Consider the following 55,512-nt stretch of genomic DNA (forward strand, 5'->3'; position numbering starts at 1 on the left):
TGCTCTACCATTGAGCTACACCCGCGTCGGTTTTCAGACTTCTAACAGACGGCCCCGCGTGTCAAGCCGGAGGTGGCCTCAGGCGCGAAAATGCTTGGAGAGCTTCAAGCCCTGCGCCTGGTAGTTCGAGCCGAGGCCGGTGCCGTACATGCCTTCGGGTCTTTCCAGCATATGCTCGTAAACCAGCCGGCCGACGATCTGGCCGTCCTCGAGGATGAAGGGCACCTCATGGCTGCGCACTTCGAGCACCGCGCGGCTGCCACGCCCGCCCGCCGCCTCGTGGCCAAAACCCGGATCGAAGAAACCGGCATAGTGGACACGGAATTCGCCGACCAGCGGATCGAAGGGCGTCATCTCGGCCGCATAGAGCGGCGGCACGTGCACCGCCTCGCGCGAGACGAGGATGTAGAACTCGTCGGGATCGAGGATCAGTTCGTTGCGGCCGCGGCTGTAAAGCGGCTCCCAGAAATCGAAGATGTCGTGCTGGGCCTTCTTGTCGACATCGACGACGGCCGTGTGATGCTTGCCGCGGTAACCGATCAGGCCGGCGCTGTCGCCGGACAAGTCGATCGACAGCGCGATACCGCCGCCCGAGACATTCGGCTTGGCGGATGCCACCAGGGTTTCGTCATTGTGGAGCTGCAGGAGGTCCGGCTCGCCGAGCAGCGCATTGCCGACCCGGAAGCGGATCTGCGACAGGCGCGAACCGCGGCGCACGACGATCGGGAAAGTGCGCGGCGAGATTTCGAGATAGAGCGGACCGGAATAGCCCGCGGGGATCTTGTCGAATTCCTGGGCGTAGTCGGTGATCACACGCGTGAAGATGTCGAGGCGGCCGGTGGAGCTTTTCGGGTTGGCCGAGGCCGACATATTGGCCGGCAGATCGAGCCGCTCCATCAGTGGCACGATGTAGACGCAGCCGGTTTCCAGCACCGCGCCTTCGGAAAGGTCGATGACATGAAGCTTGAGGCGATCGAGCTTGTCGGAGACCAGGCTCGCCGGACCCGGCATGAAGCTGGCCCGGACCCGGAAGGCCTTGGCGCCCAGACGCAGGTCCAGGCTCGCCGGCTGGATCTGGTCCCGATCGAGCTCGCGCTCGGAGATCAGCCGTCCACTGTCGAAAAGCGCCGCGATTGCGCGGTCCGCCAGAATTCCTGTTTCGCGAGCCATCATGTCTCTCTTAAAGTTTTCGGGGCGACAAAACCAAATGCCGGCCATTGACGCAAGCGGGACGCGGCGCTATGCCAGTCTTATCCCGTGGTGATTTGGCCGGTCGGCTTGCAGCCACGTTAAATAAGTGGCTAAAAAGACCGGGTGCGAAACCGGTCTGCTTATGCGACCGGTTTTTTTGTTCTGAAAGAGGACACGCATGACCAAGAAATGGCGCCCGGCAACTCAGCTCGTACACGGCGGCACGCTGCGCTCGCAATATGGCGAAACATCGGAAGCGATCTTCCTGACGCAAGGGTTCGTCTATGACACGTCGGAAGCGGCCGAAGCCCGCTTCAAGGGCGAGACCGACGGCTTCATCTACGCCCGTTACGGCAGCCCCACCAACGACATGTTCGAAAAGCGCATGTGTGCCCTCGAAGGCGCCGAAGATGCGCGCGCCACCGCCTCGGGCATGGCCGCCGTCACCGCCGCGATCCTCTGCCAGCTGAAGGCCGGCGACCATATCGTCGCGGCCCGCGCCCTGTTCGGCTCCTGCCGCTGGGTGGTCGAGACGCTCGCCCCGAAATACGGCATCGAATGCACGCTGGTCGACGGGCGTTTCCTGGAAAACTGGGAAAAGGCGATCACGCCGAAGACCAAGGTGTTCTTCCTGGAAAGCCCGACCAACCCGACGCTCGAAGTGGTCGATATTGCCGGAGTCGCCAGGCTCGCCAACCAGATCGGCGCCAAGGTCGTGGTCGACAACGTGTTTGCGACCCCTCTCTTCCAGAAGCCGCTCGAACTCGGCGCTCATATCGTCGTCTATTCGGCCACCAAGCATATCGACGGCCAGGGTCGCTGCCTGGGCGGCGTCGTGCTGTCCGACAAGGCCTGGATCGACGAGAACCTGCATGACTATTTCCGCCATACCGGCCCGGCCATGTCGCCGTTCAACGCCTGGACGCTGCTGAAGGGCATCGAGACGCTGCCGCTGCGCGTCAAACAGCAGACGGAGAGCGCTTCAAGGATCGCCGATTTCCTCGCCGATCAGAAGCAGGTGGCGCGTGTCATCTATCCGGGCCGCAAGGATCATCCGCAGGCCGATATCATCGCCAGACAGATGACGGGCGGCTCGACGCTGGTGTGCTTCGAGCTGAAGGGCGGCAAGGAAGCGGCCTTCAAGCTGCAGAACGCGCTGGAGATCGTGCGGATCTCCAACAATCTCGGCGATTCCAAGAGCCTGATCACCCATCCGGCAACCACGACGCACAAGAACCTGACGGACGAGGCCCGCGCGGAACTCGGCATCTCGCCGGGCACGGTACGCCTGTCGGCCGGCATCGAGGATACCGACGACCTGATCGAGGATTTCGCCCGCGCGCTTGCCCAGGCGGGCGCGTAAATCCCGGCTTTTCCGGGATGGTGGATCGATCAGAAGATTCACCATCCCGATTATCCTTAACTTCAACAAATGCCGCCACCTGGCCGTCCAAAACGCGAGAATTCTTGACCTCGCCGTCCCCCTGTACAATATCGAAGCAGTGAGAATTGTTGAGGTGTCGCATGTATCGCGCCCGGACAAGAGATATCGACGTCGCCGTCGAACCCTACTACCTGGAGGAGCAATCCAATCCGGAAGAGAGCCGGTATGTCTGGGGTTATCGCATCGTCATCGAAAACCATTCGGCGCTCACCGTGCAGCTCGTCCATCGCTACTGGCACATCACCGATCAGAACGGCATTGTCGATGAAGTCGACGGGCCGGGGGTCGTTGGCGAACAGCCTCGGCTGAAGCCGGGCGACAGTTACGAATATTCCTCGGGCTGCCCTCTCGACACCCCATCCGGGCTGATGTTCGGCCATTACGACATGCAGACCGACGAAGGCGAGACCTTCGAGGTGACGATCCCGGCTTTCTCGCTGGATTCACCGGGCCTGATGCGCGTCCTCAACTAGACCGGGCGCCACCGACGACAACCTGAAGGTTATGGGTGACGGTGGTTTATCTATTTGTTCCCCCCTCCCTCCTGCGGCATCCTGGTTGCGTCAAACGGTCTTTGGGAGGAGAACTTGATGACGAAACCCGATCAATTGGGCCTTCTGCTGGCATCCTGCGCCTTGGTGACGCTTGCGGCCTTCACTCCGGCGCTCGCGCAGAACAAAAGCAGTTTCATCGACCAGAAGGACAGGCCGGATTTCGTATCCGCCACCGTCTCGCCGCAGATCGCCTGCGGCATGCTGAACAGCCAATCCTTCGCCGACGTCACGACCCTGAAAGCCACGCATGTGGCGGGTGTCGGAAACGTGCCCGGCCATTGCCAGGTGACCGGCTATATCCGGCCGCAGGTGCGTTTCGAGATCACCCTGCCCGACAATTGGAACCGGCGGCTCTACATGTTCGGCAATGGCGGTTATGCGGGCGAGGATCTTGCCGCAGCTTCGCGGGTGGCCACCCGCAATGCCGCGCTTTCGAGGGGCTTCCTCACCGTCCAGCAGAATACCGGCCATGACGCGGTTACCTACAAGCTCGGGGATTTCGCGCAGGATCTCGACCTCCTGATCGATTATGGCTCGCGAGCCGTGCATGTCACCGTCGATACCGCCAAGGCGATCGCGGCACGCTATTACGACCGGCATCCGTCCTTCTCCTATTGGGACGGCTGCTCGACGGGCGGGCGTCAGGGGCTGATGGCGGCGCAGCGTTATCCGGGCGATTTCGACGGCATTCTTGCCGGAGCGCCGGTCCTCGACCTCACCAATACGCAGATCTGGGGCGTGTGGAATGCGCGAGCACTGCTCAAGGCACCGATCAGCCGGGCGCAGCTTCCCGTGCTTGCCAAGGCGGTGATGGACAAGTGCGATGCGATCGACGGCGCCAGGGATGGGCTGATTGCCGATCCGCGGCAATGCAATTTCGATCCGGCCAAGGACCTCAAGATCTGCGAGGCTGGTGGCTCCGACTGCTTCACGCCGGCGCAGGCCGAAACGCTGAAGACGCTGGCAGGCGGCGTGAAGATCAAGGGCGAGACGATTTTTCCCGGCGTGCAGTTCGGCACCGAGGGCGTCGATCCGACCGGGGTGAGCGGCTGGGACATGTGGATGGTATCCGAGCCGGGGCCGAGCCGGCAGCTCGCCTATGGCGAGACCTTCGTCAAGAACATGGCAATGCTGCCCGCTTCCGGAAAAGCGATCGACTGGAAGACATTCGACTTCGACGCCGAATATCCGAAGATCGGCGCGATCCGCGAGATCGTCGACGCGACCAATCCGGACCTCAGCGAGTTCCGGAAGCGCGGCGGGCGGATGATCACCTATTTCGGCTGGTCTGACCCGGCGCTCAACCCGATGATGGGCGTGAACTACTATGAAGCTGTCCGCAAGCAGATGGGCGCCGAGCGGACGGCGGAATTCTACCGCCTGTTCATGGTGCCCGGCATGTTCCATTGCACCGCGGGTTATGGCACGGATGTCTTCGACGCCTTCACGCCGCTGATGGACTGGGTGGAGAACGGCAAGGCGCCGGAAGTGATCCGGGCGAGCCAGATGAAGGACGGCAAGCCGGCGATGACACGGCCACTTTGCCCCTATCCGCAATCGGCCAGGTATTCAGGCAACGGCGATCTGAAAGACGGCGCGAACTTCGAGTGCAAGATGCCTTGAAACGAATACGGCGGGAGTTTTCTCCCGCCGTTTAACCGTCAAGCAACGGCGAATTCGTCCGTCTTGTAACGATACGTGGTCGAGCAGAACTCGCAGGTGACGGCGATTTCGCCATCCTCCTCGCTTGCCTCGATCTCCTCGGCGCTGAAGCCCGACAGGACGCCCTTGATCTTGTCGCGCGAGCAGCTGCAGCGGTCGAATACCGTCTGGGGCGTGTAGACCCGGACGCCGCGCTCGTGGAAAAGGCGAAACAACAGCCGCTCTATCGCGACCTGCGGGTCGGTCAGCTCGTCGGTGTCGATCGTTTCCACCAGCGTGCGGGCTTCCGCCCAGGCATCGTCGTCGGCGAAATCGATATCGCGCTCATCGCCATCGCCGCCATGCAGGTCCGGCTGCCGCATGCGCTCGGGCGCCTGCGGTAGGAACTGCGCGACGAGCCCGCCTGCCCGCCAGTTGTGGCGCGGCTTGCCCTCGGCATCGCGATCGAACAATTCGGCGACACCCAGGCGCACCTTGGTCGGGATCTGCTCCGACTGGCGGAAATAGACGCCGGCGATCTCCTCCAGCGACGAGCCGTCGAGCGGCACGATGCCCTGATAGGGCTGCATGCCGCGGCCCTGGTCGATGGTGAAGGCGAGCACTCCCTGGCCGAGAAGTTCCGGCGGCGAGGTCCTGCCTTCCCTGACTGCCGCGGCCAGGGCTTCCTCGTCGTAACGGGCATAGGCGCGAAGGCTGTCGGGCGTCGAGAAGTCCGCGACCAGCAGGTCGACGGGCCCGTCGCCCTTGGTCTGCACTGTGAACTTGCCGTCGAATTTCAGCGAGGTGCCGAGCAGGGCCGTCAGCACGATCGCTTCGGCAAGCAGCCGCGCGACCGGCCCCGGATAATCGTGACGTCCGAGGATGGAGTTCAGCAGCGGCCCGAGCTGGACCGCACGGCCGCGCACGTCGAGCCCCTCCACCTGGAAGGGAACGACCCGGTCGTCTCCGGCAAAGTCGAGTTCGTTGAGTTCCACAGTCGCTTCCGCCATGACTTCACTCCTTCGCGCCGACCCAAAAACCTTTACACAAGCGCCAGCCCGAGCGGAACCGCTGGCCGGAGGAAAAGACGTCGACGATGTGTGTTGAAACGCCAGTCCAGAAGACGGCGTATTGTTGAAAGCCGACAGATGGGGGATCGCGGAGCGGAAATCAAGGTTCGATTACCGCCGCCAGCTCTCCGCGCCCGTGCAGGGAGTTTGCGCTCAGACGGCGCCGAAGCACCATGCGAGAATGGATTTCTGCGCATGCAGGCGGTTCTCAGCCTCGTCGAAAACGACCGACTGCGGACCGTCGATCACCTCGTCGGTCACCTCCTCGCCGCGATGGGCCGGCAGGCAGTGCATGAACACCGCTTCCTTGTCGGCCCGCTGCATCAGGTCCGCATTGACCTGGAAGGGCTGGAAGACGTTGTGGCCGCGGGCCTTGTGCTCCTGGTTCATCGAGACCCAGGTGTCGGTGACGACGCAGTCGGCGCCAGCCACGGCCCGCTCCGCATCATGGCAGAGCATGATGCTGCCACCATTGTTGCGGGCCCAGTTGAGGAACTTGTCGTGCGGCTCCGAGCCCATCGGTACCGCCATGTTCATGCGGTAACCGAAACGGGCGGCGCCTTCGACGAAGGAATGCAGCACGTTGTTGCCATCGCCCGTCCAGGCGATCGTCTTGCCGGCGATCGGGCCGCGATGTTCTTCGAAGGTCATGATGTCGGCCATGATCTGGCAGGGATGCGTATCGTCGGTCAGCGCGTTGATGACCGGCACGGTCGCGTGTTCGGCGAGTTCCAGCATGCGGGCATGATCGGTGGTGCGGATCATGATCGCATCGACATAACGCGACAGAACCTTGGCGGTGTCGCCGATCGTCTCGGCGCGACCGAGCTGCATTTCGGTGCCCGACAGAAACAGCGTCTCACCGCCGAGCTGGCGCATGCCGACATCGAAGGAGACACGGGTGCGGGTGGAGGGTTTTTCGAAGATCATCGCCAGCATCTTGCCGGCGAGAGGTTTTTCCGCCGTGCCGGCCTTGGTCGCCTGCTTGCGGATCTTCGCGTCGTCGAGAATTGCCCTGAGATCCGCCGAGGACACGGCGGAAAGATCGAGAAAATGCTTGGGAGATGCCATGTGATGTTCCCTGTGAAGAGGGAAACCTTCAACGGCGTCCCCTTTTTGCCCGCTCAGGCCGATTTCTTCATCTCGGAGGCGGAAAGCGTTTCCGCCGCCTTCTCGATGCGGGAAAGCCCCTCGCGGGCCTCCTCCGCGGTGACTGTGAGCGGTGGCAGGAGACGCACCACGTTGTCGCCGGCGGGAACCGCCAGCATGTGTTCGCCCCGCAGGGCGGCAACCAGATCGCCAGCCGGCACCTTCGCCTTCACGCCGAGTAGCAGGCCCTCGCCACGGATGTCTTCGATGACGTTGGGGAAACGATCCTTGAGGCTCGCGAGACCCTGGCGGAGAACCAGGGCTACGTCGCGGACGTTTTCCAGGAAGCCGTCGCCCAGGATCACGTCGAGCACTGCGTTGCCGACCGCCATGGCAAGCGGATTGCCGCCATAGGTCGTGCCATGCGTGCCGGCCGTCATGCCGGAAGCCGCTTCCGCCGTCGCAAGGCATGCGCCGAGCGGGAAACCGCCGCCGATGCCCTTGGCAAGAGCCATGATGTCCGGTGCCACGCCCGTCCATTCATAGGCGAACAGCTTGCCCGTGCGGCCGACGCCGGTCTGGACCTCGTCGAAGATCAGCAGCAGGCCGTTGTCGTCGCAGATCCGGCGCAGCGCAGCCAGGAATTCCTTCGGGACCGGCCGGATGCCGCCCTCGCCCTGGATGGGCTCGATGAGGATCGCCGCCGTCTTTTCGGTGATCGCAGCCTTCAGGGCGTCCATGTCGCCGAACGGCACCTGGTCGAAGCCTTCGACCTTGGGACCGAACCCCTCGAGATATTTCGCCTGGCCGCCGGCGGCGATGGTCGCCAGCGTGCGGCCATGGAAGGCGCCTTCGAAGGTGACGATGTGGAAGCGCTCCGGATGGCCCTTCACGAACTGGTAGCGGCGCGCCGTCTTGATGGCGCATTCCAGCGCCTCGGCACCGGAATTGGTGAAGAACACCTTATCCGCGAAAGAGTTGTCGGCGAGACGACGCGACAGCGTCTCCTGGCCCGGCTGCTCGAAGAGATTGGACGTGTGCCAGACCTTGTCGGCCTGCGCCTTCAGCGCGCCGACGAGATGCGGGTGGGCGTAGCCAAGCGAGTTGACGGCGATGCCCGCACCGAAGTCGAGATATCGCTCGCCACTCTCCGTCACAAGCCATACGCCCTCGCCGCGTTCGAAACGCAGCGGAGCCCGGGCAAACGTGTCGAAAAGCGCGGCTTCAGCCATGGCGACATCACTCCTCTAGGCAGTCTCGAAAAAGCCCGCAGAACGGGCCGAAAAATCAAAAATGCCGCCCACTGGGCGGCGGTGGCACTATCGTGGTTTAGGCCGTCAATGTCAACAAAGCTCGGCATTTTAGGCAGGTTTCGGCCGGAAAGCGCAAGCCCGGGCTTATGTGACAAAAATGACTCTCCAGGACAGCAAGTTGGGGAAAACCACGAAATCGAATCCCGCAGATTCGCCCGACTCTTGCCACGGAGTCAGCCTCACACTAGGTTAAAGATCAATTACTAGACTGCATGCGGCGGAACTAGTCACCTCAAGCATAGATATAGTGGGTGCTGCGAAATGATTTTCGCAGCAAAGGTGGAAGGATTCTGCATGCCAGCAACGTTCAAAGGCGGAGAACGGGCATGAACTGGACAGACGAGCGTGTCGAGAAGCTCAAAAGATTATGGTCGGAGGGCCTGAGTGCCAGCCAGATCGCAGCACAACTCGGAGGCGTAAGCCGGAATGCGGTGATCGGCAAGGTGCATCGCCTCAGCCTTCCCGGCCGGGCGAAAGCCGGCGGTACGGTCGCGACCGGTCGCACATCGGCGGCCAAGCGCACGACATCGGCGCCGCGGGCTCCGAACTATGCATCGCGCGTTACCACCACCACCCGGACTGTAGCCCGCGCCGTGGGCGCGACGATGGTGAAGGAAGAGATCGAGGTCGAACCTTACGAGGAGATGGAATATCGTCCCGCCTCGAACGTGGTGGTGCCGATCTCCCGTCGCCTGGCACTGACCGAACTGACCGAGCGCACCTGCAAGTGGCCTGTCGGCGATCCGCTCAAGGAAGATTTCCACTTCTGCGGCTGTGAATCCCCGGACGCCTCGCCCTATTGCAGCTATCACGCAAAGCTCGCCTACCAGCCGGTGAACGAGCGCCGCAAGGTTGCCGTTCGCGTCTGAGCGGCGGCGCGACACGAGGACAAGATCGAAAGCGGGCTTCGGCCCGCTTTTTTTGTTGCAGATGGCGGATCTGCCGGTCAGGCCTTGCTCCGGATCGGCATTGCGCCTATCTGAAGGATGGCGAGGACGACCTCCCCCATCCGGGCAAGAACTCCGGGACGACCCGGAACAGCACCCAGGAGGTCATCATGCGCTCCACACGCGACCGTATCCGCCATGCCATCAGTTTCGAGTTGATCGGGCTCGCCATCATCACACCACTCGGCGCCATCGCCTTCGGCATGCCGGCCACCGATATCGGCGTGGTCGGCATCGGCAGTGCGACGATCGCCACCGGCTGGAACTATCTTTACAATCTCGGCTTCGACCATCTGATGCAGCGTTTCACCGGCAGCACGCAGAAAAACACCGCAATACGCGTGGCGCATGCGGTGCTGTTCGAACTTGGCCTGCTCATCGCGCTTCTGCCGCTGATCGCCTGGTATCTCGGCGTCAGCATTCTCCATGCGCTGATGATGGATGTGTCTTTTGCGGTCTTCTACGTGGTCTATGCCTTCATCTTCAACTGGGCCTATGACCGGATCTTCCCGCTGCCGGAATGGCAGCGGAAGACCGAGGCGGCGTGAACCGCCTCAGGATTCCATCGAATAACCCGCGCCGCGGACGGTGCGGATGACATCCTGCATGTTGGAGAAGTTGAGCGCCTTCCTGAGGCGCCCGACATGCACATCGACAGTACGTTCGTCGACATAAATGTCGTGCCCCCAGACGCCATCCAGAAGCTGCGAACGCGAGAAGACGCGGCCGGGCGAGGCCATCAGGAACTCCAGAAGACGGAATTCGGTCGGGCCCAGGCGCACCTCACGGCTCTTTCGGTGAACGCGGTGGGTTTCCCGATCGAGTTCGATATCGCCGCAGCGGAGCACGCTGGAGAGCACTTCGGGACGGGCGCGGCGGAGCATGGCCTTGACGCGGGCCATAAGTTCCGGCGTCGAGAAGGGCTTCACCACATAATCGTCGGCGCCGGTGGCGAGGCCGCGAACACGTTCGCTTTCCTCGCCTCGGGCCGTCAGCATGATGATCGGCAAGCGCTCCGTTTCCGGACGCATGCGCAGCCGGCGGCAGAGTTCGATGCCGGAAACGCCGGGCAGCATCCAGTCGAGTATCAGAAGATCCGGCGTACGCTCCTGAAGCCGGATCTCGGCTTCGTCCCCCCGCAAGATCGTCTCGACCTCATAACCTTCCGCTTCGAGATTGTAGCGAAGAAGCACGCTGAGCGCTTCTTCATCCTCGACCACCGCGATTTTAGGCAGCATTTCAGCTCTGCTCCGTCAGCATTCCATCATTATTCGGTGATCGCACCGAGCGTGTTCGACGAGTCGTCCTTCGGGCGATCGCCTTCAGGCTGCGCGCCCGTCGTCATGTAGTAGATGGTCTCGGCGATGTTGGTGGCGTGGTCGCCGATACGCTCGATGTTCTTGGCGCAGAACAGCAGATGCGTGCAGGTGGTGATGTTGCGCGGATCTTCCATCATGTAGGTGAGGAGTTCGCGGAACAGCGAGGTGTACATCGCGTCGATCTCCTCGTCGCGGATGCGGATCGCCTCGGCCTTTTCCGCCGAACGCGTCGCGTAGACGTCGAGGACGTCCTTGAGCTGCACGAGGGCGAGATCGGAGAGATGTTCGAGACCACGGGCGAGCTTGCGCGGAACGCCGGTGCCCTGAACCGCGATGACGCGCTTGGCGGTGTTCTTGCCGAGGTCGCCGACGCGCTCCAGATCGGACGCGATGCGCAGCGAACCGACGATCTCGCGAAGGTCGGCGGCAACAGGCTGGCGGCGGGCGATCGTGACGATCGCCTTGTCGCCGATCTCGCGCTCGGCGTGATCGAGGATCACGTCGTCGGAGATGACCTTCTGGGCGAGTGCGGCGTCGGAATTGACCAGCGCGCGCACGGCGTCCGAGCACATCTGCTCGGCAAGACCGCCCATCTCGGAGATGCGGCGGCTCAGATATTTCAGTTCGTCGTCATAGGCCGACAGGATATGGGTCGATGCCATCTTCTAGTCCTCAAAATTGATTTTCAGGCGGCACGGTCGGCTGGATCAGCCGAAACGACCCATGATGTAGTCCTGGGTGCGCTGGTCGTCGGGGTTGGTGAACATCTTGTCCGTATCGTTCTCCTCGACGAGCTGGCCGAGATGGAACATGGCGGTGCGCTGCGACACGCGGGCGGCCTGCTGCATCGAGTGCGTCACGATGACGATCGTGTAGTTGGCGCGCAGCTCGTGGATGAGTTCCTCGACCTTGGCGGTCGCGATCGGGTCGAGAGCCGAGCAGGGTTCGTCCATCAGGATGACTTCCGGCGATACGGCGATCGCACGGGCAATGCACAGGCGCTGCTGCTGACCGCCAGAAAGGCCGGTGCCGGATTCATGCAGACGATCCTTGACCTCGGTCCAGAGGCCGGCGCGCTGCAGGCTCGCTTCGACGATCTGGTCCATGTCGGCCTTGCTCTTGGAAAGGCCGTGGATGCGCGGACCATAGGAAATGTTCTCGTAGATGGTCTTCGGGAACGGGTTCGGCTTCTGGAAGACCATGCCGACGCGGGCGCGAAGTTCCACGACGTCGATGTTCTGGTCGTAGATATCGTCCGTGTCGAGGGTGATCTTGCCGGTGACGCGGCAGTTCTCGATCGTGTCGTTCATGCGGTTGAGGCAACGCAGGAAGGTGGACTTGCCGCAACCGGAAGGACCGATGAGAGCCGTCACAGTGTTTTCGCGGACGTTGAGGTTCACGTCGAAAAGCGCGCGCTTCTCGCCGTAATACACAGAAACGTCCTTGCCGATCATCTTGTGGGATGCATCACTCATCTTTTGGTCCAGCGCCTTTTCAACTGCTGATTCTGACATCATATTCATTGTCATACTCCTTCTACCAACGCCGCTCGAAGCGACGCCGCAAGAGAATTGCGCCAACATTCATTAGGATGAGGAACAGGAGCAGGATGATGATCGCTCCCGAGGTACGCTCGACAAACGCGCGCTCCGCTTCGTTCGCCCACATGTAGATCTGCACCGGCAGCGCCGTCGACGGGTCGAGAGGCGTGGTCGGATAGTTGGCGACGAAGGCCACCATGCCGATCAGAAGCAGCGGTGCGGTTTCGCCGAGTGCGTGGGCAAGGCCGATGATGGTGCCGGTCAGAATGCCCGGCATCGCGAGCGGCAGGACATGGTGGAAGATGGTCTGCATCTTGGATGCGCCGAGGCCGAGGGCCGCTGCACGGATCGAAGGCGGCACGGCTTTCAATGCCGCGCGGGTCGCGATGATGATCGTCGGCAGCGTCATGAGGGTGAGCACCAGGCCGCCGACGAAGGAGGCGGAACGCGGCAGGCCCATGAAGTTGACGAAGACAGCCAGGCCGAGCAGACCGTAGACGATCGAGGGAACGGCCGCGAGGTTGTTGATGTTCACCTCGATCAGGTCGGTGAACTTGTTCTTCGGCGCGAACTCCTCGAGATAGATCGAGGCCGCGACGCCGATCGGCAGAGACAGCGCCAGTACGATCAGCATCATGTAGAACGAGCCGATCAGAGCGACGCCGACGCCGGCTGCTTCCGGACGGCTCGATGCGCCATTGACGAAAATGCCGCCGTTGAAGTGCTTGGCAAGCGCGCCGCTGTCGGAGAGCTGCTTCATCCAGCCGAGCTGCTGGTCGTTGATCTTGCGGTTCTCCTGGCTGACCGTGAGGTCGACCTGCCCCTTGAAGGCCGAGTCGATATCGCCGGAAGCGAGCAGGGTTACCGTCTGCGTCGTGCCGATGATCGCCGGATTGGCGACGACCAGGTCACGCAGCTGAACACGGACGCCATCCGACAGCATCTGGCCGATCGCACGGGCAGCGACGCGGTCGTCCACACTGACATTGAGCAGCTTGGCGAGAGCGTTGCGGGCGACGACCGGATAGTTCGCCGTCATCAGCTTCTGCGGATTGGTGGCACGTTCGTTCTGCGGGTCGATGATCTGCTGCGAGAACTCGACCGGCATGGTGATCATGGTCTGCTGGAAGGCGGTATAGCCCTTGGAGACCACCGACCACAGGAGAAGCATCAGGAAGATGATGCCGAAGGAAAGCGCGGCGATGCCATAGGCACGGAAGCGGCGTTCGGCGGCGTAGCGGCGCTTGATGCCGATATCGCGACGGACGGACTTGGCCTTGGGGATGCCGGCGGCGGGAGAAACCACATCGGTCATTCGTACTGCTCCCGGTATTTGCGCACGATATAAAGCGCGTAGATGTTGAGGCAAAGCGTGATGGCGAAAAGCGTGATGCCCAGCGCGAAGGCAACCAGCGTCTGCGGCGAGGTGAACTCAAGGTCACCCGTCAGCTGGTTGACGATCTTGACGGTCACGGTCGTCATCGGCTCGAAGGGGTTGATCTGCAGGCGGGCGGCGACACCGGCCGCAAGCACGACGATCATGGTTTCGCCGACGGCGCGCGATGCAGTCATCAGAAGCGCGCCGACGATGCCCGGCAGAGCCGCCGGCAGGACAACCTTCTTGATGGTTTCCGAGCGGGTGGCGCCGAGGCCGAGCGAGCCGTCACGCAGGGCACGCGGCACTGCGGTGATGATATCGTCCGACAGCGAGGAAACGTAAGGGATCAGCATGATGCCCATGACGAAACCGGCGGTCAGAACGCTCTGCGCCTGGATGAAGTTGGAATAATCACCGGTGACGAGGCCGTTCAGCTGCGAGGAGAGATCGCGCAGGAACGGGCCGACGGTCGTCAGTGCGAAGAAGCCGTAGACGATGGTCGGAATGCCGGCGAGCACTTCGAGCAAGGGCTTGGCGACCGAGCGGACCTTCGGCGATGCATATTCCGACATGTAGATTGCCGAAAAAAGGCCGATCGGAACCGCGAAAAGCATCGCGACGAAGCCGATATAAAGCGTGCCGAGCAGCAGCGGAATGAGGCCGAACTGGCCTTCCGAGCCGCCGGAACCGGCAGCGGCGAAACGCGGATCCCAGACCGTGCCGAAGAAGAATTCCCAGGCCGGAATAGCCGCGAAGAAGTGGGCCGCTTCGGTGAGCATCGAGGCGACGATGCCGACCGTGGTCAGAATGGCGATCGAAGACGCGACGACGAGGCTGCCCAGGATGACCTTTTCCACCCGGTTGCGGGCGCGGAAGCGCGGCGCAATCTGGCGATAGGCGGAGAATGCACCGCCGACGGAAGCCGCCAGCACGACGATCGTCATGAGCATGCGGCTGACGAAGGTCATCGTGTTCAGGTCGGCAGCGGCCTTGACCATATAAGCCTTCGGGTCGCCGGCAAGCGGTACGCCCTTGGCGCCCAGGGCGGTGCGCAGCTCGATCGGATTGTTCTCGACGCGAGCAATCTCGTCCCGGGTCAGCGCGTTCATGCCCCGGGCGATCGAGGTGATCATGCCGTAGCTCAGGCCTTGCTCGGCCTGAGACTGCGCCTTCACGTCTTCGGGAAACGCGCCGCGCACGGACGAGCTGATGTAGATCGGGCTGGCGACCAGCCAGACAAAAAGAATGACAACGGCCGGCACAATCGCCCAAACGGCGACAAAAGAACCATAATAGCCAGGCCGCGAATGAAGTTTGGAGGAAACCCCTCCGACCAGTGCCATCGCGTGGCGGGCACCGGCGACGTAACCGGCTATGCCGATTATCGCCAAAATCAACAATATGAGTGATGTGTTCATCATAATCCCCCGGCGTACCGCCTTCGGCGGCAACCCATCACCGCCCAGTTCCGTTCATCGGAACCGATCGCATTCGCCGTCGCGCCTTGCGCAACACCATCGCCGTAAACCGACGATCCCCACCGAGACGAAAAGCCTCGGCCAGAAGAGAAACGGCGCCGCCTCATCAGCGGCGCCGGGCTTTCAATTACATGGTCTTGCCGGCGGCGAAGTCCTTGCGGACCTGGACGCGCTGGGCTTCCGGAGCAGCAACGAGGCCGTACTCGACGAGCGGCGACTCGGGGCCGACCATGTCGTCAGAGGTGAAGAACTCGACGTATTCCTTGAGGCCCGGAACAACGCCCAGGTGAGCCTTCTTGACGTAGAAGAACAGCGGGCGGGAAACCGGGTAGGTGCCGTCAGCAATGGTGGCCGAGGTCGGCTTGATGCCGCGCATGGTGGCGACCTTCAGCTTGTCAGCGTTGTTTTCGTAGAAAGCGAGGCCGAATACGCCGACGCCGGTCTTGTTGGCGGCGATGCGAGCGAGCGTCTCGGTGTAGTCGCCGTCGATGTCGACAGCAACGCCGTCCTTGCGAACAGCAACGCAAGCCTTGGCCTGGGCAGCCTTGTCAGCGATTTCCTTGGCGATGACGTCGGTTGCGCCGGCGTCCTTGCAGCCTGCTGCGAGAACGTTAAGTTCGAACACTTCGCGGGTGCCGTGCTTTTCGCCCGGGATGTAGGCAGCGATCGGGCCCTTCGGAAGCGTCGGGTTGATGTCCGACCAGTTCTTGTAAGGGTTGGCGACGAGCTTGCCGTCAACAACGACCTGAGCGGCGAGAGCCTTGTAGATGTCCTTCGGCTCGAGCTTCATGTCGCCATTGCTGCTGGCGGTCGCGAAAACGATGCCGTCGTAACCGATGCGGATTTCCTGGATGTCGGTGACGCCGGCTGCCTTGCAGGCATCGGCTTCAGACTTGTTGATCGGGCGGGAAGCGTTTGCAATGTCGATCGTGGCTTCGCCGACGCCCTTGCAGAATTCCTTGAGGCCAGCGCCGGTGCCGCCGGACTCAACGACCGGGGTCTTGAACTTCGGGAAGGCTTCACCGAAAGATTCGGCAACGATCTTCGCGTAGGGAAGAACGGTGGACGAACCAGCAACCTGAACCTGGTCGCGTGCGGCGGCAGCGCCGGCAAACGCAACGGAGGCCACCAGGGCAGCTGCGGAAAGTTTAAGGATGGTCATGAGGAATCTCCCGTCATGGGCTTGTGTGAATGCGGACGGCGCTGGCTCTCGCTCTCGCCAACGCTCGGCCCGCTTGTCTTAGCCGCTGTAGCCCCTCTCTTTTATGTCAATTCAATGAAACATTTGTGACATATCAAGCCATTGATATGTCATCACAAAATGATTGCACAGGATTGCAATGCGAGGGTTTTATGTCAGAACCTGACGGTAAACTCGCTTCCCTTCCCCACTTCCGACTTCACGATCAGACGCGCCCTGTGGCGGGTGAGGATGTGCTTGACGATTGCAAGGCCAAGGCCCGTCCCTTTCTTGGAACGACTGTCGGCCACGCTGACGCGGTAGAAGCGCTCGGTCAGCCGCGGAACGTGCTCGGCCGGGATGCCCGGCCCCTGGTCGACGACGGTGACTTCCACCGGATCCGAGGCACCGTTCCTGAGATAGACGTCCACGAACTTGCCTTCCTGGCCGTATTTGCAGGCGTTCTCGATCAGGTTTTCGAAAACCTGGACAAGCTCGTCGCGATCACCCAGCACCTCCACCTTGCCTTCGGGCAGATGCGTGCGGATCTCCACGCCAAGATCGTCGGCGAGCGGCACCAATGCATCGCGCACATGGCCGATCAGCGGCTTCAGGTCGATCGTCTGGTCGGGAGCGATATGGGATTTGAGCTCCAGCCGCGACAGCGACATGAGGTCATCGACAAGACGGCTCATGCGCGTCGCCTGGTCGAACATGATGGCCAGGAACCGTTCATGCGCGGCGGGATCGGAGCGGGCCGGCCCCTGCAGGGTCTCGATGAAGCCTCGCAGGGACGCAAGCGGCGTGCGCAGCTCATGGCTGGCATTGGCCACGAAATCCGAGCGCATGCGGTCGATCCGGCGCAGTTCGGAAATATCCCGGAATGACAGGAGATAGAGTTTTTGCGCCACCCCGTCCAAGCGATGCGGCACCGTCTCGCCGAGATCGATCGGGGCGATGCGCAGGGTATAGACACGCTCGGAGGGCAGGCGCTCGGAATGCTCGATCTGGTTCGGCTCGTCGGTGGCAATGGTTTCCCGCACCATGTCGAGAATGCCCGGCGAACGCAGCCGTGCCGAAAGATGTGATCCAGGCGGCAGGATTCCGAAGGCCTTTTCGGCCGCCTTGTTCTGGTAGAGGACCGTGACATCCTCGCCCAGCACGAAAGCCGGAATATCGAGCGCACCGAGTGTCGCCGCCACCTGCGGCAGCGGCTGAAAGTCCGGCTCCTCTTCCCGGACAGGCTCGGGCACCGGTGGCGGAGGGGCGGCGGGCTTGCGCCCGACGACGACCAGGACGAGGAGGAGCCAGCCCACCAGCACGCCCACCCAATCCATCCCGATCACAAACGCGATCATCCCCAGAAGGGTTAGAAGCAGCAACAGAGGCCGTTCCTGGCGGGCCCTCGCAGCGAGCGTGCCCAGACCCCGACGCCATTTCTCCAGTACCGACTCCACAGATCCCACTCGCAGCTTTCACAGGTTGAACACGCGCTCATATATCCCTTGCATGACAGATATACATCGCTTCCGATGGGCTATCGCGAAAATAGGCGCTATCCACATGGTAGCGGAATTTCGAACTTGCTTTACATATCGGATACCGTCCCGCATGGCGGATCGATCGGAGGAAACAGTATCATGGCGGATGAAACCGAAAGCCGGGCAGTCACCATCGACATCAACGGCAAGCTCAGGCGGTTCGATATCGACGACCCGGAACTGCCGGGCTGGATCGAGGAACATGCTCTCGGCTCAGGCGGATATCCCCATGACGACAAGCTGAACAAGGACAAATACGCGAAACATCTGGAGAAGCTGCAGGTCGAACTCGTCAAGGTGCAGTTCTGGCTGAAGGCCACCGGCAAGCGGATGATGGCCCTGTTCGAGGGTCGCGACGCCGCCGGCAAGGGCGGGACGATCTTTTCGATCAATGCCTACCTCAATCCGCGTTCGGCCCGCGTGGTGGCCCTCAACAAGCCGACCGAGACCGAGGCCGGCCAATGGTATTTCCAGCGCTACATCTCGCATTTCCCGACAGCCGGGGAGATCGTGCTCTTCGACCGCTCCTGGTACAACCGGGCCGGGGTGGAACCGGTCATGGGTTTCTGCACGCCGGAGCAATACAAGGCGTTCATGAAGGCGGTGCCGCGCTTCGAGGATACGATTTCCGACGAGGGCATCATCTTCTTCAAGTTCTGGCTGGATATCGGCCGCGAAATGCAGCTCAAGCGGTTCCACGACCGGCGGCATGATCCGCTCAAGATCTGGAAACTGTCGCCGATGGACATCGCCGCACTCCACAAGTGGGACGACTACACGGAGAAGCGCGACGCGATGCTCGAAAAGACCCACAACAAGGAGACGCCCTGGGCCGTCGTTCGTGCCAACGACAAGCGCCGCGCCCGCCTCAACGTCATCCGCCATATCCTGCTGTCGCTGGACTACGAGGGCAAGGACAAGGACGCAATCGGCGAAGTCGACGACAAGATCTTCGGTTTCGGCCCGAAATTCCTGAAATAGAGCTTATTGACCGGGCAGGATACGCACCGAATAAAGCAGCACCGCCCGGTCGGCGCCGTCGATCCCGCTGTTGAAGACCAGGCGGCCGGGCCGGTTGGGGGCGAGCGACCGTTCGAAGGTCACCCGGAAAAGCGCCTCCAGCTTTTCCTGCGTTGCCGTGAAGCGATGACGGCTGCAGCTGCCGAGACTTCCGAAATCGCAGCGCACCGAGAGCTGGACGGAACTGTTCTGCCCCGACTGCAGGGTCAGCGCCACCGTCGAGCTCTTGCCAGCCATTTCGCGCAGGACTTCCGGCGGCACATCGACCGAAACGTCGCCGCCTTCACTTGGCGTAGCGGACACGATGCGGACGGCCTGTCCTTCCGAAGCGGCGACCGCCTCGACCTTTGCCTGGCCGCCGGCTTTCATCTCCGCCGCCTTGGAAGGCACGAAAATCTCCACCCATTCATCCGAGAAACCGCGGCGCGGATCGAAGGCGGTCGGCCCCTGCCCCGCCCCCTGGCCGGCGACCGAGCGGTCCGCGGACTTCATCGCCTCCTCGATGATCGACTGCACGAGACCGGATTGATAGAACCACCAGCAGGCCCCGCCGACCACGCCAAGGGTGATGATCCAGGTCAGGAGATGTGACAGGAAACCGCGACGCTTCCGGGGTTTGGCGGCCCGTTCCGGCGGGACGTCCAGTCCGCCGTCGGATGACGAACGGGCGGCCTTGTTTGCTTTGTTCGCCTTGCCCGGCTTCGCCGCTTTTGCCTGGGGTGCCGTCTGGGATTGCTCGGCCTCGATCCGCTCGCCGCGCGCGGGGCTGACGCCGCCGAGATCGCCGGAGGACATAGCCGCAGCCGCGGAAGCGGTAGAACGCATCTCGCCGGAAAGGGTATCGATGGCTGGCGCTACGGATGGCGGGGCTGCGGACCGTTGGGGTGCGTCCGGCCGCGAGCGAGCCTCCATGACCGGAGACTCCACCGCCATGGATTCCGTGGCATATGGCAGTTCCGCATCGAGCTCGACGACAGGTTCGACTGCCGGTTCGGCCAGACGCTGGACCTCCGCCATCTCGATCTCGTGGATCTTCCGTTCCAGGAGCTCATGCTGCTGCATGATGATCAGCCGGTCGCTGACGCCCTGCTTGCGAAGGCCGGCATCCAGCGCCTGGCGCGCCGACTGATAAATACGCGCCCTGATCTCCCGGTCCGCCCGGTTCGAGCGATCCAGTGCGTTCCTGATGGCCGTTTCCAAACCGCTCACTGCCGGTCCTTCTTCATACTCTTTCCCCTGTGCGGGAGTTTACGTTTCGGTAACCTCTCCGCCGCGGAACTGCAAGCACCGCCTTCGACTGCACCATGGCCAAAAATAAGGACAGGATATGTCGGCCGCCTTCGCCGGGCGTCGCGAAGTTCCGCTGCGAAAATCTTTCCACCGGCTTTTCGCGCCGCGGATGATCTGATAGACCGACTTACGTTTGCGTAAAGGTCAATCGGGAGGTTTTTGATCCATGCTTCCAGCAGTCCTCAAGGACAGGCTCCGCCTGCCCGTGGTCGCGTCGCCGCTGTTCATCATTTCCCATCCGGAACTGACGCTGGCGCAATGCAAGGCCGGCGTCATCGGCGCCTTCCCTGCCCTCAATGCGCGGCCTGAAAGCCAGCTCGACGAATGGCTGGCCATGATCACCGAGGATCTCGCCGCCCATGACGCTGCCAATCCGGACCGTCCCGCCGCGCCCTTTGCCGTCAACCAGATCGTCCACACCTCCAACAAGCGGCTGGAGCACGACCTGATGATGTGCGTGAAATACAAGGTGCCTATCGTCATCTCCTCGCTGGGGGCTGTGCCGGAGGTGAATGCTGCGGTGCATTCCTATGGCGGCATCGTGCTGCATGACATCATCAACAATCGCCACGCCAATTCGGCGATCCGCAAGGGCGCCGACGGTCTGATCGCCGTCGCCGCCGGCGCCGGCGGGCATGCCGGCACGCTGTCACCTTTCGCGCTGGTGCAGGAGATCCGGGAATGGTTCGACGGGCCGCTGCTGCTCGCCGGCGCGATCGCCACCGGCGGCGGCATCCTCGCGGCCCAGGCCATGGGCGCCGACATGGCCTATATCGGCTCGCCCTTCATCGCCACGAGAGAGGCGCGCGCCGTCGAGGGCTACAAGCAGATGATCGTCGATTCGAATGCCGCCGACGTCGTCTACTCCAATTATTTCACCGGCATTCACGGTAACTATCTCAAGGGTTCGATCACCGCCACCGGCATGGACCCGGATGCGCTTCCGGTCGCCGATCCGTCCAAGATGGACTTCGACCAGGCCGTCAGCGGGCCGAAGGCCTGGAAGGAGATCTGGGGCGCAGGCCAGGGTGTCGGGGCGGTCAAGGCGGTGGTTCCGGTCGCAGAACTCGTCGACCGGCTGGAAAGCGAATACCGGGCGGCCCGTCAGCGCCTCGTACTTTGAACTAAAGGCCGGATAATAACCGTCTTTTCAGGAAAATTGTCGAGAAGCCAAAAAGCCGGCTTGAAATCGCAGGTCATTGCCTGTATCAGCCGCATCACTCGCAGCCCGGCCAAACCGGTCGCTGCACGTGCCGCTTTAGCTCAGGTGGTAGAGCACATCATTCGTAATGATGGGGTCGCAGGTTCGAGTCCTGCAAGCGGCACCAGTTACTTTCAACATTTAAACAGCTGGTGCTCTGCAGATATCGCTCTGTGATCGGCAGAAGCAGATCAGCCGGCCACGGCGCTCGTTCCGTCATCGATGCAGCTGTTCTGCAGCTCCATCTGGACCGCGTGCATGAACAGGCCGGCCTGCCGGGAGATTTCCGCATCCGCGACGCCCTGGGATCTCAGGGCTGCCGCAAACCCTGCCATTTCCGACCGCCAGAAGCGGTTGGCCTGTTCACCGTGAAGCCGCAGAAGAGCCTCGGCGCAACGTTTCACATCAGCGGTGCGCCGGTCGGCCGGGAATTGCAGCAGTGTCATGTACTCTCCGTACTGTCAGGCGAATCGCCCAGGAATTGCAACACATTGGCTGCCAGTCCTTCACAAAGACTGAACGGCTGCGACGATCTTCCCGATGAAGCGAGCCGAACAGCAAAAGGCGACGCCATCCTGGGATGGATGGCGTCGCCTTTTCTGATGCTGGTCCCCGAAAGGCGGGGTGTTAGCTATTCTTTCGCGGGGTCATCGGGTCGCTGATGCGGGCTGCCTGGAATGCGTCCGGCAGCCGGGTCAGTTCGATCGACGCGACGATCCCGGCGCGATTGAAGGGATCGCCTTCGGCAAAGGCGCGCGCTTCCTCAAGGCTCGCAGCTTCGAGAATACCAAAATTGCCGATCGAGGAACCGCCGTCGTCGACGAGGGCGGAGCCGATCAGAACCGCGGCAAGTCCATCTCCACCCGACTGGACCCAAGCGCGGTGCGACGGGCGATGGGTACCGCGGGCGACGTCCTGGCCTTTGTGGTGCAGGCAGCGCATCAGGAAGAACATCGGGTCAGGCCGCATTTTCCAGCACGACCATGCCGGCGCCCGTCATCGAGGCCGGCGCGTGGTAGTGCTTGTGGACGAGGTTGACGTCGCTGTTCATCGCGGCGCGCATGACGAGCCACATGATCAGCTCGGCGCCTTCGGAACCGAACTGTTCGACATAATCCTCGCGGCTCATGGCGCGGTAGGGTTCCGGATTGTTGGCGATGCCGTCGAGCCAGGCGCGGTCGGCCGCCTGATTGATGAAACCGGCGCGGGCGCCCTGGAGCTGGTGCGACAGGCCGCCGGTGCCGAGAATGACGACGCGCTCGTCGCCGGGCCAGCTTTCGATCGCTTCACGCAGAACCTTGCCCATGTCCCAGCAGCGCTGCGGGGTCGGGATCGGATACTGGATGGTGTTGACCCAGATCGGCAGGACCTTCACCGGCCATGCATCCGGACGGCCGAAGAACAGTTCCATCGGTACCTGCAGGCCGTGATCCACCTCGATCTCGCGGCAGACCATCGGGTCGAAATGGCGCTCGACCAGCTTGTCGACGAAATGCCAGGAAAAATCCACCGCACCTTCGAATGCCGGGATGGCTCGCGGACCCCAGCCTTCGTCGACCGGATTGTAGGTTTCGGCGACGCCGACGGCGAAGGTCGGCACGCGGTCGAGGAAGAAGGTATTGCCGTGATCGTTGAAGACGACGACCGCGATATCGGGCTTGGCGTCCCGCATCCACTGCTTGCCGGCCTCATAACCGTCGAAGAACGGCTTCCAGTCCGGCGTGTCGCGCAGTCCCTTGTCGAGCGCAGCACCAATCGAAGGAACGTGGCTCGTTCCGAGCCCACCGATGATCTTAGCCATTGCGCTTTTTTCCCAATCTCAGATGCAGGAAGTCTTCGTGTTCCATGCTGGCCTGCGCCGCGCCGATGCGGGTGATCGGGGTGGGGTCGACCGCGGAAATCTTCAGGATGAAGAAGAGATTGCCGCCGAGGCGGACCATCTCGTGCCAGTCGCGGCCCATCACCGCGGATTTTTCCTCGGCGCTCAGCCCGAAACTGTCGAGATAGGCTTCCTCGTCGGCCTTGAAGGCGGCTCGGTTGGCGGGCTGGCCAAGCGCCATCGCCATCTTGTTGATCCGGTAGCCGCGGATCGAACCCGCCCGGTCGAAAAGCGGGGTATCCGGTATCGTAGCTGCTGCACTCATTGCGTTTCTCCAAATCTGCGCGCCAGCCATTCGGTGATGGCGGCGGTCGTTTCCGCAGGCCTTTCGACGGGAGCGAAATGCCCTGCATTTTCAATAATAACGAGTTCGGCATCAGGTGCCGCGTCGGCGATTTCCTGATGTTGCCCGATTGGGCTCCAGCCATCCTGGCGGGCCGCGACAAGCAGGATCGGGCAGGTAATATCGGCGACGTAGGCGCTGGCATCCGGCCGGCCGATCAGCGCGCGGATATGGCGCTCATGCACCTCGGAGCCTGCGCGCAGCACCATGGCCCGCAGGCTGTCGATCAAGTCTCGGTCACCGACTCGGGCCGGGTCGAGCATCGGCGGCAGCCATTGACGCGCCAGTTCCTCGATGCTGCGGTTGCCGAGATCGATCATCTGCTGACGCTTGACCTCCTCGCCTTCACGCTTCGGATGATGGCCGGTATTCGCCAGCACCAGGCCGCGGATCCGATCCGGCGCAATGTGCGCCATTTCCATGGCAACGCGCCCGCCCATGGAGTGCCCGACGGCAATGATGTCCCCTGGCGTCTCGTCGAGAAGCTTCCGGGCCATTCCGGTAATCGACCTGCCGTCGGAGAGATCGGCGTGCCGAACGGAGGTGAAGCCGAAAGCCGCTTCGGCCAGGGGTGCCCAGACGATCGAGTCCGATACAAGCCCGGGTATGAGAACAAGTGTCGCCGCCATGATCTTCCTATCGAGCCGGCCAGGCGTGCGGGGCAGACGCCCCAACCACAAACCGACGCCGTCACTGAATTGAGGAGGAGATCATCGGCCCATCCCGCCGGAAATATCCTCCCACATAAATGTATACATGAGATTTCATTGGGATACAATATCGAGAATTATAGGATGCAAACGCCCCAATACCGACAATTTAGGATACTAAATTACAATTCTCGTGCACATTATGCCGGTGGCGGGAGACGCAAAAGCCAAAATAAAAGGGCGATTGCCGGCAGCAATCGCCCTTTTATCAGACATCTGATGGAAATCAGGCGGCTTCGCCGAATTCGCGGCGCATGATCTTGGCGCCCTCGACCATCGCCCTCATCTTGCCGAACGCAACCTCGCGCGGCAGATATTTCATGCCGCAATCCGGCGCCACAATGATGTTTTTGGCTTCGACATAAGGCAGTGCGCGGCGGATCCGGTTTGCCACGGTTTCCGGCGTCTCGACATTCATGTCCGACAGGTCGATGACGCCGAGCATCAGCGTCTTGCCGGAAAGGCCGGTCAGCGTCGAGCAATCAAGGTTCGACTGCGCGGTTTCGAGCGACACCTGATGGCAGGAGCAGCCGGAGAGCTGATTGAGGAACGAGTAGCCGGTCGGGCGCTCGTGGATGATCGCCGCATAACCGAAGCAGATATGCACCGCGGTGGTGCCCGTGATGCCGTCCAGCGCCCGGTTGAGCGCGGCAAGGCCGTACTGCTCGGCCTTTTGCGGTCGGGCCTGCATGTAGGGCTCGTCGATCTGCACCACGTCGGCGCCCGCGGAGAAGAGATCGCGGATTTCGGCGTTCACCGCATCGGCGTAATCGTATGCCGCCTCTTCCTCCGACTTGTAGAAGTCGTTCTGGGCCTGTTGCGACATGGTGAAGGGGCCGGGAACCGTGATCTTGATCTTACGGTCCGTGTGGCTGCGCAGGAATTTAACGTCCTCGGCTTCGACGGCGTGCATGCGGCGGATCTTGCCGGTGATGCGCGGCACGGGGTTCGGATGGCCGGAGCGGTCGAGCGCCGAGCCCGGATTGTCGAGATCGACCCCTTCGAGCGCGGTCGCAAAGCGGTTGGAATAGCTCTCACGGCGGATTTCGCCATCGGTGATGATATCGAGGCCGGCCTCCTCCTGGGCCTTGATCGCCATGATCGTCGCATCGTTCTGCGCTTCGGCGAGATATTCCTGAGGAATGCGCCAGAGCTCCCTGGCGCGGACGCGTGGCGGGAAACGGCCCGCGAGCTTGGCGCGGTCGATCAGCCATTCAGGCTGCGGATAACTGCCGACAAGTGTCGTTGGAAAAAGCAATGTCTCATCCTCCCATGTGCCATTGTTGAAATCCATTATACCTTGGCAGATCGCCGTCATGTCAACAACGACGGCTACGTTGTTTCCTTGACGAACGGAAAGCCGCGAACGAATATCGCCCGCCGCCCGCCAGGACGGCACCTAATATTCGCGAGGAGAATTCATGCCGCTGGACCCCAAGATCATCGAGACGCTGAAAGGCGTCTCCACCGCCACGCTGACCACGGTGCTTTTGAAAAAGGGCCTGCGCAATGTCTGGATGCGCGGAACGAAGCCGCTGAAGCCCGGCCAGGGCCGCGTCGTCGGCCCGGCCTTTACCCTGCGTTTCGTCGCTGCGCGCGAGGACCTCGCGACGCCGGAAAGCTGGGCCTCGCCGATCTCCACGCGCGCGGCGATCGAGGCGATGCCGGAAGGCTGCATCGCGGTCGCGGATGCGCTCGGCGTCACCGATGCCGGCATTTTCGGAGACATTCTCTGCGCACGGATGGCGAAGCGCGGCGTTGCCGGGCTTGTGACCGATGGCGTGATGCGCGACGCCGAAGGCGTGCTTGGTAGCGGCATGAAGGTCTGGTGTGCCGGGATTGCCGCGCCGCCTTCCGTCGCGGGCCTCACCTTCGTCGGCTGGCAGGAGCCGATTACCTGCGGCGGCGTTGCCGTTTTTCCCGATGATATCGTCGTCGTCGACGAGGACGGCGCGGTGCTGATCCCGGCCAAGCTGCTCGATGCGGTCGTCGCCGAAGCGCCGGAACAGGAGCGCATGGAAGGCTGGATCATGACCGAGGTGGACCGGGGCGTGCCCCTGCCCGGCCTCTACCCGATGAACGCAGAAACCAAGGCCCGCTACCAAGCCTGGAAGGATGCCCAGTAATGACATTCGGAATTCAGTCCAAGGGCGTCTACGCCATCGCCACGACGCCGTTCTTCGAAGACGGATCGATCGATTTCGCCTCGATCGACCGGCTGACGGATTTCTACGAGGAGAGCGGCTGCACCGGCATCACAATTCTGGGCATCATGGGGGAAGCACCGAAGATGGAGCCGGACGAAAGCCGGGCCATCATCAAGCGCGTGGTGTCGCGGGCGAAAGTGCCGATCATCGTTGGCGTCTCGGCGCCCGGCTTTGCCGGCATGCGCTCGCTCGCCCGCGATGCGATGAACATGGGGGCAGCCGGCGTGATGATTGCGCCGACCCCGGCGCTGCGCACCGACGACCAGATCGTCAATTATTTCGCCGGCGCCGTGGAAGCGGTCGGGGAGGATGTGCCTTGGGTTCTCCAGGACTATCCGCTGACGCTGACGGTCGTGATGTCGCCGGGGGTGATCGCCAGGATCATCACCAACCACCCGTCCTGCCTGATGCTGAAGCACGAGGATTGGCCTGGGCTTGAGAAGGTCTCGAGGCTGCGCGCCCTGCAGAAGGCGGGCGAACTGCGCCCCTTCTCGATCCTCTGCGGCAATGGCGGCCTGTTCCTCGATTTCGAACCGGAACGCGGTGCCGACGGCGCGATGACCGGTTACGGTTTTCCGGACATGCTGACGGAACTGGTCAATCTCTTCGCGGCAGGCAAGCGCGACGAGGCGCATGATCTGTTCGACGCGCATCTGCCGCTGATGCGCTACGAACAGCAGGCCGGCATCGGCCTTGCGATCCGCAAGCACGTGCTGAAACGGCGCGGCGTCATCACCTCGGATGCGCAGCGCAAGCCGGCGCAGATGCTTTCGGCGACCGCCAAGGCCGAGGTGGACTACTTGCTCGGCCGGCTCGCAAGGCACGACAAGCGCGCGGCATTCTGAGATCGGCGCGCCTCAGAGCGTGAGGCGCGCCACCCTTTCGGCGATCGCCATGGAGGCGGTCAGGCCGGGAGATTCGATGCCATAAAGCGCGGCATAGGCCGGGTGGCCGGTCGTTTCAGGCCCCTGGATAACGAAATCACCGCCCCCGCCGCCACCCGGGCCGGCCACCTTGGGCCTGACGCCGGAATAGGCGGGCTGCAGGGCGCCGTCCGGCAAGTGCGGCCAATAACGGCGGATGGCTCCGTAGAACGTGTCGGCGCGGCGCGGATCGACGTCGTAGCCGATCGTTTCCACCCATTCGACATCCGGGCCGAAACGGGCCTGCCCCGCAAGATCGAGCGTCAGGTGGATGCCGAGCCCGCCGGGTTCCGGCACCGGGTAGACCAGCCGTTTCGCCGGTGCGCGGCCGGCCAGCGAAAAATAGCAGCCTTTCGCATAGTGGCGCTCGGGCATCGTCTTTCGGTCGAGACCGACCATGCCTCCGGAAATCGTCCAGGCATCCAACCCTGCGGCGTTCACGACCAGCCTCGCCTCGATCTCCACGGGATCGAGGCCACCGATTGCAAGCCGCACGGTGTCGCCCAGAAGCTCGCCGGCGAGGACGGGCGAGTTCAGCACGACGCTGCCGCCATGGGTTTCGATATCGGCGACATAGGCTTCCATCAGCCGATGGCTGTCGATGATCCCGGTCGAAGGAGAGACGAGCGCGGCAAAGCCGGTGATCTGCGGCTCAAGGCGAAAGAGTTCCGTGCTGCCGATCAGCCGGCAATCGTCGACGCCATTGGCTTCCGCCTGTTTCAGCAGTTTTTCGAGATAGGCGACCTCGGCCTCGTTCGAGGCGACGACCAGTTTGCCGCAACGCTTGTGCGGGATGTGGCGATCGCGGCAATAGTCGTAGAGCTTCCGCTTGCCGGCGACGCAGAGTTCGGCCTTGAGACTGCCGGTCGGATAATAAAGCCCCGCATGAATGACCTCGCTGTTGCGGGAAGACGTGATGCTGCCGGTGAGCGGTTCAGCCTCCAGAAGCACGACCTCACGGCCCGCCATTGCCAGTTCTCGAGCCACCGCGAGCCCCACCACGCCGCCGCCGATGACGACGCAATCAAGGCTCAGCATTTCGCCCAATAGCATTCTCCGTTACTTTTGCCTTCCGGATCTCAGGTGGGATGATATACGAGAAATCCATTCCGGCCAGCGTCCAGGTCGGCATGGTTTTGGGGAGGAGTTTCAAATCATGCAGGAATTTTCGCGATGAAGGTTGTATTTCTGGACCGCGACACGATCGGCCCTTCGGTGACGATCACCCGGCCCGCTTTTGCGCATGAATGGATAGAATACGGCAAGACGGCGCCGGAGGATGTGGCTGCCCGCATCGCAGACGCGGATATCGTCATCACCAACAAGGCGCCGGTGCGCGAACAATCCATCGCCAATGCCCCGAAGCTGAAGATGGTCGCAGTCGCCGCCACCGGCTATGACGTGATCGATCTCGCCTTTGCCAAGGAACGCGGCATCACCGTCTCCAACGTGCGTGGTTATGCGGTCAACACCGTTCCGGAACATACGTTCGGCCTGATCTTCGCGCTCCGCCGCTCGATCGTCGGCTTCCGTCAGGACGTGATTGCCGGTGAATGGCAGCGCGCCAACCAGTTCTGCTTCTTTAACCATCCGATCAAGGATCTCGCCGGTTCGACGCTCGGCATTTTCGGCCGCGGTACGCTCGGCAAGTCGGTGGCGAAGATCGCCGAGGCCTTCGGGATGAAGGTGATCTTTGCGGCCCGCAAGGATGCGGAAAAGGTCGAACCCGGTTACACCGCCTTCGACGAGGTGCTGGAAACCGCCGACATCATCACCTTCCACATGCCGTTGACGCCGGCGACCCGCAACCTGATCGGCCTGCCCGAATTCCGCAAGATGAAGCGGCGCCCGCTGATCATCAACACCGCCCGCGGCGGGCTGGTCAACGAGGCGGACCTCGTGACCGCGCTCAACGAAGGCCTGATCGGCGGTGCCGGTTTCGACGTGCTGACCAAGGAACCGCCGGCGCCGGACAATCCGCTGCTGACGATCCTCGACCGGCCGAACTTCATCCTCACCCCGCATGTGGCCTGGGCGAGCGACGAAGCGATGCAGACGCTCTGGGCACAGGTCATCACCCATGTCGAAAATTTCGAAAAAGGCTCGCCGTCCAACGTGCTCTGAAGCGACAAACTCGGGAGGGAGGTCATGACATCCGCCATTTCCCATCGCCGGTTGTCGGAATGCAGCCTGGAAGACGCGGCCGAGGCCTTCACGGTCGGCTTTTCGGGGTATGTGGTGCCGATGAACGTGACAGTTCCGTCGCTGCGGTTGCGCATCGAACGCGATCATGTCGACCTCGACGAGAGCCGCGTCTATTTCGAGAGTGGAAAACCCGCCGGCATCCTGCTGATCGGCCGCCGGGGTGATGTTTCCCGGGTCGGCGCAATCGGCGTGGGGCCGACCATCCGCGGCAAGGGTTTGGGGCGCAGCGTGATGCTGGAGGCCATCGAGGCGGCGAAGGCGCGTGGCGATCGCAGGCTTGTTCTTGAAGTGATCAACACCAATGAGCGGGCGCGCGATCTCTACCTGTCGCTCGGCTTCGCCATCACCCGCACACTGGTCGGCTTCGACCGCAGCCTCCGGCGAGCAGCGCCGGATGTGGCGCCCGCGGAGGAATGCGAGGCAACGAGGGCCGCGGCCATGCTCGCGAAGTTCGCGGATGCCGGTCTTTCCTGGCAAACCGATCCGCGCAGCTTCGAAAGACTGGGGCCTCCGCTCAAGGGGTTCGCGCTCTATGGCAAGGCGGCGGTGCTTCTGGACGACGCGCTCAAGGATATCCGGATCTTTGGCCTCGCCGTCGACCCCGACCATCGCAGGCAGGGGCTCGGCCGGTCGATGACCGACGCGCTCGCCGCCCGCTATCCGGGCCGAAAGCTCTTCATCGTCGAGACCGTGCCCGAGGGCCTGCTCAATGATTTCATGCGGCGGGTCGGCTGGCGGAAGAGGAGACTGACCCAGTCCGAAATGGCGATCGATCTCACCTAGCCGGCGAGTTCGATCCAGGCCGGCGCGTGATCGCTGGCATGCTCGCGGCCGCGGACGTGGCGGTCGACGCCGGCTGCCTGCAACCGGTCCGCTATCGACGGGCTGAGCAACAGGTGGTCGAGCCTGAGACCCGCATCGCGGCCCCAGGCATTCCGGAAATAGTCCCAGAAGGTGTAGATGCGTTCGCCCGGGTGCAGCTTGCGGACTGCATCCGTCCAGCCTTGCTCCCGCAGCCGGGAAAAGGCCTCCCTTATCTCGGGTCGAAACAAAGCGTCATCCCGCCAGCGTTCCGGCTTGTAGACATCGAGGTCGGTGGGCATGACGTTATAGTCGCCGGCAAGGACAACAGGCACCCCGGTATCCAGCAATGCCTGCGCATGCGTCAGGAACCGCTCATACCAGGCAAGCTTGTAGGCGAACTTCGGGCCGGGAGCGGGGTTGCCGTTCGGGGCATAGAGGCAGGCGATGAGCACACCCTGCACCGCGGCTTCGATGTAGCGGCTGTGAGGGTCCTCCGGGTCACCCGGCAGGCCGCGGCGGGTTTCGACCGGATCGGCGTCGCGCGCCAGGATGGCGACGCCGTTCCAGCTCTTCTGGCCATGCCAGACCGCGCCGTAACCGGCCTTTTCGATTGCGCGGGCAGGAAACTTTTCCTGCGGGGCCTTCAGCTCCTGCAGGCAGACGACATCGGGTCTCGCCTCTTCGAGCCACTCGAGCAGGAGGCCGAGCCGACCGTTGACGCCGTTCACATTGAAGGTCGCGATCTTCATGGACGCATCAACGCCCGGGCGGTAATTTGGATGCGGTTAAGCTTATGGACAAAAGCCATTTAGAAATTAGCAAAACGTTCAGGGATAGGCCGGAAGATGCCGTTTCAATCGACCGCGCCTCATCCGCGCGGCAAATCTGCTTGTGGAGAGGGCCGGCGATGGCGGAAGCATTCGAAAACAGCGTGCGAGAATTCATTGCCGAGAACTTCCTGTTCCGCGCCGACGCGGAGGTTTCGAACAATCAGTCGCTGCTCGAAAGCGGCGTGATCGATTCCACCGGCGTGCTCGAGCTGATCGCGTTCCTGGAACAGACCTACGGCATTACCGTCGCCGACGAGGAGATCGTCCCGGAAAACCTGGACAGTATCGACAACATGACCAGCTACCTGTCGACCAAGCTGGCGGCGGCCTGAGGCTGCGCCGATGCGCATAGAGGCAAGGCTGCGCGACAGCGCCAGACGGTTCGGGACGAAGACCGCGCTCATCGCGGGCGACGCCCGGCTGACCTATGCGGAACTCGACATGCTGTCCGACCGGCTGGCGATCAGCCTTGCCCGCGGCGGCGTCAAACCAGGCGACCGGGTGCTGATGGTGCTGGACAACGGCCATCAGGCCGTCATCAGCTTCTTCGGTATCTGGAAGGCGGGCGCCGTGCCCTGCCCGCTCTATCCGTCGATCAAGGCCGAGAAGCTTTCCGGCATCCTGACCAGCACCGGTGCTTCGGTTATCATCACCCAGACCCGTCAGCGGATGACGGTCGACGCCGCAGTTTCGATGTCGGCGGCCCAGCCTCTGGTAATCGTCGCCCAAATGGATGCCGGTAACGATCTCGGCCGGGCGTTGCGGTTCGAAGACCTGATCGGCTCCGAGGTTCCGGCTGCCTCGAGGACGTTCGAGAATAGCGAAGCGCTGGCACTGCTGCTCCATACGTCGGGTTCCACCGGCCAGCCGAAAGGCGTGATGCTGACCCACGCCAATGTCGAAGCCGCCTGCGGAGCGATCGTCGCCTATCTCGGCAACACGGCCGACGACATCGTGCTCAGCGTCCTGCCTCTCTCCTTCGGCTACGGCATCACCCAGGTGGTCACGATGGTGATGACCGGCGGCACGCTGGTGCTTGAAAAAAGCTTCGCCTTCCCGCGCAAGATCCTCGAACGGCTGGCCGAAGTGAAGGCGACCGGTTTCCCGCTGGTGCCGCCGATGGCGGCTCTGATTACCGGCATGAAGGATCTTGAGCCAGGTTTCCTGCCGCATTTGCGCACCATCACCAGCGCCGCCGCGGCCATGCCGCCGGCCATTGCCGAGCGGCTGCAGCAGCTCTTTCCCGACACACGGCTTTTCCTGATGTACGGCCAGACGGAATGCCTGCGCGCCACCTATCTGCCGCCAGAAGAAGTTTCCCGGCGGCCGCTCTCGGTCGGCCGCGCCATTCCCGGCACAAGGGCTTTCGTGATCGACGAGGACGGGCGTCCCGCCCCGGCAGGCACGATCGGCGAACTGGTCATCGAAGGGCCGCATGTGATGTCCGGCTACTGGGGCAACGCCCTGACCTCGGTCCGCGCGCTTTCGCCCGTCGCGGGCGGACGGCGCCTGCACACCGGCGATCTTTTCCGTACAGACGCCGACGGTTTTCTCTATTTCATCAGCCGCCGCGACGACATCATCAAGACACGCGGCGAAAAGGTCAGTCCGCAGGAAGTCGAGCGCGCGCTCTATGCGCTGCCCGGCATCAGAGAAGCGGCGGTCGGCGGCATCGACGATCCGATCTTCGGCCAGGTGATCCGCGCGTATGTGGTGCCGGAAGATGGCGTGACGCTCACGGAGCGCGAGATCATCCGCCACTGCGCGCAATTGCTCGAAGACTACATGGTACCGAAAAGCGTCGAGTTCCGCGACGCGCTGCCGCGCACGGCGACCGGCAAGATCCGGCTCGGCGCGGATGAAACGAACACCGCCACACAGGGGAATGTCGCATGAACCAGAGCCTGAAGCGCATTCAGAAGACGGAGAAATTTTCGGCCGAAACGCTGAAGCTCGATGCGGAGGCCGAGATCGAACGCATCGGCAGCTGGCTGCGCGAGACGGTGCTCAAGGACCTGCGCAAGCGCGGCGCGGTACTGGGCTTGTCAGGCGGCATCGATTCCAGCGTCACGGCGGCTCTGTGCGCCCGCGCGCTCGGGGCCGGCAAGGTGACGGGCATCTTCATGCCGGAGCATGATTCCGATCCGGACAGCCTGAAGCTCGGCCGGGCGCTTGCCGAAGCGGTCGGCATCGAGACGGTGCTCGAAGACATCGGCCCGGCGCTTGCCGCCGCCGGCTGCTATACCCGCCGCGACGGCTTCATCCGCCAGATCGTGCCCGAATTCGGGGAAGGCTGGGGCTGCAAGGTGGTGCTGGAAAATGCGCTGACCGGCCGCGGCTACAACATTTCCTGGCTGGTTGTCGCCAACCCGGCCGGCGAGCAGAGCCGCCACCGCATGCCGCTCGAGGTCTATCTCGGCATGATCGCCGCCGCCAACATGAAGCAGCGCACCCGCAAGCAGATCGAGTACTACCATGCCGACCGGCTGAATTTCGCCGTCGCCGGCACGCCGAACCGGCTCGAATACGACCAGGGCTTCTTCGTCAAGAACGGCGATGGCGCCGCCGACTTCAAGCCGATCGCGCATCTCTACAAGAGCCAGGTCTACCAGCTTGCCGAAGCGCTCGGCGTTCCCGCCGAGATCCGCCGCCGACCGCCCACGACGGACACCTGGTCGCTGCCGCAGGGCCAGGACGAGTATTATTTCTCGCTGCCCTACGACCGGATGGATCTCTGCCTCTACGGTCTCGACAACGGGATTGCGCGGGAAGCAGTCGGCGAGGCTGCCGGGCTGACGCCGGACGAAGTCGATGCCGTCTGGCGCAATATCGCCTCGAAACGCAAGGTGGCGGAATATCTGCATGCCGAGCCGGTGACCATGCTCGGGTGAACGAGGTCCGATTGGGTGGATTCGACTGAAAAAGCTCAGTCGAACCGGTCGCCGATCAGGCGCGTCCAGCTTTCGCCGCCGAGGCCGCTGATCAGGGCCTGGCCGGACCTGATGGGCTCCAGCAGGCTCTTGTCACGTGCCTGCGCGACATAAAACGAGCGGCCGTAGAACACCGTCTTGCGGCTCATCAGTGCCGGGATCAACCACGGATGCGCAGCGCCGCGGATGCCCGAGCATCCCAATTCGTAAGCGTGCGCGAACAGATCGTCGACGAGGTCCGTGGTGGCATTCGGCACCGACAGCGCCTGCAGCAGCCAGCCGATCTCGCCAGGGCTGACGAAGTAGACATAGGCCGCCACCGGCCGGCCGTCCGGGGCCGAGCCGATCCGCCATTCGGGATAACCGAAGTTCCGCTTGTTTTCCGCCTGTTCCAGAAACCATGACAACGAGCCGTCGTCCCAGCGCGGACGAAGCGGGTAGTTCGAGGCAAGTATCGGAAGGACATCACCGAATTCCGCGCGGGTGACATCGCGGAAGGTGATTTTCGAGGCGCTGCGCTCCATCGGGCGCAAAGGCGTCATGCGGGCAAGGGCGGCTCCTCGATCGGCGATACGACCGAAGGGGCGCAGGAGCTTCGCGGGACGCAGCCGTCGCGCCAATACTTCTATCGCGGCGGAAGCGGGGCGCAGGACGCGCAGCCAGTTCATGCTGTAGCCGGGATCGAGCGGATGGCCTGCCTTCTGCCACATGCCGAGCGCGGTTGAATTGGCGGTTTCGGTAAGTGAGATATCCTGCGGACCGGCGAGGAAGGAGCGAAGCAGACGGGCGCCGGCAAGCGGATTTTCCTTGGGGTTCGCGACCATCATCGATCCGGCGAAGGCGGCACGGAGCGGACGTCCGTCGAGTTCCAGCCGCGAAGGGAAAACGCCGATGAACCCGGAAACCCTTCGATCGGCTTGCGCAAAGACTTTGGAGCGAACCTCCGGATCAGCCCAGGGATGATCGAAGAAGGCCTCCTCCAGATAAGCGATCAACGAAGGAGACGGCGTCTTGGACTTGCGGAACGTCTCCTGGAAAAGCTGCGCCACAGCCTCGATATCGCCGCGCTCGAAATCGCGGACCGCGCCCGCTTCCGTCTTTTCCGCCATCGTCATCCCCTTATCGCGAGGACCTTGCATGAGGAGGATTAAATAAACGAAAAGAGGCCCCGCAAAGCGGAGCCTCCCGAGTGTCGGTGCCTGAACGGTCACATCCAGTAGGGCGGAACGCCGTAATAATCGTAGATCGTCCGGCCCTTGTCGTTGTACCAGGCATCGTCGTCGAGATCGCGATAGCGCGGAGCGCCGGTGATCTGGTCCTTGGTCAGGTCGATGCGATACCCGTCGAGCTGTTCGTCGTAGCGAAGCTTTTCCCAGGGAAGCGGATAATAGTCATCGCCGATGCCGAGAAAACCGCCGAAGCTCAGCACCGCATATCCGACACGGCCGCCACGTTTCTCGAGAAGCACGCGGGCAATGGAGCCTATATGCTTGCCGTCGGCACCATAAACCTTGGTCCCTTCGACCTTGTCGCTGGCGATCAGCGACGGAGTGTCCTTGACATACGGGTCCTGTCCGGCGCGTGGTTCTTGATGCAACATCTGGCACCTCCTCTGTGAGTCCTCATGCATTTCGTTACGCTTGGAAAACGCCCGACGCTTTGCGATGTTCCGCTCCAGGTCCGAATACACCGGGATATGCCTTCAGCATCGCGTTGACGTTTACGTCAAAGTTAGATAGCTGTTTAAATCTGCAGTCGTGGCTTGATGCTGCCGCGGCATGGCATAATCTGTTGTTCGCGGGAAGGTGGAGGACCTGGCTCGCACGCGCCGAGAAAGCGCGGGACAACGAGAAAAACGATAGAGGAGGTCCAGCATGAACGAAGTCACCGCACGTACCGGTGCCAATCCGCCCAAGATCTGGCTTGCCTCCTATCCCCCGACGGTGCCGGCCGAAATCCCGCCATTGCAGCATCATTCACTCGGGGAGCTCTTCGAGGAAAGCTGCGCGCGCTACGCCGACCGCCCCGCCTTTTCGAGCATGGGCAAATCGTTGACCTTCCGTCAGCTGGAAGCCGAAAGCCGCAAGATCGGTACCTGGCTGCAAGCCCAGGGTCTTGCGAAAGGTGACCGGGTGGCGGTGATGCTGCCCAACATTCTCCAGAACCCGGTGATCGTCTACGGCATCCTTCGCGTCGGCATGGTGGTCGTCAACGTCAACCCGCTCTACACCCCACGCGAACTGGCCTACCAGCTCAAGGATGCCGGCGCCAAGGCGATCTTCGTGCTCGAAAACTTCGCCCACACCGTGCAGCAGGCTTTGCCGCAGACCGAGATCAAGCACGTGGTCGTCGCCACGATGGGCGACATGCTGGGATTGAAGGGCCATATCGTCAATCTGGTCGTGCGCAAGGTGAAGAAGCTGGTGCCGGAATGGTCGCTGCCATCGGCCCGCAGCTTCAAGCAGGTGATCGCCGAAGGCGCCCGCCAGACGATGAATGCCGTCGAGGTCTCGGCGCGCGATATCGCCTTCCTGCAATATACCGGTGGCACGACCGGCGTCTCCAAGGGAGCCATCCTCACGCATGCGAACCTGCTCGCCAACAAGGAGCAGATGGGCCTGTGGCTGGAAACCGCCTTCCTCAACAAACCGCGCCCGGAGCAGATCCAGTTCCTCTGCGCGCTGCCGCTCTATCACATCTTCGCATTGACGGTGAATTCGCTGATGGGCGTCGCGACCGGCAGCCACAATATCCTGATTGCCAATCCGCGCGACATACCGGCTTTCGTCCAGGAACTGCAGAAATACAAGGTCCATGTCTTCCCCGGCCTCAACACGCTGTTCAATGCGCTGATGAACAATGCCGACTTCCAGAAGCTCGACTTCTCGTCGCTTTTGCTCGTCTTCGGCGGCGGCATGTCGGTGCAGCGGCCGGTCGCCGAACGCTGGCTGAAGATGACCCATTGCCAGATTACGGAGGGTTACGGCCTGTCGGAAACCTCTCCGGTCGCCACCGCCAACCGGCTGGACGCCACCGAATTCAGTGGCATGATCGGGCTTCCCATCTCGTCGACGGAAATCTCCATCCGCGACGACGACGGTTCGGAGGTGGAACTCGGCGATGTCGGCGAGATCTGCATCCGCGGCCCGCAGGTGATGGCCGGCTACTGGAACCGTCCGGACGAGACCGCCAAGGTAATGACCACGGACGGCTACTTCCGCACCGGCGACATGGGCTATATGGACCGACAGGGCTACACGAAAATCGTCGACCGCAAGAAGGACATGATCCTGGTTTCCGGCTTCAACGTCTATCCGAACGAGGTCGAGGAAGTGGTGGCGACACATCCGGGCGTGCTCGAATGCGCCGCGATCGGCGTGCCGGACGAACACTCGGGCGAGGCGGTGAAGCTCTTCGTGGTCAAGAAGGATCCGAACCTGACGGAGGCCGACGTCAAGGCCCACTGCGTCGCCAACCTGACCGGCTACAAACGCCCGCGCTTCATCGAATTCCGCACCGAACTGCCGAAATCGAATGTCGGCAAGATCCTGAGGCGGGAGCTGCGTGGCTAACCCACCGTTGCATCGCAGCGACAGGGGGCGGCCAAGCGTGCGTCACAAAGGCGAAATTCCGGCGTTAGCGGTGGACGCTCCGGCAATACGCGATTAGCCCTCTCTCAAGGGGCAGGGCAAAGCATGTTGGAGTTCGCTTGGAGAGCCACGCCGGATTTTCGTTTCGCATGATTGCCGTCTTCACGGTGCTGAGCGTCCTTGCGGGCTGTGCGGGGCGTCCCGAAGGCGTGCTCATTCCGACGCAGGCGCAGGCAGCCGGGGCCTCGAAGGTCGATGTGCTGGTGGCGACCACCCGCCGGTCTTCCGAAACCCCGGGCGTCCTCTTCTCCGGCGAGCGCGGCAAGGAACCGCAAATCACGGAAATTGCCGTCTCCATTCCGCCCAGCAAGGCCCGTGAGGTCGGACAGGTGCAGTGGCCTTCGAAGCTGCCTGCCAATCCGGCCAAGGAATTCGCAACGGTTTCCGTGACGCCGCTCGCCACGCCCGCGGCTCAATCCTGGCTCAGGGGCCATCTTGGCAAGAGCCGGCGCGTGCTCGTGTTCGTGCATGGCTTCAACAACCGCTACGAGGACGCGGTTTATCGCTTCGCCCAGATCGTTCATGACTCCAATGCCGATGTGGCCCCGGTGCTGTTCACCTGGCCATCGCGCGGCAGCGTCTTCGCCTACAACTACGACAAGGAAAGCACCAACTATTCCCGCGATGCTCTGGAGGATATGCTGCGCCGGCTGGCGAAGGAGCCAAGCGTCGGCGAAGTCACCGTGATGGCCCATTCGATGGGGTCCTGGCTGACCGTCGAGGCGCTGCGCCAGATGGCGATCCGCGACGGCCGTGTGGCGCCGAAAATCCAGAACGTCATCCTCGCCTCCCCCGATCTCGATGTCGACGTCTTCGGCCGGCAACTCGCCGAGCTCGGGGAGAAGCGGCCGAATTTCACGCTGTTCGTTTCGCGCGACGACCGGGCGCTCAGCCTCTCCCGACGGATTTCCGGCAATATCGACCGGCTCGGCCAGGTGGATCCGACCGTCGAACCTTATCGCACCGAGTTCGAGAAGGCCGGCATCGCGGTACTTGATCTCACCGCACTGAAGACCGGCGACCGCCTGAACCACGGCAAGTTCGCCGAAAGCCCGGAAGTGGTGAAACTGATCGGCAACCGGCTGATCGCCGGCCAAGCCGTGAGCGATTCGGATGTCGGCCTGGGCGACCGGATCGGCGCTGTCGCATTGGGTGCCGCCCAGACCGTCGGCGGTGCCGCGAGCGTCGCCGTCAGCACACCGATCGCGATCTTCGATCCGGCCACGCGGCGTACCTACAACGAGCAGGTTGACCGGCTCGGCAATGCCGTTGGCAATACGGTGACGACAGCCGCCGGGCAATAAACGCCCATCGGCTTCCGACTGTGCTTGATTTGACATGGAAACGGAATAGGTTCCCGAGCATCCCATTTCGAGTGCCGAGGAATCACCATGCAGGCCATCGTCCAAGACCTGAAATCCGCCGTCGCGAAAGCAAACGCCACGGATATTCGCGCCGCCTTCGCAGCCGATGCCGGCCGTTTCGCGAAATTCAGCGCCGTTTTCGAAGACCTCCTGATGGATTATTCCAAGACGGCCGTGAACGACGAGATCATGATGCTGCTCGAAAAGCTGGCGGATGCCGGCGGCGTCGCGGCCAAGCGCGACGAGATGTTCTCCGGTGTGGCGATCAACTTCACCGAAGGCCGTGCCGTGCTGCACACCGCATTGCGCAACCGCGCCAATACGCCCGTGTTGGTAGACGGCAAGGATGTGATGCCGGATGTCAACGGCGTGCTCGCCGCCATGGGCAGGTTCGCCGACGGCATCCGTTCGGGCACGCTCACGGGCGCGACCGGCAAAAAGATCACCGATGTCGTCAACATCGGCATCGGCGGTTCCGACCTTGGCCCGGTCATGGTCACGCTGGCGCTGGCGCCTTTCCATGACGGTCCGAGGGCGCATTTCGTGTCCAACGTCGATGGCGCCCATATCGCCGACACGCTGAAGCTGCTCGATGCGGAAACGACGCTGTTCATCGTCGCCTCCAAGACCTTCACCACCATCGAGACGATGACCAATGCGGCCTCGGCGCGTGCCTTCATCGCCGACAGGCTCGGGGAAGCGGCCGTCGGGCATCATTTCTGCGCCGTCTCCACAGCGCTCGACAAGGTTGCCGCCTTCGGCATCGAGAGCGAGCGCGTGTTCGGATTCTGGGACTGGGTCGGCGGGCGTTATTCGATCTGGTCGGCGATCGGCCTGCCGCTGATGATCGCCGTCGGGCCTGAGAATTTCGGCAAATTCCTCGACGGCGCGCACGCGATGGACACTCATTTCCGCACCGCGCCGGTGCGCCAGAACCTGCCGATGCTGCTCGGCCTGATCGGCTTCTATCACCGCAACGTGCTCGGTTATCCGTCGCGCGCCATCCTGCCCTACGACCAGCGGCTGCTGCGCTTCCCGGCCTATCTGCAGCAGCTCGACATGGAATCCAACGGCAAGGGTGTGACGATCGACGGCACGCCGGTCGAGGGCAATTCCGGCCCAGTCGTCTGGGGCGAGCCGGGCACCAACGGCCAGCACGCCTTCTACCAGCTCATCCACCAGGGCACGAGCATCATCCCGGCCGAGTTCATGATCGCTGCGAACGGTTTCGAGCCGCATCTGCGCCACCAGCACGAGCTGCTGATCGCCAACGTTCTGGCACAGTCGGAAGCGCTGATGAAGGGCCGCACTTTCGAAGAGGCCAAGAAGCAGCTGACCGACAAGGGCATGGACGACAAGAAGGCCGATTTCATCGCGCCGCACCGCGTCTTCGCCGGCAACCGCCCGTCGATCACCTTCGTCTACGACAAGCTGACACCGTTCGCGCTCGGCCGGCTGATCGCGCTTTACGAACATCGTGTCTTCGTCGAAGGGGTGCTGTTCCGCATCAATTCCTTCGACCAGTGGGGCGTCGAACTCGGCAAGGAACTGGCTACCGGCCTGCTGCCCGTCGTCGAAGGCAAGGAAAGTGCTGCCGGCCACGACGCCTCGACGCAGGGGCTGGTGAAGGCATTGCTCGCCGCCCGAAAATGACGCCTCGGCTCTTCCCGTGAGGCCGAGATATTTCCTTTGCGAGGGAGAGTTTCATGGAAGGCAAGGAACCCAGTCGAACGGCCCGCACAGTCGCGGGCCATCGCGCCGCCCATCAGATTGCCGACAAGGCCTTCGTTTTCCAGGATCCTTATGCCCGGCTGATCCTCGACGACGAGGCGCTGGCCGAGGCCGATACGCGGGCGCTCGACCCGTCCGCACGGACGTTCCGGCTGTTCATTGCAGCGCGCAGCCGTTTCGCGGATGATTGTCTGGCGGCCGAGGTCGAACGCGGCGTGAGGCAGGTCGTCGTCCTCGGCGCCGGGCTCGACACGCTCGGGCTGCGCAATCCCTATCGCGATCTGGGTGTGTCGGTCTTCGAGGTCGACCATCCGGCAACCCAGGCCTGGAAACGGGAGAGGCTGTCGGCCGCAGGCCTTGCAGCCGACCTGACCTTTGTCCCCGTCGACTTCGAGCGCGAGGATCTCTCCGAACGGCTGGCAGCGGAGGGGTTCCGCCACGACAAGCCCGCTCTTTATATCTGGCTCGGCGTCGTTCCTTATCTCGAGCGGGAGACCGTTTTCTCATTGCTGCGCTTCGTCGCCAGCGGCACCGGAACGGGTGTCGTCTTCGACTATTCCGAGCCGCTTGAAAACTATGCGCCAGAACGGCGCGCACGCGCCGAAGCCATGAAGGCAAAGGTCGCCGCGAGCGGCGAACCCTGGATCACTTTGCTCGATCCCGCCGAACTCTCGGTGGAACTGACGGCAACGGGCTTCCAGTATATCGAGGATCTCGGTCCTTCGGGCATAGCGGCACGTTATTTCGGCGCCGCACCGCAATCGGGCAAGGGCGATGCCGGCCCCCATATCCTGTTTGCGCGCCAGATACCGCCGGTCTGAACCGGCGGCCGCTCATCAAATCAGGGACTCAGAGGCCGATTTCATGGGCGAAGGGCGGATTGGCGCCGGCGCGCGATACGGTGACGGCGGCAGCCTTTGCGCCCAGCGCCAAGGCATTGGCAACCTGAGCCTCGGCGAGATTGGCAACCTGCGGCTTGGTCAGCAACCCCTGCATCCTCAGCGAGGCCAAAATGCCCGCGTCGAACGTGTCGCCGGCGCCGACCGTATCGACCACCGTGACGCGCTCGCTCGGCACCGAGACCTTGAAGTTTTTGGTATAGCCGGTCGCGCCTTCCGCTCCACGCGTGAGAACCACCAGCTTGGCGCCCTGATCCAGCCAATGCGCCGCCAGCGTATCGTGGTCGCCCTGCATGCCGAACCAGTCCAGGTCTTCATCGGAGAACTTGATGATATCGGACATGGCGGCCATCCGGCGGACGCGGTCCATGTGCTTCGGCTTGTCCGTGATGAAGCCCGGGCGGATGTTCGGATCGAACGAGATGACCCGCTTCCCATGTTCGCGGGCCATCAGCGCTTCATAGGTGCCGCCGCACGGTTCGGGGATCAGGCTGATCGCACCGAAATGCATGGCCTCGCAGTCATCGCCGAGCACCGGCAGGTCTGCTTCGGTGATCATCCGGCCGGCGGTGCCTTCGTCGTAGAAGGCATAGGTCGCCTGTCCGTTGACGAGTTTCACGAAGGCGATGGTGGTCGGGCGGGAGGAGACCGCCGCTAGGCTGTAATCCACGCCGCTCTTTGCCAGCGTGTCCCGCAGCACGTCGCCCATCATGTCGTCGGAAATGCCGGTGAAGAACGCGGTCGGCTGGCCAAGCCGGCCGAGCGCGATCGCGGTATTGAAGATCGCGCCCCCGGCATAGGGCGCAAAACCCTTTTCACCCAGCGTGGTGTCACGCGGGAGCATATCGATCAGGGCTTCGCCGCAGCACAAAATCATAAAATCCTCCCGCGCGCTTCTTCAGCAGTTTTTCAATCGATTAAGCGAGCTTTTGCCAAAAGGCCAGAGCAAAAAATCACAACGCGATCTCGCTGACGCCGCCATTGCGTCCCGACCAGGCCAGCGGCGCATCGAGGAAGGACTCGACTTCCGACAAAGTCTTCTCATCGAAAAGCTTCTGCTCCCGCGCGGCGGCCAGCACGTTGCGCCAGGTGGCGATATGATGGAACTGGACTTTGCCCCTTGCAAACCGTTCCCAGACTTCCGGGTACATATCGTAGAAGAACAACGCCATGCCGTGATCGACGACACCGCCGGCCGCCCGGATGGCATCGATGAAGGTGAACATGCCGCCGCCAACCGTGGTCAGATCCTCGATGACCAGAACGCGCGCGCCTTCAGGCATATGGCCCTCGATCTGGGCATTGCGGCCATGGCCCTTCGGCTTCTTGCGGACATAGATCATCGGCAGACCGAGGCGCTCCGACAGGAAGGCAGCAAACGGGATGCCCGCCGTCTCGCCGCCTGCGATACAGTCGAACTTCTCGAAGCCGGCGTCGCGCAGGACGGTGGCTGCTGCGAAATCCATGATCGCCGAGCGGATTCGCGGGTAGGAGATCAGCTTGCGGCAGTCGATATAGACCGGGCTCATCATCCCGGAGGAGAGCTTGTAGGGCTTGTCGGCGCTGAAATGAACCGCTCCGATCTCCCAGAGCATCTTTGCCATCAGTTCGGCCATTACGCCGCGGTCCGGAAATGTGGTTTGAATCATGCGCCCGCTCCTTTTGTCAAAACCACGCGCCGCAATAGCAGCATGCGGCCGAGTATGCCAGACGACGGAGAAAATAAGAGCGAATCAGGCGATGGTACGTGTTTCGCTCGTATCGACGGGACGCAGGTAACCTGCAACCTCGACCCGATTACGGCCGGCCCGCTTTGCCTCGTAGAGTGCGTTGTCGGCAAGGTTAAGCACGGTTTCAAAAGGCTGGCCCGCAGGGGCACCCACGGCGACGCCGGCGCTGACCGTGCATCTCAACACCACCTCGCCGATAGAGATTTCCCGGGCAGCGAAGCGACGGGAAATGTCATTGGCGATCCGCTCGGCGCGTCCGGGAAGGACGCCGTCGAGGATCATCACGAATTCCTCGCCGCCCAGTCGGGCAACGGTATTCCGCACTTTCATGCCGCTCAGGAGATCTTCGGCAAACAGTTTCAGCACCTGATCGCCGGTTGCATGGCCGTGCTGGTCGTTGATGGACTTGAACCGGTCGATATCGAAAACGATGATGGCGGTCGATGAATTGAGGTTGCGATGGCCATGCTGCTCGAAGAGAGCGCGACGGTTGAGAAGCCCCGTCAGCGCATCGGTCATCGCCTCGTGACGATGATGGGCCGCCATGCGCCACTGATGAAGCGCCAGCGAAAGCGCACCGATGCCGGTCATCCCGGCAATGCAGACGGCGATATTGAGGTTTTCCGCCCAGTTGTCCGGCGCGTGACCCAGCACCCATTGCTGTCCGTCGATCAGAACAAGAGCGCACAAGACAAACGAAGCGGAGGTGGCGGCATAAAGCACCGCCATTCCGATCAACGGTCCTGGCGCTTCCTCACGGGCACGCCAATATTGGCGAGCCGTTTCGAGAAGCAGTGCCGCCGTCGCGAGGTTCATGACGATGAAACCGAGGCCATCGAGGCCGGTTATCATCAGCGGCAGGCCGAAGGTGACTGCGGCTGCAGTGATGGCAACCGCCGTGATCCAGGGTTGCGTACCGCCGCGAAATTGCACGGATGCCGCATAGATCGTGCTGAACCCGGCCATCAGGAAGGTATAGGCGATCGAGGCTCCGACGGCGCCGGCTTCGACGGTATAGGAACTATAGGCGAAAATGCCGGAAACGGTCAGGCAGAGCGCCACGACGAGGGTGAGCAGGAAGGAATCGGTACGGCGCGAATACCATGTGCCGAACAGCGTCACCATCAGGCACGCCGCCGAGACGCCCAGCGCGAGCAGAAGAGAATGATAGTCCAGCATCATGCCTAGCTTTCTCTTCGGGTAGATCCCGGCGGGAAAATCTTGGGCGCCAAGCTAAACCCGGATCGTCTCCAAAAGGTTACCGGGCCAGTCCAAATACCATCAATCCGATCAGGGCTAGATCTTACTTCTCGGCCACCTGCCAGTGCAGCGGGAACATGGGGTCAAAGACCGTGATCGGCCCCCCGCCACTGTCGCGCTTGCCGGGGAATTTCACCGGCTCGTCATGCTTCTCAAGCGTGATCGTCTCTTCGTTCGGCTTCAGGCCGTACCAGGCCGGGCCGTTGAGGGAGGTAAATGCCTCCAGCTTGTCGAGCGCATTTTCATCCTCGAACACATGGGCGAGGCAGCTCATCGTATTGACCGACGTATAGATGCCGGCGCAGCCGCAGGCGCATTCCTTCAACGGATCGACGTGAGGGGCGGAATCGGTGCCGAGGAAAAAGCGCGCATCGCCCGATGTCGCTGCCGCCCGGAGCGCCAGGCGATGGTTCTCGCGCTTTGCGACCGGCAGGCAGTAATAGTGCGGCCGAATGCCACCGACGAGGATGGCATTGCGGTTGATGATCAGGTGATGGGTGGTGATCGAGCCGGCGAGATTACCCTTCGACGACTTGATGTAGTCGATGCCGTCGGCGGTCGTCACGTGCTCCATGGTGACCTTCAGTTCCGGCAGACGCTTACGCAGCGGGTCGAGGACGGTTTCGATGAAGACGGCCTCACGGTCGAAAATATCGACCTCCGGGGTGGTGACCTCGCCATGCACGCAGAGCGGCAGACCGATCTTCGCCATGCGCTCCAGGACCGGCATCGCCTTGTTGAAATCGCGCACGCCGCCATGGGAATTGGTCGTCGCACCGGCGGGATAAAGCTTTACGGCCGAGATCAGGCCGCTCTTTGCGCCCTCTTCCACATCGTCCGGATCGGTATGTTCCGTGAGGTAGAGCGTCATCAGCGGCTCGAAGCGGTCGCCGGCCGGCAGGGCTGCGAGAATGCGCTCGCGATAGGCCGTCGCATCAGTGGTCGTTACCACCGGCGGCACCAGGTTGGGCATGATGATCGCACGCGCGAAATGCCGGCTCGTATCGCCGATCACCGCCTTCAGGACATCGCCGTCGCGCAGGTGCAGGTGCCAGTCATCAGGGCGGCGAAGCGTGAGCGTTTTCATGAGAGGCTTCCGAACGTGATCGATCCGTCCGCCATAACATCAAAGACGCCGACAAAACAATCCGACGACACCAGGAACCTGAAATTCCGCGGGGCCTGACGGAGACTGGTTTTCACGCGAATGTGCGAGATCCAAAGGCTTCCGGCGCACGAATAGTGTCAGGCGCACGGAACCGGCATCCGCCTGCGGCGTTCGTTAAGCTATCTGAAGAATCAGTAAATCGGAGCGAACAATGAAATCCCGCTTCTCCAAAGTCAACAGGGGTTTTGCGATTGCCACAGGTACTGCCGTCGCGCTCTGCGCGCTGACGGTTTCGCCCGGCGCCGAGGAACGGGCCAACCTCCAGCTCGCCTCGGCGATGCAGACGGAATGCGACCGTCTCGCCGGCAGCCCCTACGATCAGCAGCGTAACGGCGAGTTTGCGCCGGTCGGAATTTCCGATATCGACGGCACCGCAGTCGACGCCTGCCGGGTAGCCTACGGTGCAACGGGAAATCCGCGTTATGCCTACCAGCTTGGCCGCGCTCTGAACAAGATCCAGCAGGCTGACCAGGCCATGAACGCCTACGATATCGCGGTCCAGGCGGGTTATGCCGCGGCCAAGGTCAATTTCGGCATGCTGATGGGCCGGCTTGGCGACGAGCGGTCGGAATTCCAGTTCTATACGGAAGCTGCCGACAGCGGCAACGTGCTTGCGGCCTACAATCTCGGCGTCGCCTATCGCGACGGCCTCGGCACTCAGCCCGATGTCCAGCGTGCGCTGACATGGTTCGAAAAAGCGGCGGCGGAAGGCGATGATACCGCCGCCTTCAACATCGGTGCCATCTATGACGAGGGCCAGCTCGTGGAGCAGGACGACCAGACGGCGATTGCCTGGTACGATCTGGCGGCTCAGCGCGGCAATACCGACGCGATGATCAATCTCGGCCTGATGTACGAGGCTGGCGAAGGCATCGAGGCCAATGCCCTGAAGGCCGCAGAAATGTATGGCAAGGCCGCCGAGAAGGGCGACGTTTTCGGCGCATACAAATTCCTGCAGATGCAGGAACTGGGCGTGGTTCCGGGCCCGAGCGATCCGGCGACGACCGAAGGCGTCAGTTCGCTGGTCCTGAAGCCGGGCGACATGGAACAGCCGGCCGGCGTCGGCAAGGACATCTGATTCAGATATCCCCGGCCGACGGCCCCCAGACGTCGGTCATCGCAAAGCCGTCCGACAGCGGGTCGAACGGGTCGAGCGCGACCTGATGCAGGCCGAAGGTAAAACCACGGCCGGTAATCGTCGGGATGATCGCCGGCTTTCCTGCGACCTCCGTCTCCGATGCCAGTCCCACTTCGAATTGCGAACCGATGATCGAGCGCGACTTGAAAACATCCCCTGTCTTCACCCTGCCGCGCGCATGCAGCGCTGCCAGGTTGGCCGAATTGCCGGTGCCGCAGGGCGAACGGTCCGCCCTCCCCGGCCACATCGTGGTGCAGGTGCGCACGGTGCCGTCGGCTTCGGTATCACGGAACATCACGTAAGCGACGCCGGAGATTGCCGGGATCTCCGGATGCACGACCTCGATCTGCTTGTTGATCAGGTCCTTCAGCACCATGCCGGCCTGCACAAGTGCGGCGGCATTGCCCTTCTCGATGGTCAGGCCGATCTGGCCGACATCCACCAGTCCGTAAAAAATCCCGCCGTAGCAAAGATCCAGCGTAATCTCGCCCCATGACGGGGTCTGAACCTTCACGTCAAGCTGATGCACGAAGGACGGCACCATGGTGAGCCTTACCTTCTCGCAGCGCCCGTCGCGGCAGGTGGCGGTCGCCCTGACCAGGCCGGCCGCGGTTTCGAGGGTCACGACGGTTTCGGGCTCCTTCATCTCGACGATGCCGGATTCCAGAAGCGCGGTTGTCACGCAAATGGAGTTCGAGCCGGAGCTCGCATGGGCCTGGTCGGGCTGCAGGATGATGAAGGCCGCATCGGCATCCGGATGTTTCGGCGGCAGCAGCAGATTGACCGAGCCGATCGGCGCGCCGCGTGGTTCGAGGCAGAGGAAGCGGCGAAGCTCGTTGCCCTTCGGATCGGTATTCAGCCAGTGCAGCTGGGCGGCAACCGTTTCGCCCGGGATCTTCGGCACGCCGCCGATCGCGACCTTGCCAATCTCGCCCTCGCAATGAACGTCCAGCAACTGGATCGTGCGTTTCCATCTCATTCTACATACTCCGATCAGACGTGACGGGTGACGCCGCCATCGACGCGGATGTTCTGGCCGGTGATGTAGCCGGCGCCATCCGACAGCAGGAAGGCGGTCGTCTTGGCGATCTCCTTCACCTGGCCAAGGCGCTTCATCGGCACCTTCTCCGCCGTCCCCGGCTTGTGGTCGAGGCTGTCGATGTAGCCCGGCAGAACGCAATTCATGCGGATATTGTCGGCCGCGTAGCGATCCGAATAAAGTTTCGCGAACGCACCCGCGGCGGCACGATAGGTGCAGGAGACCGGGAAGACCAGCGAGGGCTCATAGGCGGCGAACGTGGTGATGTTGACGAAGGCGCCCTTGCCCTGTTTCAGCATGACGGGCGTCACCAACCGCGCCATGCGCACCAGCGACAGGATCATCATGTCCGAACCGAGGGCCCAGTCCTCATCGGTGATATCGAGCAGATCGCCCTTCGGGGGATGGCCCGTGAGATTGACCACCGCATCGATGCGGCCATAGGTCTTCATGGTGAGATCGAAGATCGCCTGGATGTCTTCGGCCTTTTCGGCCACGCCGCGGGAGGCGACGCCGCCGAGCTCGGCGGCCAGTTTCTCGCAGCTTTCCGAGGGCGACATCAGCGCGAGCTTGTAACCCTGCGCATGCAGTTCGCGGGCGACCGCTTCGCCCATGCCGCGACCACCGCCGGTGATCAGCGCGACCTTTTCCGTCTCAGCCATCGGAATCTCCTCTCAATCACTCTTCGCCCGCGGGGCAGGCTTTTCAAACAGATATATCAGCGCCGTAGCTTTGCCTACCGTCTTCAGCGAAGCCAGCGATAACCGAGATTGAGCCGCGTTTTGCCGTCGCCGTAATAATAGGGCAACGACAGGGATTTCACAGGCGATGCGGTCAAAGCGAGCCTGTCGATGGAGGAAAGATCGATGGGCGGCGGCGGTCCCGCCCCGCCCCTGTCATCGGCCCAGATCGCCAGGACCGGACCTTTCATGGCGCCCGGAGCCGGGAAGCCGGCGACCGGCTGTTCGGAATTGATGACCGGGACATCGGCGAACTGCAGCCGCATATTGCCGGCCAGGTGCATGCCAGCCGCGACGATGACCGCCGGCCGGCCTTCGGCCTTCAGCGTTTCGGCGACGGATGCGAAAGGATAATTGATACGGGTGTAGGCACCGGTAAGCCCGCCGGTAAACGTCTTTCCCGCCAGCGGAAGCAGCGTCACACCCATGATGACGACAAAAACGGGGACGAAGCGCTTGAGGTGGGACGTGGTATCGACGTCGGCACGTTCCAGTTTCAGGAGCAGATAGAGCGGCAGCGGCAGCAGATAAGGATCCAGCCAGCGTTCGGTGATCTTGGTCGTGCCGGTGAAGAGGATCACCAATACGACGCCCAGCAAGCCTATTGCCATCATCAGTCCCAGGAGACGCGTCCAGCGGTCGCCGGCCTTCAGCGATCGCCGGAAGTCCTTCTTGAAGGCGACCGCGAAGATGATGACGGTCAGCGCGCCGAACGCCAGGCAGGCGAGCGCCAGCGAGCCGAGGGCGCGGGCAACGCGAACCACGCCATGCGGGGCATTCGTCTCGACCATCTTGCTGATCGTGCCTGATGTCGCGAGATCGAGATTGCCCAGAAGCCAGAGGACGTGCGGGAGGACGATCGCCAGGCTGACCAGCGCGGTCAGGAGGACACGCGGATCGAAAAGGCGGGCACGCCACTGCCTGTCGCAGAACACTGCAATGATTGCGGAAGCCGGCATCAGCACAAAATTGTATTTGGAGATCGTACCGATCCCGATCGCCAGCCCGAGGACCACGTAGCCTTGCCAATCTGGCCGGGTGAGCGTCCGCAAGAGGCCGTAGAGGCACAACGACGTCGCCATCAGAACCGCGACAGTGTGCGTCAGATCCTGTTGCGGCATGTAGGAGAGCTGCGGCAGGGTGAGCAGGCTCAGCATCACCAATGCCGCAAAGCCTGGCCGGGCATCGAGCTCGCGGGCCGCCATGCCGAAAAACACGTAGCACAGCAGCAACATCAGGAATTTCGGCAAGGTCAGCGAGAAGAGCGAGATCCCCATGACGCTGACAAAGGCATTCTGGACCCAATTGTAGAAAGGCGGCTGCGGCCCGTAACCGGCAAGCCAATATTGCGAGAACAGCGCCTGCTCCGCCTCGTCCAGTGTCAGGGCGTTGGGCAGGATGAGGCGGACGACGATGCTCAGCAGGAAATACGCGCCGAGAAAAAGCGTCGCTGGCCAAAGACCGCGGCCAAGAAACGCCGCCAGCCAGCCGGACTTTTTCAATTCTTCGGAACGCACCGCGTCCATGCTCTCACGATCCATTTTCGCTTCTTGCGGAAAACATCATGGGCAGCAGGTGGCACGGCTTGCGGCGCGGATCAATAGAAACGGCTCTCACTCGGGAGATTTCGGATTGATCCAGCGCGCCAGAGACAATGAGCGGTCAATTTGCAGTGCCGTATAAGCCTCGACAAGATCGGCAAGGCCGAAGCTGCGATTGAGACCGCTCGGGTTCGGCAAGATCCACACATTCGCGCCGCAAAACCGGGAGGGCTGCGGCCCCCAATCGACCTTGCCGCCTTCGATCGCCTCATAGGCGGCCTTGCCCAGAAACGCGACGGTCTCGGGCCGGAAATGCTCGAGCTTCGCGCGGAACGCTTCTGCGGATTTCCGGAACTCGCGCTGCCGAAGTTCGGCAGCGCTACGGGTGGCGCGCGGGACGGCGGCGGTGATGCCGCAGCCGAACTCCAGCAGGCGCCGGTCTTCGACAGCCGGAATCCTGACCGTCGTAAAACCGGAAAGCTGCAGCACGCGCCAGAAGCGGTTGGATGCCGATCCAAAATTATGGCCGGTAGCGGCCGCTTGTACACTGGGATTTATGCCGCAAAAGACGACCGGCAATTCCGGGGCAAGGATATCGAAGGATGACAGTTCCATGGCCTGCGAAAGATCTGCCTAAAAACCAGTAAGGGTCAGAAGCCCAGATCGCTGAGGCCCGGATGATCGTCGGGCCGCCGGCCGAGTGGCCAATGATAGCGTCGGTCGGTCTCGCGGATAGGAGCGTCGTTGATGGAGGCAAGGCGCCGACGCATCAGGCCGTGTTCGTCAAACTCCCAATTCTCGTTGCCATAGGACCGGAACCAGTTGCCGCTGTCGTCGTGCCATTCGTAGGCAAAGCGCACTGCAATGCGGTTTTCCCGGAAGCTCCAGAGCTCCTTGATGAGCCGGTAATCCAGCTCGCGCTGCCATTTGCGGGTCAGGAACCCGACGATCGCCTCGCGCCCCTCGACAAATTCGGCCCGGTTGCGCCAGAAGCTATTGATCGTATAGGCGAGCGCCACGCGCGCCGGATCGCGACTGTTCCAGCCGTCTTCCGCAAGGCGGACTTTCTCGGCAGCCGTTTCCAACGTGAACGGTGGCAGGGGAGGACGTTGATCGCTCATTGATTGTCTCCTCGGGTGGCAAGACGGACGCGCAGCTCGGCGTTTTCGGATTCGAGTTGGGCAAGACGATCCCTGAGCGGACGGACCGCCTCATTCACTTCTCCATCGGTGAAACGAGGGGTGATGTGCTGTGGGCAGTTCCAGTCGAAGCTCTCGAGCCGCAACCGGAAGATACGCTCGATCCTGGCCCGGTAGTTGGGATCGGTGACCAGAATAGTCAGATCAGGCTCCGCGTCGAGCGCCACCTCCTCGACATGGGCATAGATCTTCAGCCGGGCGCGACGGGCATAGTCCATCAGAAAGAGGCAGACCCGGTCGTTCGCCGCGACATTGCCGGTGCTGATATATTGGCGATTGCCGCGATAATCCGCGAAAGCCAGCGTGCGGTCGTCGACAAGCTTTAGGAAGCCGCGCGGGCCGCCCCGGTGCTGCACATAGGGCCAGCCCGTCTCCGAAACCGTCGCCATATAGAAGCTGTCGCGGTCGGCGATGAATGCCGCTTCGTTTTCCGTCAGACGGTCGAACTCGCGATCGCCCTTGAAATCCTGCCAAACGTGGTCGATGCCCATCGCCTTTTGCGCCGCACGGACGCTGGGCGTTATAGCGATATCGAGAAAGCCATAGGACATTGATGGACCTCCTTCAGGTCGGAAGCCGCTATCGGCGGGTGGCGCGACAATGCCTCTTTTCACAAATCCGCGGAATACCGTAAGATTGAAACTCATCTTACCAGAAAATGGAAAGGCGGATGGATCGTTTCGAGGCCATGTCGATGCTGCTGGAGGTGGTGGACAAGGGCAGCCTGTCTGCCGCGGGTCGCTCGCTTCGGGTTCCCGTTCCGACGCTCAGCCGGAAAATTTCGGAGCTGGAGGCATCGCTCGGAACGCGCCTGCTGATCCGCACCACCCGCAAACTCACGCTCACCGACGCAGGCATCACCTATGTGGCGGCGGCGCGGCGCATCCTTGAACAGGTCGCGGATGCGGAACGCGAGGCGGCCGGCGAGTTCAGCGCACCGAAGGGCGAGCTGGTCGTCACCGCGCCGATCATGTTCGGGCGGCTGCACGTCCTGCCTATCGTCACCGACTTCCTGGCGCTGTTTCCCGAAATCAACATCCGCCTGCTGCTCGCAGACCGCAACGTTCACCTCGTCGACGACCATGTCGATATGGCCGTCCGGATCGGGCCGTTGCCGGACAGCACGATGGTTGCGACGCGGATCGGATCGATGCGGATGGTGATCTGCGCCAGCCCCGCCCTGCTTGCAGCTCACGGCACACCGCAGACACCGGAAGATCTTCGACGGATGCCGTGGGTGACGTTCGAAGGGCCGATGCCATCGTCCGCTCGGGACATGCTGCCGGCGGGATCGAACGCGACCCATGGCGTTATCCCCCCATCCCGCCTTTCGGTTTCGACGGCCGAGGCCGCCGTAGACGCCGCGATGCGCAATGTCGGGGCAACGCGGCTGCTCCATTACCAGGTCGAGGAAGCGGTCAGGGCCGGCGCGCTTCGGATCGTTCTGGACTCCTTCGAACCGGAGCCACCGCCTATCCACCTCGTCCACGCCGCGCGTGGCCAGATGCCGCTCAAGATGCGCAGCTTCCTGGATTTTGCCGCACCCAGGCTGCGCCAGGCGCTCGACCGGATCAGCTCCGTCGCCTGACGTCGCCGCTGACGATCGCGTCGTCCGGCACCGTTTTTGGCATGCCGGAGGAGCTGAAACCGAGACTGCTTGTCATTATGACATCCACCCTATTTTAGAATGGATGTTCGGCCGCGGCCCATTGCACGGGAGCTTGAAAATGGCAGTAATTCAGGAAGAACCCCCGATCGCACTCCCCTCACATCCTGAGGAAATCAAATCCACTTTTGATCTGCGCGTGGGGAAGCACATTACCTTGCAAGGCAGCGCCAGAATAACGCCAGCGGGCGTGATCAGCACGGGAATCGCGATCGCCGCCATGACGCTTGCATTGGGGTATCTCATATCGTCAATGCGGCGTCGGGGGAATTAGGCGGACGCGCACTAACGCCTAAAGCCTATCAGCTCTCGACAGTGTTCAGAGATAATTGGAAGAAAAAGTGGCGCACCCGAAGAGATTCGAACTCCTGACCCCCAGATTCGTAGTCTGGTGCTCTATCCAGCTGAGCTACGGGTGCGTCTGCAAGCAGTGCGTTACCGCTTGCGTGGCGATCCTCTAAAACGTCCGCATTCCGATTGCAAGCGATTTTACCGAGGGCAACGTCATTTTGCTGTCACTTCTCGCTCAAACCGTTGAGAAGCAACATTTATTTGCATCAGGCCCGAACCCGGTAGTCCTCCAGCGAGACCGGGCGATCGGGAATTTCGATCCTAAACTGCGTGCCGGGACCCGGTTTTTCCACAAGCGCAATGGTGCCGCCATGGGCCAGGACAAGTTCGCGGGCAATGACGAGGCCAAGGCCGGTGCCGCCCGACCGCGCCGAACCGCGGAAGGCCGAAAACAGGTTCTCCCGGGCCTTTCGCGGCATGCCGGGGCCGGTGTCGTCGATGGTGATGCTGACGACGCTGCCGACCCGGTGCGCGGAGACCGTAACCCGGCGAACCATGGACGCATCCTGCGGATCGAAATTCACCAGCGCCTGGACGGCGTTCCGGCAGAGATTGTGGATGACGCGGAAAATCTGCTCGCCGTCGCAATCCACTTCGAGATCCCCGGCGATCTGGTCCAGAAACTCGATCCCGATTTCCGGATCGATCGCCAGCATGTCCCGCACGTCCTGGGCCAGGGCCGCAAAGCGGATGCGCCGGCGACGGGGCGCTGCCTCGGAGGCCTGGCCGTAAGCCAGGACTTCGCTGGTATAGCCCACCGCGCGGTCGATGGTGCGCAGCAGTTTCGGTGCAAAACTTCTCACCATCGGGTCATCGACATCAGTGAGGCGGTCGGACATCAATTGCGCCGAAGCCAGGATGTTGCGCATGTCATGGTTGATCTTCGATACGGCGAGGCCAAGATCAGCAAGGTTCTTCTGCTGCTTCAGGGTGCGCTGCAATTGCGCCTGCATGGCGGTCAGGTGCCGGCCGGCGACGGCAAGCTCGCCCCGGGAGCGGTCGCCCGTAAAGACGCGGCCGGGATCCTCCGGCTGCTCTGAGAAAAGCTGCATGCTGTGGGTCAGCCGCCGGATCGGCATGATCATCATGCGATTGATGGCCAGGAAAATCAGCACCGCGGTGATCAGCGAGATTAGCAGCGACAGGAGAAACATCGTCTTGGAATATTTCAGCATGTCCTTGCGCAGCGCGTCATCGGTCATGACCAGTTCGATGACCATGTCGCTGTCACCGATCGGGCCATAGACACGCATGACGCGGCCGCCACCGAAAACGAGCGTGTCGACTGCGTCGCACATTGCGGAGATCAGCGGTGTATTGGCAAGGTCGTATACGTGGTCGATCTGGGGCTGAGTGTCCGTGGCCGCCAGCAGGCGAGACGTGCCGTCCTTGCGGAGCGCGATCACCTTGGTGCCGGTCGCAAGCAGCGTGTCGTCCTGGACCGCGCGGGGAAGCTCGGCGGGCTGCAGCCCGTCGATGACGATGCCGGCTGCGGCGGCGGTATCCAGGCGATCGCGCAGCCAGTTCATCCGCATGGTCGCGATGGAGGGGACGAAGATCAGAACTTCGGCCATCATCACGAAGATGACGGTGAGCCAGAGAAGCCTGCCGGAAAGGCCGCGGAAAAGGCGCGGCATGGTTTCCGGTCCCGCGCCTTCCGGCGAGGACCCCGAGCGCCCCGAGGCATGAACCTCGTCGTCCATGCGGACCTCCGTTTCCGAATACCCGGCCCGTCGGACGGGAGCAGGCTCAAGTATGATCGGCCATTTTATAGCTTCAGCTTTTTTTTACCAGTCCCTTTGCCGCAGTGCAAAAGAGAAAGCGGAGAACAGTTACCTGCCTCCGCTTCCTTATTCGATCGACATCCGAAATTGGATCAGAATTCTTCCCAATCTCCGGCAACGGCGGCCGTTGCCGTCGCGGCGGCGGTGGCGGCTCCGCCGAAAGCCCGCGACAGCGCACCCGTCATCGCCTTTACCGGAGAGACCCGCGGCCGGTGAGCGGTCGT

55 protein-coding genes, 3 tRNA genes and 1 riboswitch (2 of these 59 running past the window's edge) are annotated in these 55,512 nt (G+C 62.4%); of the genes, 22 read left to right on the forward strand and 36 right to left on the reverse strand.

Going from position 1 to position 55,512, the window contains the following annotated elements; genetic code table 11:
* Positions 1-25 (reverse strand) — tRNA-Gly (locus J2X76_RS05170); it reaches 49 nt to the left of the window's first position.
* Positions 26-78: 53 nt separating this feature from the next.
* Positions 79-1,173: a 2'-deoxycytidine 5'-triphosphate deaminase gene (locus tag J2X76_RS05175; protein WP_310213821.1), complete on the reverse strand. Its 1,095-nt coding sequence runs from the start codon at positions 1,171-1,173 to the stop codon at positions 79-81.
* Positions 1,174-1,247: 74 nt separating this feature from the next.
* Positions 1,248-1,326: riboswitch (SAM riboswitch) on the forward strand.
* A 43-nt stretch (positions 1,327-1,369) separates the two neighbouring features.
* Here J2X76_RS05175 and J2X76_RS05180 point away from each other — a divergent pair.
* From J2X76_RS05180 to J2X76_RS05190, 3 genes are all read left to right on the forward strand, one after another.
* The gene (locus tag J2X76_RS05180) at positions 1,370-2,554 is read left to right on the forward strand and encodes an O-succinylhomoserine sulfhydrylase (RefSeq protein WP_310213823.1); all 1,185 of its coding nucleotides are present in this window, start codon (positions 1,370-1,372) and stop codon (positions 2,552-2,554) included.
* A gap of 161 nt (positions 2,555-2,715) precedes the next feature.
* The gene (apaG, locus tag J2X76_RS05185; protein ID WP_310213825.1) at positions 2,716-3,108 is read left to right on the forward strand and encodes a Co2+/Mg2+ efflux protein ApaG; all 393 of its coding nucleotides are present in this window, start codon (positions 2,716-2,718) and stop codon (positions 3,106-3,108) included.
* 117 nt (positions 3,109-3,225) lie between these two features.
* Positions 3,226-4,812 carry a tannase/feruloyl esterase family alpha/beta hydrolase gene (locus J2X76_RS05190; RefSeq protein WP_310213827.1) on the forward strand — a complete coding sequence of 529 codons (1,587 nt, stop codon included), beginning with the start codon at positions 3,226-3,228 and terminating at the stop codon, positions 4,810-4,812.
* Positions 4,813-4,850: 38 nt separating this feature from the next.
* Here J2X76_RS05190 and J2X76_RS05195 read toward each other — a convergent pair whose 3' ends face one another.
* From J2X76_RS05195 to J2X76_RS05205, 3 genes are all read right to left on the reverse strand, one after another.
* Positions 4,851-5,840, reverse strand: a complete 990-nt coding sequence (locus tag J2X76_RS05195) for an Hsp33 family molecular chaperone (RefSeq protein WP_113125643.1) — start codon at positions 5,838-5,840, stop codon at positions 4,851-4,853.
* 213 nt (positions 5,841-6,053) lie between these two features.
* Complete coding sequence (argF, locus tag J2X76_RS05200) at positions 6,054-6,971, reverse strand: ornithine carbamoyltransferase (protein ID WP_113125642.1); 918 nt, start codon at positions 6,969-6,971, stop codon at positions 6,054-6,056.
* Positions 6,972-7,024: 53 nt separating this feature from the next.
* Complete coding sequence (locus tag J2X76_RS05205) at positions 7,025-8,221, reverse strand: aspartate aminotransferase family protein (RefSeq protein WP_310213830.1); 1,197 nt, start codon at positions 8,219-8,221, stop codon at positions 7,025-7,027.
* 407 nt (positions 8,222-8,628) lie between these two features.
* Here J2X76_RS05205 and J2X76_RS05210 point away from each other — a divergent pair, with 407 nt between their 5' ends.
* Positions 8,629-9,171, forward strand: a complete 543-nt coding sequence (locus J2X76_RS05210; protein WP_113125640.1) for a GcrA family cell cycle regulator — start codon at positions 8,629-8,631, stop codon at positions 9,169-9,171.
* 188 nt (positions 9,172-9,359) lie between these two features.
* Entirely contained in the window at positions 9,360-9,797 is a 438-nt protein-coding gene (locus J2X76_RS05215; protein ID WP_310213833.1) for a PACE efflux transporter, read from the forward strand.
* A 6-nt stretch (positions 9,798-9,803) separates the two neighbouring features.
* On the opposite strand, the gene phoB is transcribed toward J2X76_RS05215, so the two are convergent.
* The 7 genes from phoB to phoR all read right to left on the reverse strand — a co-directional run bounded on the left by phoB (position 9,804) and on the right by phoR (position 17,503).
* A complete protein-coding gene (phoB, locus tag J2X76_RS05220) occupies positions 9,804-10,487 on the reverse strand; it encodes a phosphate regulon transcriptional regulator PhoB (RefSeq protein ID WP_113125638.1) in 684 nt (227 codons plus the stop codon).
* 29 nt (positions 10,488-10,516) lie between these two features.
* Positions 10,517-11,230 (reverse strand): phosphate signaling complex protein PhoU, encoded by a 714-nt coding sequence (phoU, locus tag J2X76_RS05225; protein ID WP_113125637.1) that lies wholly within the window; start codon positions 11,228-11,230, stop codon positions 10,517-10,519.
* Between the two features lie 45 nt (positions 11,231-11,275).
* Positions 11,276-12,091, reverse strand: a complete 816-nt coding sequence (pstB, locus tag J2X76_RS05230; protein ID WP_113125636.1) for a phosphate ABC transporter ATP-binding protein PstB — start codon at positions 12,089-12,091, stop codon at positions 11,276-11,278.
* 13 nt (positions 12,092-12,104) lie between these two features.
* Positions 12,105-13,424, reverse strand: coding sequence for a phosphate ABC transporter permease PstA (gene pstA, locus J2X76_RS05235; protein ID WP_310213837.1), 1,320 nt, complete (start codon positions 13,422-13,424; stop codon positions 12,105-12,107).
* Entirely contained in the window at positions 13,421-14,905 is a 1,485-nt protein-coding gene (pstC, locus tag J2X76_RS05240; RefSeq protein ID WP_310213839.1) for a phosphate ABC transporter permease subunit PstC, read from the reverse strand. Before pstC ends, pstA begins: the two co-directional genes overlap by 4 nt.
* A gap of 187 nt (positions 14,906-15,092) precedes the next feature.
* Positions 15,093-16,127, reverse strand: a complete 1,035-nt coding sequence (locus J2X76_RS05245) for a substrate-binding domain-containing protein (RefSeq protein WP_113125634.1) — start codon at positions 16,125-16,127, stop codon at positions 15,093-15,095.
* Positions 16,128-16,321: 194 nt separating this feature from the next.
* Positions 16,322-17,503, reverse strand: coding sequence for a phosphate regulon sensor histidine kinase PhoR (gene phoR, locus J2X76_RS05250; protein ID WP_113285340.1), 1,182 nt, complete (start codon positions 17,501-17,503; stop codon positions 16,322-16,324).
* A gap of 282 nt (positions 17,504-17,785) precedes the next feature.
* Between phoR and ppk2 the strand changes: the two genes are divergently transcribed.
* A complete protein-coding gene (gene ppk2, locus J2X76_RS05255; protein WP_310213841.1) occupies positions 17,786-18,667 on the forward strand; it encodes a polyphosphate kinase 2 in 882 nt (293 codons plus the stop codon).
* Between the two features lie 3 nt (positions 18,668-18,670).
* Here the strand turns inward: ppk2 and J2X76_RS05260 are convergent, their stop codons facing one another.
* Positions 18,671-19,915, reverse strand: coding sequence for a hypothetical protein (locus tag J2X76_RS05260; protein ID WP_310213843.1), 1,245 nt, complete (start codon positions 19,913-19,915; stop codon positions 18,671-18,673).
* Between the two features lie 247 nt (positions 19,916-20,162).
* Here J2X76_RS05260 and J2X76_RS05265 point away from each other — a divergent pair, with 247 nt between their 5' ends.
* Both J2X76_RS05265 and J2X76_RS05270 read left to right on the forward strand, forming a co-directional pair.
* Positions 20,163-21,119 (forward strand): nitronate monooxygenase family protein, encoded by a 957-nt coding sequence (locus tag J2X76_RS05265; protein ID WP_310213845.1) that lies wholly within the window; start codon positions 20,163-20,165, stop codon positions 21,117-21,119.
* A 129-nt stretch (positions 21,120-21,248) separates the two neighbouring features.
* Positions 21,249-21,324 (forward strand) — tRNA-Thr (locus tag J2X76_RS05270).
* Positions 21,325-21,388: 64 nt separating this feature from the next.
* Here the strand turns inward: J2X76_RS05270 and J2X76_RS05275 are convergent.
* The 6 genes from J2X76_RS05275 to J2X76_RS05300 all read right to left on the reverse strand — a co-directional run bounded on the left by J2X76_RS05275 (position 21,389) and on the right by J2X76_RS05300 (position 25,387).
* Entirely contained in the window at positions 21,389-21,643 is a 255-nt protein-coding gene (locus J2X76_RS05275; protein ID WP_113125629.1) for a DUF6074 family protein, read from the reverse strand.
* Between the two features lie 181 nt (positions 21,644-21,824).
* Positions 21,825-22,166 carry a YciI family protein gene (locus J2X76_RS05280; RefSeq protein WP_310213848.1) on the reverse strand — a complete coding sequence of 114 codons (342 nt, stop codon included), beginning with the start codon at positions 22,164-22,166 and terminating at the stop codon, positions 21,825-21,827.
* Positions 22,156-22,998, reverse strand: coding sequence for a class III extradiol dioxygenase family protein (locus J2X76_RS05285; protein ID WP_113285335.1), 843 nt, complete (start codon positions 22,996-22,998; stop codon positions 22,156-22,158). Before J2X76_RS05285 ends, J2X76_RS05280 begins: the two co-directional genes overlap by 11 nt.
* Positions 22,991-23,341 (reverse strand): extradiol ring-cleavage dioxygenase, encoded by a 351-nt coding sequence (locus J2X76_RS05290; RefSeq protein ID WP_113285334.1) that lies wholly within the window; start codon positions 23,339-23,341, stop codon positions 22,991-22,993. Before J2X76_RS05290 ends, J2X76_RS05285 begins: the two co-directional genes overlap by 8 nt.
* A complete protein-coding gene (locus tag J2X76_RS05295) occupies positions 23,338-24,048 on the reverse strand; it encodes an alpha/beta hydrolase (protein WP_310213851.1) in 711 nt (236 codons plus the stop codon). The genes J2X76_RS05290 and J2X76_RS05295 overlap by 4 nt, the downstream gene beginning before the upstream one ends.
* Positions 24,049-24,355: 307 nt before the next feature.
* On the reverse strand, positions 24,356-25,387 hold the full coding sequence (locus J2X76_RS05300; RefSeq protein WP_113125684.1) for a uroporphyrinogen decarboxylase family protein: 1,032 nt from the start codon (positions 25,385-25,387) through the stop codon (positions 24,356-24,358).
* Positions 25,388-25,550: 163 nt separating this feature from the next.
* Between J2X76_RS05300 and J2X76_RS05305 the strand changes: the two genes are divergently transcribed.
* Both J2X76_RS05305 and J2X76_RS05310 read left to right on the forward strand, forming a co-directional pair.
* Positions 25,551-26,255, forward strand: a complete 705-nt coding sequence (locus tag J2X76_RS05305; protein WP_113125624.1) for a ribonuclease activity regulator RraA — start codon at positions 25,551-25,553, stop codon at positions 26,253-26,255.
* A complete protein-coding gene (locus tag J2X76_RS05310; protein ID WP_310213854.1) occupies positions 26,255-27,181 on the forward strand; it encodes a dihydrodipicolinate synthase family protein in 927 nt (308 codons plus the stop codon). The genes J2X76_RS05305 and J2X76_RS05310 overlap by 1 nt, the downstream gene beginning before the upstream one ends.
* Positions 27,182-27,193: 12 nt before the next feature.
* Here J2X76_RS05310 and J2X76_RS05315 read toward each other — a convergent pair whose 3' ends face one another.
* Positions 27,194-28,297 (reverse strand): NAD(P)/FAD-dependent oxidoreductase, encoded by a 1,104-nt coding sequence (locus J2X76_RS05315; protein ID WP_310214720.1) that lies wholly within the window; start codon positions 28,295-28,297, stop codon positions 27,194-27,196.
* 135 nt (positions 28,298-28,432) lie between these two features.
* Here J2X76_RS05315 and J2X76_RS05320 point away from each other — a divergent pair, with 135 nt between their 5' ends.
* Together J2X76_RS05320 and J2X76_RS05325 are read left to right on the forward strand one after the other, a co-directional pair.
* Positions 28,433-29,383: a D-2-hydroxyacid dehydrogenase gene (locus J2X76_RS05320; RefSeq protein WP_310213855.1), complete on the forward strand. Its 951-nt coding sequence runs from the start codon at positions 28,433-28,435 to the stop codon at positions 29,381-29,383.
* 24 nt (positions 29,384-29,407) lie between these two features.
* Positions 29,408-30,247 (forward strand): GNAT family N-acetyltransferase, encoded by an 840-nt coding sequence (locus J2X76_RS05325; RefSeq protein WP_310213857.1) that lies wholly within the window; start codon positions 29,408-29,410, stop codon positions 30,245-30,247.
* Here the strand turns inward: J2X76_RS05325 and xth are convergent.
* The gene (gene xth / locus J2X76_RS05330) at positions 30,244-31,017 is read right to left on the reverse strand and encodes an exodeoxyribonuclease III (RefSeq protein WP_310213859.1); all 774 of its coding nucleotides are present in this window, start codon (positions 31,015-31,017) and stop codon (positions 30,244-30,246) included. The genes J2X76_RS05325 and xth overlap by 4 nt on opposite strands.
* A 158-nt stretch (positions 31,018-31,175) precedes the next feature.
* On the opposite strand from xth, the gene J2X76_RS05335 reads away from it, so the two are divergent.
* From J2X76_RS05335 to nadE, 3 genes are read left to right on the forward strand one after another with little or no spacing between them, the layout of a single operon-like run.
* Positions 31,176-31,430, forward strand: a complete 255-nt coding sequence (locus tag J2X76_RS05335; protein WP_113285328.1) for an acyl carrier protein — start codon at positions 31,176-31,178, stop codon at positions 31,428-31,430.
* A 10-nt stretch (positions 31,431-31,440) separates the two neighbouring features.
* Entirely contained in the window at positions 31,441-32,994 is a 1,554-nt protein-coding gene (locus J2X76_RS05340) for a class I adenylate-forming enzyme family protein (protein WP_310213861.1), read from the forward strand.
* Positions 32,991-33,989, forward strand: coding sequence for an NAD(+) synthase (nadE, locus tag J2X76_RS05345; protein WP_113125617.1), 999 nt, complete (start codon positions 32,991-32,993; stop codon positions 33,987-33,989). Before J2X76_RS05340 ends, nadE begins: the two co-directional genes overlap by 4 nt.
* Before the next feature lie 35 nt (positions 33,990-34,024).
* Here nadE and J2X76_RS05350 read toward each other — a convergent pair whose 3' ends face one another.
* Both J2X76_RS05350 and J2X76_RS05355 read right to left on the reverse strand, forming a co-directional pair.
* A complete protein-coding gene (locus J2X76_RS05350) occupies positions 34,025-35,137 on the reverse strand; it encodes a hypothetical protein (protein WP_310213864.1) in 1,113 nt (370 codons plus the stop codon).
* A gap of 98 nt (positions 35,138-35,235) precedes the next feature.
* Positions 35,236-35,628, reverse strand: coding sequence for a PRC-barrel domain-containing protein (locus J2X76_RS05355; RefSeq protein ID WP_113285325.1), 393 nt, complete (start codon positions 35,626-35,628; stop codon positions 35,236-35,238).
* A 274-nt stretch (positions 35,629-35,902) separates the two neighbouring features.
* Between J2X76_RS05355 and J2X76_RS05360 the strand changes: the two genes are divergently transcribed.
* The 4 genes from J2X76_RS05360 (at position 35,903) to J2X76_RS05375 (ending at position 41,594) form a co-directional block, all read left to right on the forward strand.
* Positions 35,903-37,600 (forward strand): long-chain fatty acid--CoA ligase, encoded by a 1,698-nt coding sequence (locus tag J2X76_RS05360; RefSeq protein WP_113125614.1) that lies wholly within the window; start codon positions 35,903-35,905, stop codon positions 37,598-37,600.
* 167 nt (positions 37,601-37,767) lie between these two features.
* On the forward strand, positions 37,768-38,982 hold the full coding sequence (locus tag J2X76_RS05365; protein ID WP_310213866.1) for an alpha/beta hydrolase: 1,215 nt from the start codon (positions 37,768-37,770) through the stop codon (positions 38,980-38,982).
* 87 nt (positions 38,983-39,069) lie between these two features.
* Positions 39,070-40,695 carry a glucose-6-phosphate isomerase gene (gene pgi / locus J2X76_RS05370; RefSeq protein ID WP_310213868.1) on the forward strand — a complete coding sequence of 542 codons (1,626 nt, stop codon included), beginning with the start codon at positions 39,070-39,072 and terminating at the stop codon, positions 40,693-40,695.
* A 53-nt stretch (positions 40,696-40,748) separates the two neighbouring features.
* The gene (locus J2X76_RS05375) at positions 40,749-41,594 is read left to right on the forward strand and encodes a class I SAM-dependent methyltransferase (protein ID WP_310213870.1); all 846 of its coding nucleotides are present in this window, start codon (positions 40,749-40,751) and stop codon (positions 41,592-41,594) included.
* Positions 41,595-41,622: 28 nt separating this feature from the next.
* Here the strand turns inward: J2X76_RS05375 and J2X76_RS05380 are convergent, their stop codons facing one another.
* The 4 genes from J2X76_RS05380 to pyrC all read right to left on the reverse strand — a co-directional run bounded on the left by J2X76_RS05380 (position 41,623) and on the right by pyrC (position 45,749).
* Positions 41,623-42,549, reverse strand: coding sequence for a carbohydrate kinase (locus J2X76_RS05380; protein WP_310213872.1), 927 nt, complete (start codon positions 42,547-42,549; stop codon positions 41,623-41,625).
* A gap of 76 nt (positions 42,550-42,625) precedes the next feature.
* On the reverse strand, positions 42,626-43,321 hold the full coding sequence (locus J2X76_RS05385; protein WP_310213874.1) for an orotate phosphoribosyltransferase: 696 nt from the start codon (positions 43,319-43,321) through the stop codon (positions 42,626-42,628).
* 84 nt (positions 43,322-43,405) lie between these two features.
* Positions 43,406-44,584: a GGDEF domain-containing protein gene (locus J2X76_RS05390; protein WP_310213875.1), complete on the reverse strand. Its 1,179-nt coding sequence runs from the start codon at positions 44,582-44,584 to the stop codon at positions 43,406-43,408.
* Positions 44,585-44,705: 121 nt separating this feature from the next.
* The gene (gene pyrC / locus J2X76_RS05395) at positions 44,706-45,749 is read right to left on the reverse strand and encodes a dihydroorotase (protein ID WP_310213878.1); all 1,044 of its coding nucleotides are present in this window, start codon (positions 45,747-45,749) and stop codon (positions 44,706-44,708) included.
* A 232-nt stretch (positions 45,750-45,981) separates the two neighbouring features.
* On the opposite strand from pyrC, the gene J2X76_RS05400 reads away from it, so the two are divergent.
* On the forward strand, positions 45,982-46,908 hold the full coding sequence (locus tag J2X76_RS05400; protein WP_310213879.1) for a tetratricopeptide repeat protein: 927 nt from the start codon (positions 45,982-45,984) through the stop codon (positions 46,906-46,908).
* A 1-nt stretch (position 46,909) separates the two neighbouring features.
* Here the strand turns inward: J2X76_RS05400 and J2X76_RS05405 are convergent, their stop codons facing one another.
* The 6 genes from J2X76_RS05405 to J2X76_RS05430 all read right to left on the reverse strand — a co-directional run bounded on the left by J2X76_RS05405 (position 46,910) and on the right by J2X76_RS05430 (position 52,038).
* A complete protein-coding gene (locus tag J2X76_RS05405) occupies positions 46,910-47,947 on the reverse strand; it encodes a 4-hydroxyproline epimerase (protein ID WP_310213881.1) in 1,038 nt (345 codons plus the stop codon).
* A gap of 14 nt (positions 47,948-47,961) precedes the next feature.
* Positions 47,962-48,669 (reverse strand): SDR family oxidoreductase, encoded by a 708-nt coding sequence (locus tag J2X76_RS05410; RefSeq protein WP_310213883.1) that lies wholly within the window; start codon positions 48,667-48,669, stop codon positions 47,962-47,964.
* A gap of 83 nt (positions 48,670-48,752) precedes the next feature.
* Complete coding sequence (locus J2X76_RS05415) at positions 48,753-50,288, reverse strand: glycosyltransferase family 39 protein (protein WP_310213885.1); 1,536 nt, start codon at positions 50,286-50,288, stop codon at positions 48,753-48,755.
* A 72-nt stretch (positions 50,289-50,360) separates the two neighbouring features.
* Positions 50,361-50,903 carry a G/U mismatch-specific DNA glycosylase gene (gene mug / locus J2X76_RS05420; protein ID WP_310213887.1) on the reverse strand — a complete coding sequence of 181 codons (543 nt, stop codon included), beginning with the start codon at positions 50,901-50,903 and terminating at the stop codon, positions 50,361-50,363.
* 35 nt (positions 50,904-50,938) lie between these two features.
* Complete coding sequence (locus tag J2X76_RS05425) at positions 50,939-51,409, reverse strand: nuclear transport factor 2 family protein (protein ID WP_310213888.1); 471 nt, start codon at positions 51,407-51,409, stop codon at positions 50,939-50,941.
* Entirely contained in the window at positions 51,406-52,038 is a 633-nt protein-coding gene (locus J2X76_RS05430; RefSeq protein WP_310213890.1) for a pyridoxamine 5'-phosphate oxidase family protein, read from the reverse strand. The genes J2X76_RS05425 and J2X76_RS05430 overlap by 4 nt, the downstream gene beginning before the upstream one ends.
* A gap of 119 nt (positions 52,039-52,157) precedes the next feature.
* Here J2X76_RS05430 and J2X76_RS05435 point away from each other — a divergent pair, with 119 nt between their 5' ends.
* Positions 52,158-53,075: a LysR family transcriptional regulator gene (locus J2X76_RS05435; protein WP_310213892.1), complete on the forward strand. Its 918-nt coding sequence runs from the start codon at positions 52,158-52,160 to the stop codon at positions 53,073-53,075.
* A 139-nt stretch (positions 53,076-53,214) separates the two neighbouring features.
* The gene (locus tag J2X76_RS05440) at positions 53,215-53,427 is read left to right on the forward strand and encodes a hypothetical protein (RefSeq protein WP_113125598.1); all 213 of its coding nucleotides are present in this window, start codon (positions 53,215-53,217) and stop codon (positions 53,425-53,427) included.
* 68 nt (positions 53,428-53,495) lie between these two features.
* Here the strand turns inward: J2X76_RS05440 and J2X76_RS05445 are convergent.
* The 3 genes from J2X76_RS05445 to J2X76_RS05455 form a co-directional block, all read right to left on the reverse strand.
* Positions 53,496-53,572, reverse strand: a tRNA-Arg gene (locus J2X76_RS05445).
* A 138-nt stretch (positions 53,573-53,710) separates the two neighbouring features.
* A complete protein-coding gene (locus tag J2X76_RS05450; protein WP_310214722.1) occupies positions 53,711-55,141 on the reverse strand; it encodes a HAMP domain-containing sensor histidine kinase in 1,431 nt (476 codons plus the stop codon).
* A gap of 239 nt (positions 55,142-55,380) precedes the next feature.
* Positions 55,381-55,512: the 3' end of a methyl-accepting chemotaxis protein gene (locus J2X76_RS05455; protein WP_113125596.1), read on the reverse strand. 1,911 nt of this gene lie beyond the right edge of the window; only the last 132 of its 2,043 coding nucleotides appear in the window; the start codon falls outside the window, past its right edge; its stop codon occupies positions 55,381-55,383.

The sequence above is a fragment of the Neorhizobium sp. 2083 genome (assembly GCF_031455615.1).
In the GTDB taxonomy this organism is placed as follows: Bacteria; Pseudomonadota; Alphaproteobacteria; order Rhizobiales; family Rhizobiaceae; genus Neorhizobium.

Excerpts from the sequence above, each read along its gene's own strand:
- J2X76_RS05195 (WP_113125643.1), bottom strand. The coding sequence starts at position 5,840 with ATGGCGGAAGCGACTGTGGAACTCAACGAACTCGACTTTGCCGGAGAC.
- J2X76_RS05360 (WP_113125614.1), top strand. The coding sequence starts at position 35,903 with ATGAACGAAGTCACCGCACGTACCGGTGCCAATCCGCCCAAGATCTGG.
- J2X76_RS05180 (WP_310213823.1), top strand. The coding sequence starts at position 1,370 with ATGACCAAGAAATGGCGCCCGGCAACTCAGCTCGTACACGGCGGCACG.
- J2X76_RS05210 (WP_113125640.1), top strand. The coding sequence starts at position 8,629 with ATGAACTGGACAGACGAGCGTGTCGAGAAGCTCAAAAGATTATGGTCG.
- J2X76_RS05450 (WP_310214722.1), bottom strand. The coding sequence starts at position 55,141 with ATGCCGCGCCTTTTCCGCGGCCTTTCCGGCAGGCTTCTCTGGCTCACC.
- J2X76_RS05265 (WP_310213845.1), top strand. The coding sequence starts at position 20,163 with ATGCTTCCAGCAGTCCTCAAGGACAGGCTCCGCCTGCCCGTGGTCGCG.
- J2X76_RS05310 (WP_310213854.1), top strand. The coding sequence starts at position 26,255 with ATGACATTCGGAATTCAGTCCAAGGGCGTCTACGCCATCGCCACGACG.
- J2X76_RS05440 (WP_113125598.1), top strand. The coding sequence starts at position 53,215 with ATGGCAGTAATTCAGGAAGAACCCCCGATCGCACTCCCCTCACATCCT.
- J2X76_RS05245 (WP_113125634.1), bottom strand. The coding sequence starts at position 16,127 with ATGACCATCCTTAAACTTTCCGCAGCTGCCCTGGTGGCCTCCGTTGCG.
- J2X76_RS05385 (WP_310213874.1), bottom strand. The coding sequence starts at position 43,321 with ATGATTCAAACCACATTTCCGGACCGCGGCGTAATGGCCGAACTGATG.
- ppk2 (WP_310213841.1), top strand. The coding sequence starts at position 17,786 with ATGGCGGATGAAACCGAAAGCCGGGCAGTCACCATCGACATCAACGGC.
- J2X76_RS05425 (WP_310213888.1), bottom strand. The coding sequence starts at position 51,409 with ATGAGCGATCAACGTCCTCCCCTGCCACCGTTCACGTTGGAAACGGCT.
- J2X76_RS05435 (WP_310213892.1), top strand. The coding sequence starts at position 52,158 with ATGGATCGTTTCGAGGCCATGTCGATGCTGCTGGAGGTGGTGGACAAG.
- J2X76_RS05205 (WP_310213830.1), bottom strand. The coding sequence starts at position 8,221 with ATGGCTGAAGCCGCGCTTTTCGACACGTTTGCCCGGGCTCCGCTGCGT.
- J2X76_RS05280 (WP_310213848.1), bottom strand. The coding sequence starts at position 22,166 with ATGCGGCCTGACCCGATGTTCTTCCTGATGCGCTGCCTGCACCACAAA.
- pgi (WP_310213868.1), top strand. The coding sequence starts at position 39,070 with ATGCAGGCCATCGTCCAAGACCTGAAATCCGCCGTCGCGAAAGCAAAC.
- mug (WP_310213887.1), bottom strand. The coding sequence starts at position 50,903 with ATGGAACTGTCATCCTTCGATATCCTTGCCCCGGAATTGCCGGTCGTC.
- argF (WP_113125642.1), bottom strand. The coding sequence starts at position 6,971 with ATGGCATCTCCCAAGCATTTTCTCGATCTTTCCGCCGTGTCCTCGGCG.
- J2X76_RS05350 (WP_310213864.1), bottom strand. The coding sequence starts at position 35,137 with ATGGCGGAAAAGACGGAAGCGGGCGCGGTCCGCGATTTCGAGCGCGGC.
- J2X76_RS05400 (WP_310213879.1), top strand. The coding sequence starts at position 45,982 with ATGAAATCCCGCTTCTCCAAAGTCAACAGGGGTTTTGCGATTGCCACA.
- pyrC (WP_310213878.1), bottom strand. The coding sequence starts at position 45,749 with ATGAAAACGCTCACGCTTCGCCGCCCTGATGACTGGCACCTGCACCTG.
- J2X76_RS05190 (WP_310213827.1), top strand. The coding sequence starts at position 3,226 with ATGACGAAACCCGATCAATTGGGCCTTCTGCTGGCATCCTGCGCCTTG.
- J2X76_RS05335 (WP_113285328.1), top strand. The coding sequence starts at position 31,176 with ATGGCGGAAGCATTCGAAAACAGCGTGCGAGAATTCATTGCCGAGAAC.
- J2X76_RS05285 (WP_113285335.1), bottom strand. The coding sequence starts at position 22,998 with ATGGCTAAGATCATCGGTGGGCTCGGAACGAGCCACGTTCCTTCGATT.
- J2X76_RS05405 (WP_310213881.1), bottom strand. The coding sequence starts at position 47,947 with ATGAGATGGAAACGCACGATCCAGTTGCTGGACGTTCATTGCGAGGGC.
- J2X76_RS05415 (WP_310213885.1), bottom strand. The coding sequence starts at position 50,288 with ATGGATCGTGAGAGCATGGACGCGGTGCGTTCCGAAGAATTGAAAAAG.
- J2X76_RS05355 (WP_113285325.1), bottom strand. The coding sequence starts at position 35,628 with ATGTTGCATCAAGAACCACGCGCCGGACAGGACCCGTATGTCAAGGAC.
- xth (WP_310213859.1), bottom strand. The coding sequence starts at position 31,017 with ATGAAGATCGCGACCTTCAATGTGAACGGCGTCAACGGTCGGCTCGGC.
- apaG (WP_310213825.1), top strand. The coding sequence starts at position 2,716 with ATGTATCGCGCCCGGACAAGAGATATCGACGTCGCCGTCGAACCCTAC.
- J2X76_RS05390 (WP_310213875.1), bottom strand. The coding sequence starts at position 44,584 with ATGATGCTGGACTATCATTCTCTTCTGCTCGCGCTGGGCGTCTCGGCG.
- J2X76_RS05365 (WP_310213866.1), top strand. The coding sequence starts at position 37,768 with ATGATTGCCGTCTTCACGGTGCTGAGCGTCCTTGCGGGCTGTGCGGGG.
- J2X76_RS05320 (WP_310213855.1), top strand. The coding sequence starts at position 28,433 with ATGAAGGTTGTATTTCTGGACCGCGACACGATCGGCCCTTCGGTGACG.
- J2X76_RS05305 (WP_113125624.1), top strand. The coding sequence starts at position 25,551 with ATGCCGCTGGACCCCAAGATCATCGAGACGCTGAAAGGCGTCTCCACC.
- phoB (WP_113125638.1), bottom strand. The coding sequence starts at position 10,487 with ATGCTGCCTAAAATCGCGGTGGTCGAGGATGAAGAAGCGCTCAGCGTG.
- J2X76_RS05275 (WP_113125629.1), bottom strand. The coding sequence starts at position 21,643 with ATGACACTGCTGCAATTCCCGGCCGACCGGCGCACCGCTGATGTGAAA.
- J2X76_RS05375 (WP_310213870.1), top strand. The coding sequence starts at position 40,749 with ATGGAAGGCAAGGAACCCAGTCGAACGGCCCGCACAGTCGCGGGCCAT.
- J2X76_RS05215 (WP_310213833.1), top strand. The coding sequence starts at position 9,360 with ATGCGCTCCACACGCGACCGTATCCGCCATGCCATCAGTTTCGAGTTG.
- pstA (WP_310213837.1), bottom strand. The coding sequence starts at position 13,424 with ATGACCGATGTGGTTTCTCCCGCCGCCGGCATCCCCAAGGCCAAGTCC.
- nadE (WP_113125617.1), top strand. The coding sequence starts at position 32,991 with ATGAACCAGAGCCTGAAGCGCATTCAGAAGACGGAGAAATTTTCGGCC.
- J2X76_RS05325 (WP_310213857.1), top strand. The coding sequence starts at position 29,408 with ATGACATCCGCCATTTCCCATCGCCGGTTGTCGGAATGCAGCCTGGAA.
- J2X76_RS05315 (WP_310214720.1), bottom strand. The coding sequence starts at position 28,297 with ATGCTGAGCCTTGATTGCGTCGTCATCGGCGGCGGCGTGGTGGGGCTC.
- pstB (WP_113125636.1), bottom strand. The coding sequence starts at position 12,091 with ATGAATATGATGTCAGAATCAGCAGTTGAAAAGGCGCTGGACCAAAAG.
- J2X76_RS05290 (WP_113285334.1), bottom strand. The coding sequence starts at position 23,341 with ATGAGTGCAGCAGCTACGATACCGGATACCCCGCTTTTCGACCGGGCG.
- J2X76_RS05430 (WP_310213890.1), bottom strand. The coding sequence starts at position 52,038 with ATGTCCTATGGCTTTCTCGATATCGCTATAACGCCCAGCGTCCGTGCG.
- J2X76_RS05410 (WP_310213883.1), bottom strand. The coding sequence starts at position 48,669 with ATGGCTGAGACGGAAAAGGTCGCGCTGATCACCGGCGGTGGTCGCGGC.
- phoR (WP_113285340.1), bottom strand. The coding sequence starts at position 17,503 with ATGATCGCGTTTGTGATCGGGATGGATTGGGTGGGCGTGCTGGTGGGC.
- J2X76_RS05380 (WP_310213872.1), bottom strand. The coding sequence starts at position 42,549 with ATGATTTTGTGCTGCGGCGAAGCCCTGATCGATATGCTCCCGCGTGAC.
- pstC (WP_310213839.1), bottom strand. The coding sequence starts at position 14,905 with ATGAACACATCACTCATATTGTTGATTTTGGCGATAATCGGCATAGCC.
- J2X76_RS05340 (WP_310213861.1), top strand. The coding sequence starts at position 31,441 with ATGCGCATAGAGGCAAGGCTGCGCGACAGCGCCAGACGGTTCGGGACG.
- phoU (WP_113125637.1), bottom strand. The coding sequence starts at position 11,230 with ATGGCATCGACCCATATCCTGTCGGCCTATGACGACGAACTGAAATAT.
- J2X76_RS05175 (WP_310213821.1), bottom strand. The coding sequence starts at position 1,173 with ATGATGGCTCGCGAAACAGGAATTCTGGCGGACCGCGCAATCGCGGCG.
- J2X76_RS05295 (WP_310213851.1), bottom strand. The coding sequence starts at position 24,048 with ATGGCGGCGACACTTGTTCTCATACCCGGGCTTGTATCGGACTCGATC.